The sequence below is a fragment of the Curtobacterium sp. MCBA15_007 genome, assembly GCF_001864905.1.
GTDB classification, from domain to species: Bacteria; Actinomycetota; Actinomycetes; order Actinomycetales; family Microbacteriaceae; genus Curtobacterium; species Curtobacterium poinsettiae.
The window spans coordinates 18,999-74,798 of sequence record NZ_MJGM01000008.1 but is presented as its reverse complement, the minus strand read 5'-3'; the positions used below and the strand labels follow the sequence as shown (position 1 = coordinate 74,798).

57 protein-coding genes and 5 tRNA genes (1 of these 62 cut by a window edge) are annotated in these 55,800 nt (G+C 72.6%); 28 read left to right on the top strand and 34 right to left on the bottom strand.

Annotated features, from left to right (window positions below; genetic code table 11):
- Positions 1–187, bottom strand: the beginning of a protein-coding gene (locus BIU95_RS05280) for a DUF3375 family protein (RefSeq protein WP_071250789.1). The gene continues 1,379 nt to the left of window position 1, outside the view; only the first 187 of its 1,566 coding nucleotides appear in the window; the start codon lies at positions 185–187; the stop codon falls past the left edge of the window.
- Between the two features lie 115 nt (positions 188–302).
- Positions 303–375: transfer RNA gene (locus BIU95_RS05275), tRNA-Val, on the bottom strand.
- A gap of 215 nt (positions 376–590) precedes the next feature.
- On the opposite strand from BIU95_RS05275, the gene BIU95_RS05270 reads away from it, so the two are divergent.
- From BIU95_RS05270 to BIU95_RS05250, 5 genes are all read left to right on the top strand, one after another.
- Positions 591–662 (top strand) — tRNA-Gly (locus BIU95_RS05270).
- Positions 663–744: 82 nt separating this feature from the next.
- Positions 745–818: transfer RNA gene (locus BIU95_RS05265), tRNA-Cys, on the top strand.
- 47 nt (positions 819–865) lie between these two features.
- Positions 866–940, top strand: a tRNA-Val gene (locus BIU95_RS05260).
- 407 nt (positions 941–1,347) lie between these two features.
- Positions 1,348–2,493: a DUF1963 domain-containing protein gene (locus BIU95_RS17695; protein ID WP_139179666.1), complete on the top strand. Its 1,146-nt coding sequence runs from the start codon at positions 1,348–1,350 to the stop codon at positions 2,491–2,493.
- Positions 2,494–2,639: 146 nt separating this feature from the next.
- On the top strand, positions 2,640–3,614 hold the full coding sequence (locus BIU95_RS05250) for a hypothetical protein (RefSeq protein WP_071250787.1): 975 nt from the start codon (positions 2,640–2,642) through the stop codon (positions 3,612–3,614).
- Here the strand turns inward: BIU95_RS05250 and BIU95_RS05245 are convergent.
- Entirely contained in the window at positions 3,611–4,600 is a 990-nt protein-coding gene (locus BIU95_RS05245; protein WP_071250785.1) for a hypothetical protein, read from the bottom strand. The genes BIU95_RS05250 and BIU95_RS05245 overlap by 4 nt on opposite strands.
- A 129-nt stretch (positions 4,601–4,729) precedes the next feature.
- Positions 4,730–5,191 carry a hypothetical protein gene (locus BIU95_RS05240; protein WP_139179665.1) on the bottom strand — a complete coding sequence of 154 codons (462 nt, stop codon included), beginning with the start codon at positions 5,189–5,191 and terminating at the stop codon, positions 4,730–4,732.
- Between the two features lie 226 nt (positions 5,192–5,417).
- Here BIU95_RS05240 and BIU95_RS05235 point away from each other — a divergent pair, with 226 nt between their 5' ends.
- Positions 5,418–6,602 (top strand): MFS transporter, encoded by a 1,185-nt coding sequence (locus BIU95_RS05235; protein WP_254783273.1) that lies wholly within the window; start codon positions 5,418–5,420, stop codon positions 6,600–6,602.
- A 23-nt stretch (positions 6,603–6,625) separates the two neighbouring features.
- On the opposite strand, the gene BIU95_RS05230 is transcribed toward BIU95_RS05235, so the two are convergent.
- Positions 6,626–7,021 (bottom strand): hypothetical protein, encoded by a 396-nt coding sequence (locus BIU95_RS05230; protein WP_071250779.1) that lies wholly within the window; start codon positions 7,019–7,021, stop codon positions 6,626–6,628.
- Between the two features lie 404 nt (positions 7,022–7,425).
- Here BIU95_RS05230 and BIU95_RS05225 point away from each other — a divergent pair, with 404 nt between their 5' ends.
- From BIU95_RS05225 to BIU95_RS05215, 3 genes are all read left to right on the top strand, one after another.
- Positions 7,426–7,689: a hypothetical protein gene (locus BIU95_RS05225; RefSeq protein ID WP_071250778.1), complete on the top strand. Its 264-nt coding sequence runs from the start codon at positions 7,426–7,428 to the stop codon at positions 7,687–7,689.
- A gap of 39 nt (positions 7,690–7,728) precedes the next feature.
- Positions 7,729–8,223: a hypothetical protein gene (locus BIU95_RS05220; RefSeq protein ID WP_017887412.1), complete on the top strand. Its 495-nt coding sequence runs from the start codon at positions 7,729–7,731 to the stop codon at positions 8,221–8,223.
- 264 nt (positions 8,224–8,487) lie between these two features.
- Entirely contained in the window at positions 8,488–9,540 is a 1,053-nt protein-coding gene (locus BIU95_RS05215; RefSeq protein WP_052481622.1) for a BLUF domain-containing protein, read from the top strand.
- A 3-nt stretch (positions 9,541–9,543) separates the two neighbouring features.
- On the opposite strand, the gene BIU95_RS05210 is transcribed toward BIU95_RS05215, so the two are convergent.
- The 7 genes from BIU95_RS05210 to BIU95_RS18155 form a co-directional block, all read right to left on the bottom strand.
- Entirely contained in the window at positions 9,544–10,041 is a 498-nt protein-coding gene (locus BIU95_RS05210) for a GNAT family N-acetyltransferase (protein ID WP_071250776.1), read from the bottom strand.
- 16 nt (positions 10,042–10,057) lie between these two features.
- Positions 10,058–10,360: a DUF4190 domain-containing protein gene (locus tag BIU95_RS05205; protein WP_071250773.1), complete on the bottom strand. Its 303-nt coding sequence runs from the start codon at positions 10,358–10,360 to the stop codon at positions 10,058–10,060.
- 35 nt (positions 10,361–10,395) lie between these two features.
- Entirely contained in the window at positions 10,396–10,794 is a 399-nt protein-coding gene (locus BIU95_RS18920; RefSeq protein WP_217639428.1) for a DUF1345 domain-containing protein, read from the bottom strand.
- A gap of 13 nt (positions 10,795–10,807) precedes the next feature.
- On the bottom strand, positions 10,808–11,035 hold the full coding sequence (locus BIU95_RS18915) for a hypothetical protein (protein WP_214518986.1): 228 nt from the start codon (positions 11,033–11,035) through the stop codon (positions 10,808–10,810).
- 51 nt (positions 11,036–11,086) lie between these two features.
- Entirely contained in the window at positions 11,087–12,262 is a 1,176-nt protein-coding gene (locus tag BIU95_RS05195; protein ID WP_071250771.1) for a zinc-dependent alcohol dehydrogenase, read from the bottom strand.
- Complete coding sequence (locus BIU95_RS05190) at positions 12,259–12,711, bottom strand: hypothetical protein (protein WP_071250770.1); 453 nt, start codon at positions 12,709–12,711, stop codon at positions 12,259–12,261. Before BIU95_RS05190 ends, BIU95_RS05195 begins: the two co-directional genes overlap by 4 nt.
- A 563-nt stretch (positions 12,712–13,274) precedes the next feature.
- Complete coding sequence (locus BIU95_RS18155; protein WP_139179664.1) at positions 13,275–13,460, bottom strand: hypothetical protein; 186 nt, start codon at positions 13,458–13,460, stop codon at positions 13,275–13,277.
- Between the two features lie 96 nt (positions 13,461–13,556).
- Between BIU95_RS18155 and BIU95_RS05180 the strand changes: the two genes are divergently transcribed.
- A complete protein-coding gene (locus tag BIU95_RS05180; RefSeq protein ID WP_071250767.1) occupies positions 13,557–14,939 on the top strand; it encodes a hypothetical protein in 1,383 nt (460 codons plus the stop codon).
- Positions 14,940–14,959: 20 nt separating this feature from the next.
- On the opposite strand, the gene BIU95_RS05175 is transcribed toward BIU95_RS05180, so the two are convergent.
- Positions 14,960–15,166: a hypothetical protein gene (locus BIU95_RS05175; protein ID WP_017887403.1), complete on the bottom strand. Its 207-nt coding sequence runs from the start codon at positions 15,164–15,166 to the stop codon at positions 14,960–14,962.
- Between the two features lie 132 nt (positions 15,167–15,298).
- Between BIU95_RS05175 and BIU95_RS05170 the strand changes: the two genes are divergently transcribed.
- Positions 15,299–15,370 (top strand) — tRNA-Gly (locus BIU95_RS05170).
- 284 nt (positions 15,371–15,654) lie between these two features.
- Here BIU95_RS05170 and BIU95_RS05165 read toward each other — a convergent pair.
- Genes BIU95_RS05165 through BIU95_RS05155 form a run of 3 tightly spaced genes read right to left on the bottom strand, consistent with a single transcriptional unit; the run spans position 15,655 to position 17,305 of the window.
- Entirely contained in the window at positions 15,655–15,924 is a 270-nt protein-coding gene (locus tag BIU95_RS05165) for a DUF6510 family protein (protein ID WP_071250765.1), read from the bottom strand.
- Positions 15,924–16,715, bottom strand: a complete 792-nt coding sequence (locus BIU95_RS05160) for a ferredoxin reductase (protein WP_083389249.1) — start codon at positions 16,713–16,715, stop codon at positions 15,924–15,926. Before BIU95_RS05160 ends, BIU95_RS05165 begins: the two co-directional genes overlap by 1 nt.
- A complete protein-coding gene (locus tag BIU95_RS05155; protein WP_042537144.1) occupies positions 16,712–17,305 on the bottom strand; it encodes a molybdopterin-dependent oxidoreductase in 594 nt (197 codons plus the stop codon). Before BIU95_RS05155 ends, BIU95_RS05160 begins: the two co-directional genes overlap by 4 nt.
- A 235-nt stretch (positions 17,306–17,540) precedes the next feature.
- Between BIU95_RS05155 and BIU95_RS05150 the strand changes: the two genes are divergently transcribed.
- The 8 genes from BIU95_RS05150 to BIU95_RS05115 are packed head-to-tail and all read left to right on the top strand — an operon-like array spanning position 17,541 to position 26,598.
- A complete protein-coding gene (locus BIU95_RS05150) occupies positions 17,541–19,142 on the top strand; it encodes an ABC transporter substrate-binding protein (protein ID WP_071250763.1) in 1,602 nt (533 codons plus the stop codon).
- On the top strand, positions 19,139–20,167 hold the full coding sequence (locus tag BIU95_RS05145) for an ABC transporter permease (protein ID WP_017887398.1): 1,029 nt from the start codon (positions 19,139–19,141) through the stop codon (positions 20,165–20,167). The genes BIU95_RS05150 and BIU95_RS05145 overlap by 4 nt, the downstream gene beginning before the upstream one ends.
- Entirely contained in the window at positions 20,164–21,051 is an 888-nt protein-coding gene (locus BIU95_RS05140) for an ABC transporter permease (protein ID WP_017887397.1), read from the top strand. The genes BIU95_RS05145 and BIU95_RS05140 overlap by 4 nt, the downstream gene beginning before the upstream one ends.
- Entirely contained in the window at positions 21,048–22,835 is a 1,788-nt protein-coding gene (locus BIU95_RS05135) for an ABC transporter ATP-binding protein (protein WP_071250761.1), read from the top strand. The genes BIU95_RS05140 and BIU95_RS05135 overlap by 4 nt, the downstream gene beginning before the upstream one ends.
- Positions 22,832–24,922: a CocE/NonD family hydrolase gene (locus BIU95_RS05130; protein WP_071250760.1), complete on the top strand. Its 2,091-nt coding sequence runs from the start codon at positions 22,832–22,834 to the stop codon at positions 24,920–24,922. Before BIU95_RS05135 ends, BIU95_RS05130 begins: the two co-directional genes overlap by 4 nt.
- Positions 24,919–25,593, top strand: coding sequence for a TetR/AcrR family transcriptional regulator (locus BIU95_RS05125; RefSeq protein ID WP_071250759.1), 675 nt, complete (start codon positions 24,919–24,921; stop codon positions 25,591–25,593). The genes BIU95_RS05130 and BIU95_RS05125 overlap by 4 nt, the downstream gene beginning before the upstream one ends.
- A gap of 29 nt (positions 25,594–25,622) precedes the next feature.
- Positions 25,623–26,045, top strand: coding sequence for an SIP domain-containing protein (locus BIU95_RS05120; protein WP_071250757.1), 423 nt, complete (start codon positions 25,623–25,625; stop codon positions 26,043–26,045).
- Between the two features lie 52 nt (positions 26,046–26,097).
- The gene (locus BIU95_RS05115; RefSeq protein ID WP_056068605.1) at positions 26,098–26,598 is read left to right on the top strand and encodes a Dps family protein; all 501 of its coding nucleotides are present in this window, start codon (positions 26,098–26,100) and stop codon (positions 26,596–26,598) included.
- A gap of 86 nt (positions 26,599–26,684) precedes the next feature.
- On the opposite strand, the gene BIU95_RS05110 is transcribed toward BIU95_RS05115, so the two are convergent.
- The 6 genes from BIU95_RS05110 to BIU95_RS05085 all read right to left on the bottom strand — a co-directional run bounded on the left by BIU95_RS05110 (position 26,685) and on the right by BIU95_RS05085 (position 33,394).
- Positions 26,685–27,347: a response regulator transcription factor gene (locus BIU95_RS05110; RefSeq protein WP_071250755.1), complete on the bottom strand. Its 663-nt coding sequence runs from the start codon at positions 27,345–27,347 to the stop codon at positions 26,685–26,687.
- Positions 27,344–28,615 (bottom strand): sensor histidine kinase, encoded by a 1,272-nt coding sequence (locus BIU95_RS05105; RefSeq protein ID WP_071250754.1) that lies wholly within the window; start codon positions 28,613–28,615, stop codon positions 27,344–27,346. The genes BIU95_RS05110 and BIU95_RS05105 overlap by 4 nt, the downstream gene beginning before the upstream one ends.
- Positions 28,612–29,373 (bottom strand): DedA family protein, encoded by a 762-nt coding sequence (locus BIU95_RS05100; protein WP_071250753.1) that lies wholly within the window; start codon positions 29,371–29,373, stop codon positions 28,612–28,614. Before BIU95_RS05100 ends, BIU95_RS05105 begins: the two co-directional genes overlap by 4 nt.
- 93 nt (positions 29,374–29,466) lie before the next feature.
- Positions 29,467–30,351: a glycosyltransferase family 2 protein gene (locus tag BIU95_RS05095; RefSeq protein ID WP_071250751.1), complete on the bottom strand. Its 885-nt coding sequence runs from the start codon at positions 30,349–30,351 to the stop codon at positions 29,467–29,469.
- Positions 30,348–31,841 carry a D-glycero-beta-D-manno-heptose 1-phosphate adenylyltransferase gene (gene rfaE2, locus BIU95_RS05090; protein ID WP_017887387.1) on the bottom strand — a complete coding sequence of 498 codons (1,494 nt, stop codon included), beginning with the start codon at positions 31,839–31,841 and terminating at the stop codon, positions 30,348–30,350. The genes BIU95_RS05095 and rfaE2 overlap by 4 nt, the downstream gene beginning before the upstream one ends.
- Positions 31,838–33,394, bottom strand: coding sequence for an aldehyde dehydrogenase (locus BIU95_RS05085; RefSeq protein WP_071250749.1), 1,557 nt, complete (start codon positions 33,392–33,394; stop codon positions 31,838–31,840). Before BIU95_RS05085 ends, rfaE2 begins: the two co-directional genes overlap by 4 nt.
- A gap of 133 nt (positions 33,395–33,527) precedes the next feature.
- On the opposite strand from BIU95_RS05085, the gene BIU95_RS05080 reads away from it, so the two are divergent.
- Positions 33,528–34,622, top strand: coding sequence for a glycosyltransferase family 9 protein (locus BIU95_RS05080; protein WP_071250747.1), 1,095 nt, complete (start codon positions 33,528–33,530; stop codon positions 34,620–34,622).
- 539 nt (positions 34,623–35,161) lie between these two features.
- On the opposite strand, the gene BIU95_RS05075 is transcribed toward BIU95_RS05080, so the two are convergent.
- The 7 genes from BIU95_RS05075 to BIU95_RS05045 form a co-directional block, all read right to left on the bottom strand.
- A complete protein-coding gene (locus BIU95_RS05075) occupies positions 35,162–35,866 on the bottom strand; it encodes an SDR family oxidoreductase (RefSeq protein WP_071250743.1) in 705 nt (234 codons plus the stop codon).
- Between the two features lie 62 nt (positions 35,867–35,928).
- Positions 35,929–37,368, bottom strand: coding sequence for a PfkB family carbohydrate kinase (locus tag BIU95_RS05070; RefSeq protein ID WP_236559501.1), 1,440 nt, complete (start codon positions 37,366–37,368; stop codon positions 35,929–35,931).
- A complete protein-coding gene (locus tag BIU95_RS05065) occupies positions 37,365–37,988 on the bottom strand; it encodes an SIS domain-containing protein (protein WP_017887382.1) in 624 nt (207 codons plus the stop codon). Before BIU95_RS05065 ends, BIU95_RS05070 begins: the two co-directional genes overlap by 4 nt.
- Positions 37,985–39,313, bottom strand: coding sequence for a glycosyltransferase (locus tag BIU95_RS05060; RefSeq protein ID WP_017887381.1), 1,329 nt, complete (start codon positions 39,311–39,313; stop codon positions 37,985–37,987). Before BIU95_RS05060 ends, BIU95_RS05065 begins: the two co-directional genes overlap by 4 nt.
- The gene (locus tag BIU95_RS05055) at positions 39,310–40,311 is read right to left on the bottom strand and encodes a glycosyltransferase (RefSeq protein ID WP_071250741.1); all 1,002 of its coding nucleotides are present in this window, start codon (positions 40,309–40,311) and stop codon (positions 39,310–39,312) included. The genes BIU95_RS05060 and BIU95_RS05055 overlap by 4 nt, the downstream gene beginning before the upstream one ends.
- A gap of 86 nt (positions 40,312–40,397) precedes the next feature.
- Positions 40,398–41,477 carry a glycosyltransferase family 9 protein gene (locus BIU95_RS05050; RefSeq protein ID WP_020381112.1) on the bottom strand — a complete coding sequence of 360 codons (1,080 nt, stop codon included), beginning with the start codon at positions 41,475–41,477 and terminating at the stop codon, positions 40,398–40,400.
- Positions 41,474–42,031 (bottom strand): HAD-IIIA family hydrolase, encoded by a 558-nt coding sequence (locus BIU95_RS05045; RefSeq protein ID WP_056068625.1) that lies wholly within the window; start codon positions 42,029–42,031, stop codon positions 41,474–41,476. Before BIU95_RS05045 ends, BIU95_RS05050 begins: the two co-directional genes overlap by 4 nt.
- 100 nt (positions 42,032–42,131) lie before the next feature.
- Between BIU95_RS05045 and BIU95_RS05040 the strand changes: the two genes are divergently transcribed.
- The 3 genes from BIU95_RS05040 to BIU95_RS05030 all read left to right on the top strand — a co-directional run bounded on the left by BIU95_RS05040 (position 42,132) and on the right by BIU95_RS05030 (position 44,659).
- A complete protein-coding gene (locus BIU95_RS05040; RefSeq protein WP_056068626.1) occupies positions 42,132–43,115 on the top strand; it encodes a glycosyltransferase family 9 protein in 984 nt (327 codons plus the stop codon).
- A 50-nt stretch (positions 43,116–43,165) separates the two neighbouring features.
- Positions 43,166–43,522, top strand: a complete 357-nt coding sequence (locus tag BIU95_RS05035) for a PRC-barrel domain-containing protein (RefSeq protein WP_071250739.1) — start codon at positions 43,166–43,168, stop codon at positions 43,520–43,522.
- A 108-nt stretch (positions 43,523–43,630) separates the two neighbouring features.
- Positions 43,631–44,659 carry an SGNH/GDSL hydrolase family protein gene (locus BIU95_RS05030; protein ID WP_042537179.1) on the top strand — a complete coding sequence of 343 codons (1,029 nt, stop codon included), beginning with the start codon at positions 43,631–43,633 and terminating at the stop codon, positions 44,657–44,659.
- Here the strand turns inward: BIU95_RS05030 and BIU95_RS05025 are convergent.
- Positions 44,616–45,485, bottom strand: coding sequence for a universal stress protein (locus BIU95_RS05025; RefSeq protein ID WP_017887375.1), 870 nt, complete (start codon positions 45,483–45,485; stop codon positions 44,616–44,618). The two genes, BIU95_RS05030 and BIU95_RS05025, sit on opposite strands and share 44 nt — an antisense overlap.
- Positions 45,486–45,661: 176 nt before the next feature.
- Between BIU95_RS05025 and BIU95_RS05020 the strand changes: the two genes are divergently transcribed.
- Positions 45,662–46,126, top strand: a complete 465-nt coding sequence (locus tag BIU95_RS05020) for an NUDIX domain-containing protein (RefSeq protein WP_071250737.1) — start codon at positions 45,662–45,664, stop codon at positions 46,124–46,126.
- Positions 46,127–46,334: 208 nt separating this feature from the next.
- Entirely contained in the window at positions 46,335–48,416 is a 2,082-nt protein-coding gene (locus tag BIU95_RS05015) for a carboxypeptidase-like regulatory domain-containing protein (RefSeq protein WP_071250735.1), read from the top strand.
- A 204-nt stretch (positions 48,417–48,620) separates the two neighbouring features.
- Here the strand turns inward: BIU95_RS05015 and BIU95_RS05010 are convergent, their stop codons facing one another.
- Together BIU95_RS05010 and BIU95_RS05005 are read right to left on the bottom strand one after the other, a co-directional pair.
- Positions 48,621–49,982 (bottom strand): MFS transporter, encoded by a 1,362-nt coding sequence (locus tag BIU95_RS05010; RefSeq protein ID WP_071250734.1) that lies wholly within the window; start codon positions 49,980–49,982, stop codon positions 48,621–48,623.
- A 229-nt stretch (positions 49,983–50,211) separates the two neighbouring features.
- Entirely contained in the window at positions 50,212–50,835 is a 624-nt protein-coding gene (locus BIU95_RS05005) for a hypothetical protein (RefSeq protein WP_071250733.1), read from the bottom strand.
- 372 nt (positions 50,836–51,207) lie between these two features.
- Here BIU95_RS05005 and BIU95_RS05000 point away from each other — a divergent pair, with 372 nt between their 5' ends.
- Positions 51,208–51,423, top strand: a complete 216-nt coding sequence (locus BIU95_RS05000) for a hypothetical protein (protein ID WP_071250731.1) — start codon at positions 51,208–51,210, stop codon at positions 51,421–51,423.
- On the opposite strand, the gene BIU95_RS04995 is transcribed toward BIU95_RS05000, so the two are convergent.
- The gene (locus BIU95_RS04995; protein ID WP_071250729.1) at positions 51,420–52,157 is read right to left on the bottom strand and encodes a membrane protein insertase YidC; all 738 of its coding nucleotides are present in this window, start codon (positions 52,155–52,157) and stop codon (positions 51,420–51,422) included. The genes BIU95_RS05000 and BIU95_RS04995 overlap by 4 nt on opposite strands.
- Before the next feature lie 61 nt (positions 52,158–52,218).
- A complete protein-coding gene (locus tag BIU95_RS04990) occupies positions 52,219–52,512 on the bottom strand; it encodes a hypothetical protein (protein WP_017887369.1) in 294 nt (97 codons plus the stop codon).
- 66 nt (positions 52,513–52,578) lie between these two features.
- Between BIU95_RS04990 and ybaK the strand changes: the two genes are divergently transcribed.
- A complete protein-coding gene (gene ybaK, locus BIU95_RS04985) occupies positions 52,579–53,064 on the top strand; it encodes a Cys-tRNA(Pro) deacylase (protein ID WP_042537191.1) in 486 nt (161 codons plus the stop codon).
- 95 nt (positions 53,065–53,159) lie between these two features.
- Positions 53,160–55,769 (top strand): ATP-dependent Clp protease ATP-binding subunit, encoded by a 2,610-nt coding sequence (locus BIU95_RS04980; RefSeq protein ID WP_071250727.1) that lies wholly within the window; start codon positions 53,160–53,162, stop codon positions 55,767–55,769.
- Positions 55,770–55,800: the final 31 nt, after the last annotated feature.

The window sequence follows — 55,800 nt, the reverse complement described above, 5'->3', positions numbered from 1 at the left end:
GCAGGCGCGCGACGTGCTCCTCGACCTGCAGGTGCATGCGGTCGGCGGGGACGTACTGCACGTCGCGGTCGAAGACCGTGCGGAACACGGCGAGGACCGTGGCGCTGGTCGGCCGGGACATGAGCCGCAGGGTCGGACGGTCGAGGACCGCTCGGACCCGGGCGAACTCGAGGTCGACGTCGGTCATGCGCCCCTTCGTCCGATCGTGCTTGTGGTCTGGCCCGCGTGCTGCGGCCTGATGAGATGACAAGAGCCCGACGCTGCTGCGTCGGGCTCTTGTCAGTGGTGTTCGTGTTGCTGTGTGGGCGATACCAGACTCGAACTGATGACCTCTTCGGTGTGAACGAAGCGCGCTACCAACTGCGCCAATCGCCCCCTGCACTGTTCGTGCGGATCGATACTAGCGGAAGTCCGGCGACGCATCGAACACATCGCGCGGCCCGGGTGTGGCGCGCTGTCCGCAGGGGGCGCCGGACCGCCCCGATCCGCATGAACTCGGGGGACACGCCCGGTGAACGGGAAGGATTTTGGTGGAAGTGCCCCGGTGCGTATAGAGTTTACGTCGTCGCCGCGACAGCGGAACGACAAGTGCGGATGTGGCGCAGTGGTAGCGCATCACCTTGCCAAGGTGAGGGTCGCGAGTTCGAATCTCGTCATCCGCTCGAGTGTGGGTCTTCTCGAAGGCCCGTGACTCACCAGAGGGTATCCCACCGTTCGGGTACTCACGGAGACGTGAACCTCGATGGTGGGGTGGCCGAGAGGCTAGGCAGCGGCCTGCAAAGCCGTCCACGCGGGTTCGAATCCCGTCCCCACCTCCAGATCCACCCTCCAAGACCTTGATGGACTCCGGTCCACACAGGGACTTGGGCGATTGGCGCAGCGGTAGCGCGCTTCCCTGACACGGAAGAGGTCACTGGTTCGATCCCAGTATCGCCCACCACCACGGAGCCCCCGGCAGGACCACCAGGTCCGGTCGGGGGCTTTCGTCGTTCCAAGGGTGGCCGGATGGGCCGGTCCGCGGACCCGGCACGGATCCGGCGACGGCGACCCCGTCGGCGGTCTTCGCTGCATCGGTCCGACTCGAGCCGTTGTGCTCGTGTCGGCCCGTTGCTCCCCGACATCTGATCAGCGGCTGCGTGGGTGGAGCGCTCGAGTGGGGTGGGCAGGCGACCACCGGCATGGCGGTAGCGTGGAGGGACGGCACTCTCGGGGGAGCAGCATGAGCACGTACCGTCCACACCGACACCGTCCGTCCGCGGGTGTCCTCACCGGTGCAGACGCCGCCGCATCGTTCGTCGGCGTGGCAGTCTCCGCCGTCGTCTCGCGTCACACGCTCGGTCCCCGCCGTTGACAGCGGATCTGCCGCCGGACGTCATCATCGACACCAGCGCTGCTGCTGCGGTGCGCACCCCGCCGGGCCTGCGGGTGTTCGGCGCCGTGTACACACTCGTGTACACCCTCGGCGTCATCGCCTACATCGCCCTCTCCGTGTACTACGACGCGTTCGACTACCGCAGTCAGAGCCAGTCGTCCCTCCTCGCGGCCGTGTGGGTGCTCCCGTTCCCCATCGTCGCGCACCTGCTCCATTTCGTCCTGTACCGGAGCGGCCGCCAGCGCCGGCAGGCGATCGCTCGGCGAACCGCAACCCGGATCGTCTCCGAGGCAACTGGCGCCGGGTACCCACTCCTGGACGCCTGGCAGGTCGAGCGGATGCTCCTGGCGGAGGACAACGGCCCTGCCCCGTACACCGGGACAGGGAAGGAGCCCTACCAGTCCCTCCTGCGATGGGACCTCCCGACCGACGACCCGTCCTTCGTCGTCGCCGCCATCCGCAGCGGCACGCCGGAGAGCATCCGCCTCAGCGCCGCGTCGTCGTCGACCCGGAGTCACGACGCTGTCGCAGTACGTCGAACCCGAGCCGGTGTTCGGCTCCTCGGCGCGTACCGGTCGGACCTCACCGCACCGTTGGTGTCCTCACGACTCGGCGGGCAGCCCAGCGTTCCCGACGGCTTCGACTGGCCGACGTGCGCTGAACACCACGAGCCGATGCAGTTCACCGCGCAGCTCGAGCACGACGGCAGCCTCATCCTCGTCTTCATCTGCCAGGCAGACCCGGGCTCCTGCCCGTCCTGGGACCCGGACGCCGGGTGCAACGCTGCCATCGTCGTCGGTGGACGCGACCTGCACCCGGCCGGACGGCCGGCATCATCGTCCGGCACCGCCGTGATGGCCGGTGCACCGTGGCTCCTCGGCGTGCACCAGGCAGCCGCGGACGACTACTCCGACGCGTTGGCCGAGGCGCGCGCCGACGGTGTCACCGTCGCCGGCCAGTGGGGCGGGAGGCCGGCGTGGATCCAGAACGACGAGACTCCGGACGGATACCGGTTCGTCGCGATGCTCGACGAGGACCCCCTCGGCGTGAACTTCGGCGGCGGATCCGCGTACGTCTTCGCCGACGGCCACGGTCACGCGAAGGTCCTCACGCAGACGTAGACCGCAAACCGCAAGATTCCGCTCCGGTCGACCGTCTCGAGCCAGCGTCACCGGCCTGCCGGTGCAGGACCTCGAGCTGCTGCACCAGACTCCCGGACCGGTCCGCGTCCCGGCGGCGCGACACCAGCGCCGCATAGGATCCGTCCGTGGGGATCTTCGACAAGTGGCGGCGGCGGAAGCCGGACGACAGCATCGACCAGACCGACTCCGACATCCTCGACGAGGTCGAACCCGACGAGCAGATGATCGACGAAACGGTCACCGAGCAGATGCTGCCCGGGTTCCGCCGCTTCGACGACGTCGTCGAGACAGTCGTCGAATGGTACGAGGACGACGTACCGGACGTTGACGAGCTCCGCCGCACCGTCCTCGCGCGCACCCGGCTCATCTGGGATGCACGCCGGCAGGAGGAGGCAACCTGGGACTGGCGCAGCAGCCAGTACGACCGTCTCCAGTTCGCCTTCGCGGAGCTCGCCCGTGACGGCTTCGTCACCGGGATGAACCTCGGCGTCGACCAGAGCGACGGGTTCCTGGAAGCGCGTGACCGGCGAACACCGGACCAGACAGCGCCCGACGGACAGCGAGAGTGGGCGTACGTGTTCTTCCATGAGCAGGACACGGACGGGCTCGCCCTGGAACGGTGCGTTCTGCGCCTCGCGTACGGGTCGTTCCGCCCAGCGCCTGACATCGACCCCGACCTGGTCGCGAAGTCGATGCTCTCCACCCGCGGTGAAGCAGCCGTCAACGAACGCTCCCAGCTCACCGCAGGGGAACGGGTCGCCAGCGTCCTCTCCGACCGAGGACTCGACATCGACTGGGACGGCACCCCCAGCAAGCGCATCGGCGTCGTCATCGACCAGTGGCGGAAACCGCTGCCGTTCACCGACCTGGACGAAGCCCGCGCGGTGGTCGCCGACGAACGCCTGCGGGTCCTCTGGCCCGGCGAGCGGGGAACCGCCGACGCGACAGCGCTTGACGAAGAGGGTGACCGCTGGCACGTCTGGGCAACCGACGAGAAAGCCGGCGCCTGGTCCGACGGCTCCTGGCACGACGACGTCGGCGACGCACTCGACCGGTTCATCAGCACCGCCCGGTCGACCCAGCGACGTCCGCTGCGCTAGCTTCGGCGAGCTCGACCAGCAGCACGCCCCCACATCGCAGCAACGCTGACGAGGACGACTGCTCCAGCGATGGTCGCCCACAGCATGCTGTCGGAGAACATGCCGACGATGAGCCACGTCACGACTGCGAACGTCACCGCGATCGCCACCATCCAGTGCCACGGCCACACGTTCGCCTGTGCTCGGGCCTTCCGAGCTGCGGCCAAGGCCGCGACCTGCCAGAGGTCCTCACCATGGATCCCGTAGCGGCCGGCCCACTGCCGCTCGTTGATCCACGAAGGTCTCGGCACCCGAGGCGTCTCCGCCTGACGGTCGACGCGTGCATCGTGCGGCGCGGATGGTGCCGCCCGGCTCGGAGCCGGCAACGGCACCGGTTCGTCACGCGGCAACGAAGACCCGCCGTACGTCCATTCACCACCGAGCAGGAACGACCGGCCTGGCTCGTCTGCTGTCGCTGCCCGGTGGAAGTCGGACACCCGACCCTCAGCGGTCCGTCGAGGGTCGTCCCATTGGTCCGCGTCAGCGAGGACGTCGGCGACGTACCGATTGAGTTCCGACTCATCACCCCACGACGCCGTGACCAGCTCGTCGAGTTGCAGCCGGATGACGGGGTTCGTTGTCCGCTCCGCCACCGAGGTGACATCCGAGAGGAACCGATTCGCGGGCTCAGCGAACTCCGGCCACACGGCGACCACCGCTGGCAGCCGCGTTCGGAACGCCTCAGCAGCGGTGGGCCAGGGCACGACGACGTCGGTGAGGTCCGGGCTCTCGTCTTCACCAGCGGCAAGCGCTGCGAGGAGCCGGTCACTGTGCGCTTGGAACCACGCATCCGGCACGAACCCGATCCAGAGGAACGGCAGGAGCCACTGCACTTCCCACTCACCGGTGACCGCGTCCAGGTCGACCTCGCCGGCGCGGACAGCCGGGTCGTCTCCCGCCGTCGTCGACGAAGCGGCCAGCACGTTCAGCGTCACGGAGTTCCCCACGAACCGACCCTATCGACCGGTCGGACGTGGCCGTCGCCACCTCAGACGAACTCGAGTACATCCCCCGGCACCGGCGCCGACACCCCTCTTTCCCGTTGACAGTCCCGACGGGCGCTGGTCGTGGTCCGGCTAGGCCCCGGCGTCGTCGACGACGTCCGCTGCTGTCGGCTCTGCCGTCGTCCTGGTGCGGTCGAGCCGCCACCGTGCGATCGCCGCGGCGATGCCGGCGGCTACGGACGCGATGAGCGGCCACGTCGAGAGGTCGTCCCCATCGTTCATGACGAGGAAGAGCGCGAGGCAGGCCGCCGCGAGCGCGCCGGCGAGCAGGGAGTGTGCGATGGCGTGGACGAGGCGGCTCCGGACTCGCATCAGGGCTCGACTGAGTCCGTGGGAGAAGGGGATGGAGGCGATGCCGCCGATGGCTGCTCCGATGCCGGTGAAGATGAGCGAGGCCGGCACGAAGAGGGAGAGGGCGATGGGGTTCCACCACGCGACGGCGATGACGGTGGCGACCGGCGCGGTGAGGAGCGTCATCCACAACCAGCTCTTGACGATGAGCTCGGTGGTCTCTGCGGAAGTCCACTGTTTCATGCCACCCATCATGCGTCGCGGTCGCTGACGATTCGTCAACGCCATGTCGATCGAGGCCGAACAGTGAGGGTTTCGACACGCTTGATCCGAGGCTGCACCACCCCGTGGACACCGCAGACACACCGGCGAAGGGATGGCCGATCGTGGATGAGGCAGAGCGTCACGCAGTCACGAGGAATGATCGTGAGCGTTGGCGGTCCGGCCCGTGGTCGGCCAAGGTGAGCACGTGACCGCCCCGTCGACGACCACTGTCCCTCGGCTCGCGCCGCTGTACGCCGCGGGCTTCGTGACCGCCTTCGGGGCAAACAGCATCGCCGCAGCGGTCGGCGGCGAGCACCTCGAACTCGGCCTGACGCTGGCGTGGCTCGGGCTCTTCCTGGCGCTCTACGACGTCGCCGAACTCGTCCTCAAGCCGGTCTTCGGCGCACTGTCCGACCGCATCGGGCCGCGACCGGTGATCGTCGGCGGACTCGTCGTGTTCGCAGCGGCCTCACTCATCGGCGTCTTCGGGACCGGACCGTTCTGGCTCGGCCTCGCGCGTCTGCTGCAGGGTTCCGGCGCCTCCGCGTTCTCGCCGGCATCGTCCGCCGCGGTCGCCCGTCTCGTGCCGGCGAACCGTCGGGGGACGTACTTCGGTCGGTACGGCTCGTGGAAGGGTCTCGGCTACGCCGGGGGACCGGTCATCGGTGCACTCGTGGTGCAGTTCGGCAGTACGCAGTGGCTCTTCGGGATCCTCGTCGTGATGGCCCTGCTGACCGCGGTGGCGGTGTTCGTCGCTGTCGAGCCGATCGTGCCCCTGCCCCGGCAGCGGGCCACGCTCGCCGCGATGGTCCGAGCGGCCACGGACCGCCAGTTCCTGATCCCGGTCGTCGTGCTGGCCGTCGGTAGCGCTGCGATCGGCGCGCTGACCGGGATGCTCCCGGCGCTCGGCACCGATGTCGGCATCCCGCTCCTGGTGTCGACGCTCGCGGTCGCCGTCCTCGCGGTCACGTCGTCGCTCGTGCAGCCCGTCGCCGGTCGACTGCACGACGCCGGGCGCCTCGGTACCGGGGTCGCGGGTGCGGTCGGGACGGCCGCGGTTGCCGCGGCCTTCCTGGTGGTCGCCGTGGCACCCTCGGTGGTGGCCGTCTTCATCGCGGCCCTGCTCGCCGGGGCCGGTGTCGCCACGCTGACGCCCGTTGCGTTCGCGCACCTCGCCGGGACGACTCCGCCGGATCGGTTCGGTCGCACCATGGGCTCCGCGGAGCTCGGGCGCGAGACCGGGGACGCCGTCGGACCGCTCGTCGTCGGTGGTGTCGGCAGCGCGATCGGGCTGCCGTTCGGGTTCGTGGCCTTCGCGGTGGTGGCGCTGGTCGGGACGCTCGTGGCATCGCGGTTGCCGTCGAAGACCGACTCGGCACAGGACGCGTAGGGATCGACGAACCCCATCGGGAGCTACGCGTAGGGGTCAGCGGACACCGTCCCGTCCGCATTCGTCCGACGTCGACGATCGCGGTGGGCAGCGACCCAGCGAGCCACCGCGAGCGCGAGCAGCGCGGCGGACACCCCGGCGAGCAGCCACAACCACGCGTCGTCGTCCTCGATGAGCAGCCGCAGGGCCAGCACCCCGAGCGGTGCCGCGACCAGGATCCGTCGGAGCTCGCGCCAGGACGGCTTCCACAGCGTGGTGAGACCCTTCTTCCACCGACCGACCACGACGTACGCGATCACACATCCCGGGATGCAGAGGCCGAGCCAGTTCACGATCGCCTCGACCCCGTCGTCGTAGAACGGATGCGCCACTTCGCGGAGGACGCCGCCAGCAGCAGCCGCGACGAGCAGCACCCACATGCGCGCTTCCCAGCGGCGAGGGTGCCACCAGGGCGTGCGCCACAACGGCACTCGCTCGCGGACCACCGGCATCGCGGCTCCTCCCCGGTCGGGCGTCCAGCCTATGCGGGACGACGATCGACGACGGGCCCGAGAGTCTGCCGTCCCTGGCGGGGGCACGGCCCTCCGCGTACGGTGTGACGGAAAGAGTCCGACATCGCAGGTCGGTCCGACGAGGGGGCACCATGAGGATCTTGAGCGCCGCGGCACGGGGGCTGGGCTGGTTGCTGACGACGGTCGCCAAGACGCTGGGTGGGATGCGGGGCGCAAAGCCGTTCACCGACTCACACGCGGCGCAGGTCCCACCACGTCGGGAGGACTACCGCCCCTAGGGGCTCGCACCAGGCCACTGGTTGGATGGTCGCATGATCAACGCCCCCGGGACGGCTCCGCACCGGGGCGCGGTCATCTTGCTCTCGGTGTTGGTGATCGCTTCGTGGACGGCCGCCGTCGTGGTGCCGTTGCTCACGCTTCGGCTGCTCCTGGGTGTCGGTGCGCCGCACGACCGGCTGGTGACGATCGGGTTCGCGTCGTTCCTGACCTTCGCCTTACTCGCAGCCGGACTGACCGTGGGACTGGTCATCCTCCGCCGATCGCGCATGGCCGGAGTGCGTCAGCCGTCACCGTAGGATCGTCGTGCCGGATCCGGCACGACGGGGGAGCACCTGATGGAACAGCGCACCGAACAGCGCACGCGACCGCGGGTCGTCACGGTCGCCGTGGCGCTCTGGTGGGTTTCCGTCGTCATCAGCCTCGCGGCCGCGGCGCCCGGCATCGTCGTGTCCATGCGCGAAGCCGGCGGCGCGATCATCGGGGCGTCGCTCGGGCTCCTCTTCGTCCTCGCCTGGTCGGCACTGTTCCTGTGGCTTGCGACGCTGATGGGACGAGGCTCCGGGAACGCGCGACTCTGGCTCGCGATCATCGCCGGGCTGACCGCCTGCAGCGCGGTGATCACCATCGCCACCGACGGCATGGACCGGAGCCTCGTCGACGCCGTCTGCATCGTCGTCGCGGCGGTGCTCAGCTACCTGCCGAGCGCACGACCGTTCTTCCCGCGGGATGCACGGCGTCCTCGAGCAGCTGAACCCCGCACGGTCGGATGGGACCCGACGACGGGTGACCGCATCGTCGAGACGCCTGGAACAGGCGACCGCGCAACCTGACGTGCGCCACGTGCGCCACGTGCGCCACGTGCGACCGCCGGAGAACGAGCGTTCCCCGTAGTGGGGGTACCGCCGAGGACCGTCGGATGGTTCCATTCAGAGGTCGGCATCCTCCGGGTGCCGGACAGCCACGGACCGTCTTGCGTCGCAGTGAAGGTGGTCGCCGCTGGTTACGGTGACCACGAGGTGCCGTCGAGTCGATTCGGGTTCGATACGGCGGCGCCTCCCACACACCGGGGGACCGTCCGACCAGGAAGCAGCACCATGCGATCGCTCGTCTACACCAGCACCCAGACCCGTCCGATCACGGATTCCGAACTCGCCCAGATCCTGGCGGTCGGCCGCGAGAAGAACACACGACTCGGTGTCACGGGCATGCTCGCGCACCGCGACGACAACTGCATCGGCATCATCGAGGGCGAGGACGACGTCGTCCGGCAGCGCTTCGACCAGGTCCAGGCCGACCCGCGGCACACGAACGTCCGGGTGCTGCTCGACGAGCCGATCGCCCGGCGCTCGTTCCCGGACTGGTCGATGGCGTTCCAGTCGCTCGACCCGCTGATGCAGGACGTTCCCGGGTTCAGCGACCTGTTCACCGCCGGTCGTCCGACCGACCCGGCGTTCGGGGCGTCCCGCGCACGTGCGCTGCTGGACTGGTTCCGGAAGCACCCGCTGGCACCGCTGACGAACCAGAACGCCGCGGACGAGGAAGTCCCGCGCACCCGGGCGATCAACGGCGCGATCGCCGTCCTGCACGACGGTGGACTCTCACGCTTCTCGCTCGAGGACGTCGCGTCCCGGTCGGGGATGGGGCAGGCGGAGATCCTCGAGCTGTTCCCGTCCGAGCCCGCGCTGCTCGCTGCCGCCGTGATGCGGTGGACCCGGGCAGTGTCGGCCCCGCTGCTCCCGCTCGCCGGCGAGAAGGGGACGGTGGCGTTCCTGCACGCGCTGCTCGCGGCCCACGCCGAGGATCCGGCCCTCATGCGCTTGATCGCCGCCACGCTGGCCGTCTCCACCGACCCGTCCACCGACGGTGCCGACTACTACCGGTCGGCCTACCTGCAGTTCCGCGAGACGGTCCGGACCGCGCTGCAGCGAGACGTCCACGCCGGCCGTGAGCCCGCGACCATGGACCCGATCCGCGGCGCGCAGCAGCTCGTCGCACTGTTCGACGGGCTCCGCCTGCAGGCGCTCCTGACGCCGGACACCGACGTCGTCGACGCCTTCGACCGCGCCGCTGCCCGGATGCGGCGCGGTTGGTCCGAGCAGTACGAGGCCGACACCGTCTGGGACCTGTCGGCTCCCGTGGCGGACTGATCCTCAGCGCGCCAGCCGAACCGTCAGCGGGATCGGTCCGAACGCCGATTCCGCGCCGTCGGGCGTGAAGCCGTTCCGCTGGTAGAAGGCGTGTGCCCGAGGGTTGTCCGCGGCCACCCACAGCGACGCCGGACGATCGGCGAGCAGGTCGTCGAGCAGCGCCTGGCCGGTGCCGGTTCCGTGCGCGCGGGCGAGCACGTACAGCATCGTCAGTTCCTCGGGTCGGGCGGCCTCGGGTCCGGGCGTCGGCTGCACGGCAGCGAAGCCGATGACGCCGGTGTCGTCCAGCGCAACACGCACGCCCCGGCACGTCGAGGGATCGGCGAGCATCGACCGCCACATGTCGACCCGCCGATCCACGTCGAACCACGGGTTCGTGTCCGGATCGTCGACGAACCGGCCGTAGGTCTCACGCCACGAGGCCGCGTGCACGCGGGCGATCGCCCCGGCATCGTGGACCGTCGCCGATCGGATGGGCATCGCGCCGTCGTGGTTCCCCATGCCGGAAGGCTAGCGATCAGAGCCGCAGGTCCAGGTCGAGGATCCCCGCGCCGCCGAGGAACAGCGGCACGATGATCCCGAACAACGTCAGCGTCGCCCCGATCAGGATCGCCGCGAACGCGATGCCGTCACCCCGCTCACCGGTCAGTTGCACGTCGCGCCGCGCGATGAACCCGACGACGAGACCGCCGATCGGCGCGACGAACGCGAGAGCGATCGCCACCACCGCGAGCAGGCTGAGGGGCGGTAGCGGCACGGCTGCCGATGCGGGGAACCCTGCGGCGTTCGGCGCGGTCTGGTCAGGAGCGAGGTCGGTCACGTCGGCCAGCCTAGAGTCGACGAGGATCCCTCCGCTCACCCCTGACCGAGGTTCGTCACCAGGTTGATGGCCACCGCGATCAGCACCGTCCCGAAGAAGTACGACAGCAGCGCGTGCGGCAACGCCTTCCGCCGGGTCTCACTGTCATCCGGCTCGACCTCTGGTGCCGCGTACGACATGCCGATCGTGAAGGCGAAGTAAGCGAAGTCGCTGGAGGTCGGCCGCCCGTCCTGCTTGACGTCGAACCCGCCGCCCCGGTGGTCGAGGAAGAACATCCGGGCGTACTTCAGGGCGTAGACCGTGTTGACCAACGCCCACGCCACCATCGTGCCGAGCACACCCAGGATGACCGCCGCGACCGAAGCCGGATCTCGCGCCTGGCTGGCTTCGCTCAGCGCCAGGACGACGGCGGCGAGACTCGCGAAACAGGCCACGATGAGCGCGTTGTCACTGACCCGTGTCTCGGAACTCCTCGCGTGCGAGACGCTCGGTGCCGTCGGCGTCCTGGCGCCAGCACTTGTGCCAGACCTCGACCAGCGCGATCAGGCCGGCCGTGCACCAGGCCGCGAGCGGCCCGAGGGACGGAGCCCCGGTGAAGGTCAACGCGACCCCGACCAGGACCCCGACCCCCACGATGATGAGGGCCCGGCGCGTGGAGAGTATCCGATCGTTCATCGTCGTGCCCTCATGATCGTTCCTTCCTCCGCTCCGCTGCGTGGTCGGTCGTCACACGCCGGGGGTGAAGACGGCGCGGACGCAACCGTCGTCCTTGTTCTTGAACATCTCGTACCCGCGCGGCCCTTGCGACAATGGCATCACGTGCGTGGCGAGGTGCTCGGTGCTGATCTCTCCCGCGGCGATGCGGTCGAGGATCATCGGGATGTAGCGGTGCCCGTGCTGCTGGGCGCCGCGGACCGTCATGCCCTTGTTCATGATCGCGCCGAACGGGAACTTGTCGACGAGCCCACCGAAGACCCCGAGCGAGAACAGGCTGCCGCCCTTCCGGCAGGCGTAGATGGCCTCGCGCAGGGCGGTCGGCCGGTCGGTCTGCAACCGCAGCTGCTGCTTGGCCTGGTCGGACAGGTACAGCGGTCCGGTACCGTGCGCTTCCATGCCGACGGCCTCGATGCAGACGTCGGGACCCCGACCGCCGGTGCGTTCCTTGAGTTCCGGGAGCACGGCGGCGGCGGTGTAGTCGAGCGTCTCGGCACCGATGTGCTCGCGCACCTGTCGCAGCCGTTCGGGCAGGCGGTCGATCACGATCACCTGCTCGGCGCCGAGGAGCATCGCCGCACGAGCGGCCATCTGGCCCACACCACCGGCGCCCCACACTGCGACGGTGTCACCCGGGGTGATCCCGGCCAGGTCGGCTCCGGTCCACCCGGTGGGTGCGGCATCGGAGGCGAACAGGGCGGCCGTGTCGGACACGCCGTCGGGGACCGTGAACGCCCCCTGATCGGCGTAGGGCACGCGGACGTACTCGGCGTGGCTGCCCGCGAACCCGCCGAGCGCGTGGCTGTAGGCGAAGCATCCGCCGATCGACGATCCCCACATCGCCTCGGTCAAGCCCGGGTTCGGGTTGCCGTCGTCGCAGAGTGAGAACTGGCCGTGAGTGCAGTACCAGCACTGCCCGCAGGCGATGAACGAGCAGACGACGACCCGGTCGCCCACCTTGTGCTTCGTGACGGCCGGTCCCGTCTCGACGACCTCGCCCATGAACTCGTGCCCCAGGACGTCACCGGATCGCATGGTCGGGATGTACCCGCCGAGCAGGTGCAGGTCCGACCCGCAGGTGGTGCTCAGACGCACCTTCAGGATCACGTCGTGATCGTTGAGGATCTTCGGGTCCTCCACCGTCTCCACCGCGGTCTCGTTGACCCCGGTCCAACAGAGCGCCTTCACAGCACACCCTCCTCGTTGCTCCGTCTCGTCGCCACGTCCACCAACGCGTCGGTGGGTGTGGCCTTCCGTCGGCCGTGGGGGACCGGATCCACCCGGAGCACCTCGCCGACCTCGATGAGTTGCTTCGCCTCGCGCAGCGCGGCCCGCAACCGGCCTCGTGCATCCGGGGCGCCGCCTCGGAACCGGGCACGGAGCTCGGTGCCGCGATCGCCGGGCGCGGGACGGGCCTCCACCTCGACGTCCTGCCCGAACGCCGTGAGCGGCGCGGGGACTCGTCCGCCTGGCAGCACCGCGTCCCGACCGCGGTTCACCGTGACCGCGTGCCAGCCGGAACGCGGTTCGGCCAGCACCTTCCGTGCGGGCCCGGGTGCGCCGCGTCGGCGGCGCGAGACCACGATGCCGACAGCAGCCGTCACCATCGCAGCGGCGGCGAGGTTCCGGGCCCTCATCGTGGTGTCCCAGCGAAGAGTCGGTCAGCAGCGGGCGCGTTCGCGCCCCACCGCCGGGGGTTCGTGTGTTCCATCGCGGCCTCCTTGAGTCGCATCGGTGCGGATCACGGGACGGGAGCGACGACCGCGCGATCGTGCCGGTCGGGTCGCGGAGTCGCTCCTGTCGATCCACGATGAGCGTGGCCTCCCTGGCGCCGTCCCGGGATTGTCCGTGATGCGCTGACCGTTCAACGGCGGGGATGTCGGTCGCCGGTGACGGCCGCGGCTCCCGGTTATCGACGCGCCCGTCGCGGTGGCCGACGAGGTCGCGGTGTTCGTCGCGAAGCGCGCCGAACGCGCCGAGCGCGCCGAGCGCTCCGGGCTGACGACCGACCGATCGGAGTGCTGTGGCAGGTGACGGCAGCGAGACGGACGGGAGGCCCGGTTCCAGCCGGCACCGGGCCTCCCGTCCGTCCCGGGGTCGCGTCGCAGAGCCGCACCGTCAGTGCCCGACGCTGCCCGCGCTCGCTCAGGGTCCTCGGACGCTTCAGTCGTGCCGGTACTCGTACGTCGGGTCGGGGCGTTCACGATCCCCGACCCGGAAGCCGAGGCTCCTGCCGCCGCAGGACGATGGTGCTGCCCCCGTCCGGCGTCAGGGTCCAGGTCCCGACCGGGTCGGCCATCGGCTCGAAGAACGACGAAGAACAGCCCGTCGCCGTGAGCAGCGTCGCCGCAGCGAGCACTGCGGCCGTCGGCAACGTGGTGCGCATCGCCCCCCTCGCCAGCCCCCGACGGCGAGGCTGCGGGTCGATGCCGCTGGTCGCCGTCCGCGTGGCGCTGCCGATCGCACCGGTACCGTTGCATCCGTGAACGACGACCCCGATGCCGCCATTGCCCAGCACGTCCACGACGCCTGGGACGGTTCCCTGCGCGTGGTGCACATCACGATCTCGGACGAGGACGGTGACGCCTACCCCGGGCAGGACGTCGACCGGTGGGTGATCGACGTCCGCGTCCCGATCACCGACGACGACGAGACCGAGGCGGTCTCCGTCGCCGAGGTCACCGCGTTCACGAGCCGGGCGCCGGAGTCGCTCGAGGCGCTGGTGCTCGGCTACCAGGTCTCCGACGTCGCCGGGGCGTTCGCCTCTGCCGTCGCTGCGCAGGACGCGACGGGGGAGACGTTCTTCTCGCTGCAGACCCACGCAGCCGAGATGCTCGGCAAGCCCGACCTGCTCGCCGTCGACCGGCTCACGGTCCGCCCGGCGTACCGGCAGCTGCCCGGACTGGTGCCGGCGATCGTCGACGCCGTCCGCCACGGACCGGCCGGCCGCACCGCATCGTGGGTGCTCGCCGACCCGACGGCGTGGGACGTGCCGTTCGGCGAGGACGACCGGTCGGCCGGTGCGTTCGTCCAGTGGGCGGACACCGTGGTGTTCACGTCGATGAACGCGGCGACGGACGACCTGGAACGCCTGTCGCTGGTGCCACCGACCGGGGGCATCGTGATGGGTGCACGGTCGGACGAGGTGCACCTCGGCGACGCCATCGACCACGCGATGACGCAGCCGGCGATCGCGGTGCCCTTCGACCTGCCACCGAAGCTCCCCGCCAGCATCTGGGCCGCCGCGCCCGAGGACGTCCACGGCGTGCACCCCGACGAGACCACGGGGTCGATCACGGTCGAGACCCACGACGAACAGCTCGAGGTCGTCGGTTCGCCGGGCACCGCACCGCAGCTCGTGGGGATCTCGGCATCGGCCGACCCCGCGACCCAGGAGTGGCTCCGCACCGTGCACCAGCGCTGGTGGCAGTACGAGCCGGACCTGCACGCCCGCATCCACGACGTCGTCGACGAGTACCTGTCCACCGGGCACATCGAGTCGGCGTCGGACGAGCTCGCCGGGCACCTGCACGCCCCCGACCTGCCGCCGTACCGGACGGAGTGGCCGGGCACCGGCACCGTCCTGCTCGAGGAACTCGGCGAGGACACCGAACCCATCGTCTTCGACGCCGTGCTCGAGGACGGCACCCGGCACGAGCACATCGGCGTGGTCGTCGTGCACGAGTCCGGACACGTCCGCGCGTTCCTGCACGACGAGTGGGAGCCCGGGTTCCCCGCGGCGGAGGCCGCGGTCGCGCACCTCATCAGCCTGGGTGCCGGCGAGTTCTTCGCGGACGCCCTGCACGACGAGCTGTCAGCGGGTGTCGAGCACGCGATCCTGACGGGCGACGTCCGCGGTCACTGACCGGGCCGCCCTGGGTCGGTTCAGACCGGCCGGTAGATCGCGATCGGCGGGGTGTCGTCGGTGCCGGCGTCGTGGGCGTCACCCGTGGCGAGCCAGGTGCGGCCCTCGTGCTCGATCGTGGTCGGCAGGTCGCCGTGCACCAGGATCCGGATGGCGGGGGCGTCGCCGTCGACCAGGTCGACGCCGTGGGCCTCGGTCCCGCCCGGGTTGTCGTGCACGTAGCTCATGGTCTGATCGAACTCCGTCGACCTGACGGACCGCCCGCGCCGCGCCGGACACGCCGGGAACCAGGGTGGAACCGGTGATGCCGCCCGTCATCGGGTAGAGTCATCTCCGCACGGCCAGCACGGCGTGTGAATGCGGATGTGGCGCAGTGGTAGCGCATCACCTTGCCAAGGTGAGGGTCGCGAGTTCGAATCTCGTCATCCGCTCAGAACAGGAAGACCGGAACCCCCGTCGCTCGGAAGAGCGGCGGGGGTTCCGTCGTTGCGGGGCGTCGCAGTGCCGAAGGCGTGGGGGCCCAGTGGGCGCAGGCTTCGGGTACCCGCGCCCACCGGGCGCGGAGGCGACCCTGCCCCCACCGGCACGCACCGGGTGAGTGGCCCGGCGCAGTTCCGAGGATGTATCCGGAGCCGACCCCCGTTCGGGTGGGGACCGGATCCAGGGTTGCGGGAACCCGCAAGAACCCCGCACGACCCGCCGCGCGAGCCTTGTGCTACTCGATGCCGTCCGGTAGCGACGCCGACATCGTGCGAGCACCGGGCAACCCCACCCACCGCCGGGCACCGGACTCGACGACCGTGACGAGCACCGTGTCACACCCGCGGCAGCGCGCCACCGCCCCCATCGCGGTGCGGTGGACGGTGGTCTGCCCGAGCACCCCGAGCGAGCCACACCCGGAGCAGCACAGGGAGACGCCGGTCGGCTCCGGACCGAGGCTGTCGGCCAGCGTCCCCGCGAGAGCGTTGCCGTCCACGACGACCATCAGGTGCCCCCGAACCGTTCGGCGCGGACGTCACTGGTGTCGTGCCCGAGCTCGGTGAGCCAGCGCAGCACCTGCTCGACGAACGGCGTCGACCCGCACACGTAGACCAGGGCACCCGCGTCCGGCGGGAACACCGCCGCAGCGAGCGCGTCCCGCGTCAGCCGTCCGGCCGGCACGGTCGAGCCTGGAGGCGCGGTGCGGCTGTACACCTGGGTCACCTCGAGCGGTGCCCGGCTCGTGAGCGCCTGGTCGAGTTCCGCGCGGAAGAACATGTCGTCCGGCGTGCGGACGGCCGCGAGGAGCCGGAAGGGCGCCGGGTCGTCCGCCTCGGCGTGGGCGGTCACCATCGCGACGAGCGGCACGATGCCGGAGCCGCCGGCGATGAGCTGCACGGGCCTGGTGGACTCGCCCGGCCGCCAGACGAACCAGCCGCCCAGGGGTCCGTGGACATCGAGCGCGTCGCCGACCTCGACGGCGTCGACGAGGAACGGGGAGACCTCGCCGCCGTCCACGCGGTCGACCGCGAGCACGATGTGGGTCGTGGGGCCGGCCGACGCGATGGAGTACGAGCGCTGGGCCTGGTAGCCGTCCTCGGCGGTCAGCCGCAGGTCCAGGTGCTGCCCGGGGTCGTTGCCCGGCCAGGTGGGGACGTCGAGGACGATCCGGCGCGCGTTCGTCGTCTCGCGGACGACGGACGCGACGGTGGCGGCGTGCCAGGCCGGCCGCCTGCGTGCGGCGGGTCGCATGGCGGGGGTGATCCGTGCCTCCAGGCCGGTGTCGGGAAGCGTCACCAGTACCGCTCTTCCTTCCACGGGTCGCCGTGCAGGTTGTAGCCCGCGTTCTCCCAGAAGCCGGGCTCGTCGTCGGACTGCATGACGATGCCGCGCACCCACTTGGCGCTCTTCCAGAAGTACAGGTGGGGGACCAGCAGGCGGGCCGGCCCGCCGTGCTCGGGCGTCAGGGGCGCACCGTCGGCCTCGAACGCGATCCAGGACTTGCCGTCGAGCAGCTCGTCGAGCGGCACGTTGGTCGTGTAGCCGCCGTGGCTGTGCACCATGCAGTAGTCGAGTTCGGTCTCGACGTCCTCGAACAGGCGGTCGAGCGGGACGCCCCGCCACGGCATGTCGAGCTTGGTCCAGTGCGTGACGCAGTGGATGTCGACGGTGACGTCCTCGACGCCGAGCGCGTGCACCTCGTCCCAGGTCCACTGGTGCAGGCCGGACTCGGTGCGGATCGAGAAGGCCCAGTCGGTCGGCTCGATGTCGGGCGTCGCGCCGGCGGACAGGACGGGCCAGTCACGGACCAGGGTCTGCCCGGGCGGGATGCGGGTGTCGTCGCGGTCGGCACGGCGACCGCCGAACCCGCGGGTGAACGTGGCCATGGTCCTCCTCGGGAACGTCGGTGCGTTCCCGATCATGCCGCGTGCCGGAGCGCGCCGTGTAACGGGTTGGTAAACGTTCCACCCGTGCACGGAACGGTCGTCCTCGGGGGCGGATCCGCACCGGTCCGCCGTTCCCGGCGCCCCTGGTCCCGCGTCGGCCGCCGGGAGCGGGCTTGGGGGATCGGCCGGGGACCTCTATCGTTCACCGGAACGATTACAGGAGGGGTCACCCCGAATGCAGCCCATCGTCCCCGAACCCCGAGGCGCCCACGGTCCGAGCCGTCGGGCGCTCATCGCCGGCGCCGCCGGTCTGGCCGGCCTCGGCCTGCTCACGCTCGCCGGGTGCAGCTCCGGCGCGTCCGCCGGCACCCCCACGATCCCCGAGACCGCAGCCACCGGTGTCGCACGCCGCGGCGGGCGCCTGCGCATCGCCCGGCCGGCGGCCTCGGCCGCCGAGACCCTCGACTCCGCCAGCTCGCTGTCGGCCTACGAGTACCTCGGTGCGCTGTACAACCGGCTCGTCAAGCTCGACCAGCAGGGCACACCGGTGCCGGACCTGGCCGAGGAGTGGTCCGCGAACGCCGACGGCACCGAGTGGACCTTCGCGCTCCGCCGTGGCGTGACCTTCCACGACGGCTCCCGCTTCACCGCCGACGACGCCATCGCGAGCATCCGGCACATCCTCGACGAGAAGACCGGCAGCCCGCAGGCCGGCGTGCTCGGCGAGGTCATGGACGCCGACTCGATGCGCGCCGTCGACCCGTACACGCTCCGCTTCTCGCTGACGAAGCCGAACGCCGAGTTCCCCTCGCTGCTCACCGCGTACCAGTGCTACATCGTGCCGGCAGACGCCGTCGCCGACATCGGTCGCACCGGGATCGGGACGGGGCCGTTCCGGCTGTCGTCCTTCACCCCGGCCGGCGCGGGCAGCGTCGAGGCGTTCCCGGACCACTTCGCCGGCCGCCCGGCACTCGACGGCATCGACTTCTACTCGATCCAGGACACCACGGCGCGGGTGAACGCCCTGCTCGCCGGGCAGATCGACCTCATCTCGCAGACGAACCTGGACTTCGCGACCGCCCGGGTGGTGTCGGCGTCCGGCCGGGCCACCGTCGCCCGGTCGAAGAACGCCCAGTGGTACACGATCCCGATGCTCGCCACGAGCGACGAGTTCAGCGACCCACGGGTGCGCCAGGCGATGAAGCTCGCCTACGACCCCCGGAAGATCGTCGACACGGCGCTGCAGGGGACCGGTTCGGCGGGCTGGGACAACCCCGTGCCGCCGCAGCTCGCCGCGTTCGTCGACGACCACCGCGAGTACGACCCGGACAAGGCCCGGGCGTTGCTCAAGCAGGCCGGGCGTGCGGACTTCCGCGCCGAGATCTACACGTCGAGCTACGAGTCGGTGTTCACCCCGATGGCCGTGGCCTACCGGGACGCCGTCGCCGACGCGGGCATCCGCCTGACCGTCCGCAACGCGAGCTCCGACTCGTACTACACGCAGATCTGGATGCAGAAGCCGCTCATGGTGAGCTACTGGTTCACGGGGCGGCCGATCGACCAGCTGCTCAACCAGATCTTCCGCTCGGGCTCGTCGTACAACGAGAGCGCGTGGTCGAACGAGACCTTCGACGGGCTGCTCGACGACGCCCGAGCCGAGATGGACGACGCCAAGCGGCTCACCCTGTACCAGGACGCCCAGCGGCTCGTCGTCGAGCAGGGAGCGGACATGACGCCGATGTTCGGCGACCGGCTCGTGGGGTTGTCCCGCGACGTCGTGAACTACTCGGAGTACGGCTTCGAGTTCGACTACCTGCGGATCGGACTGCGCCGATGACGACCACGAACACACCGTCGGACGTCCTCGTCCCCGTCCTCCGCCGCGTCGGGATCGCCCTGCTGACCGTGGTGCTCGCCTCGCTCTTCGTGTTCCTGGCGGTGCAGGCGCTCCCCGGTGACGTCGCCCAGCAGCTGCTCGGGCAGAACGCCACCCCCGACGCCGTCAAGCAACTCCGCGAGACGCTCGGCCTCGACCAGAACGTCTGGCTCCGCTACCTGCAGTGGCTCGGCGGCGCCGTGCACGGCGACTTCGGCACCTCGCTCGTCAGCGGCGAACCGGTCGCCCCGACCCTGTTCACGGCGTTCCGGAACAGCATGCTCATCGCCGTGCCCGCGATGCTCGTCGGCGTCACGGTGTCCCTGACGCTCGGTGTCGTCGCCGGTGTCCGCCGCGGCCGTCCGAGCGACAAGGTCATCTCGATCGTCAGCCTGGTCGTGATGAGCGTGCCGGAGTTCATGGTCGCCACCGTCCTGGTGCTGCTGTTCGCGATCGGCCTGCCGGTCTTCCCCGCCGTCGTGCTGCGGGGGAGCGACGCCACCGTCGCCGAGCTGCTGCCCACGATCTGGCTGCCGATCATCGTGCTGACCCTCGCGATGGCCGCCTACATCGTGCGGACGGCCCGCTCGTCGACCATCGACGTGATGGCGTCGGAGTTCGTCACGACGGCCGAGCTCAAGGGCCTGACCATGCGCCGAGTGGTCTGGAAGCACGCGGTGCCGAGCGCCCTGCTGCCGACGCTCAACGTCGTCGCGCTCAACGTCGCGTGGCTGCTCGGCGGTGTCGTGGTGGTCGAGAACGTCTTCAACTACCCGGGCATGGGCAAGCTCATGCTCGAGTCGGTGTTCAACCGCGACCTGCCCACGATCGAGGCGATCGCCCTGCTGAGCGCCCTGATCTACGTCGTGTGCAACCTGGCCGCCGACCTCGTCGCGCTCGCACTCGACCCGAAGCTGCGGACCCGCCAGCGGCGCCCGCGCACGCGCACCCGCAGCGCCCGCAGCACCAGGAAGGCCGCCGCATGACCGCCACCGCACCCCGCCGCCGCACCGGACGCGACGTCCTCGCCGGCGCGCTCGCACCCCTGCGCGGGTCGACGGCGCTGAGCATCGGGCTCGGCCTCATCGCCCTGCACGTCGTCCTCGCCCTGCTCGCACCGGTCATCGCCGGACACGACCCGGTCGCCACGAACGCCGGCGACGTGCTCGCCGGTCCGACGTGGACGCACTGGCTCGGCACCGACCAGTACGGGCGCGACGTGCTCTCCCGCACCCTGAACGGCGGCCGGTACGCGCTGTCGGTGACGTTCCTCGCCACCACGATCGCCGTCGCGGTCGGCACCGTGCTCGGCTGCGTCACGGCGTACGCCGACAACTGGTTCGACGAGGTCGTCATGCGCGTCGTCGACGCCCTGCTCAGCGTGCCGTCGATCCTGGCGCTCCTGGTCGTCGTCACGGTGTTCGACGCCGGTCTGTGGGTCATCGTCCTCGCCGTCACCGTCGTCTACGCCCCCGCGGTGACCCGGGTCGTCCGCGGCGCCGCCCGCACCGTGATCACCCAGGACTACGTCACCGCGGCCCGTGCCCGGGGCGAGCGATCGCTGTCGATCGTGTTCCGCGAGATCCTGCCGAACGTGCTCGACGTCGTGCTCGTCGAGTACGCGATGCGGGCCTCGTGGATCGTGCTGCTCGTCGCGTCGCTGTCCTTCCTGGGCTTCGGCGCGAACCCCCCGACCCCGGACTGGGGCCTGATGGTGCAGGAGAACCGCACCGCGCTCACCGTGGTGCCGCTCGGCACCCTCGCCCCGATCGTGGCACTCGCCACGCTGGTGATCGGACTGAACCTCGCGGCCGACGGCCTGAGCAAGTCGCTCGGTGTCGACCGCGCCAAGCAGGGAGTCAGCGCATGACCCGCACCGACACCGGTTCGACGTCCGCAGCGACAGCGACCGTGCCCGACGCGATCGTCCGCGTGGACGACCTGTCCATCTCGTACGCCGCCGGCAAGCGACGCGTCCCCGTCGTCCGGGGTGTCTCGTTCGCGATCGAGGCCGGTCGCACCCTGGGCCTGGTCGGCGAGTCCGGCAGCGGCAAGTCCACCGTCGCGCGGACGCTGCTCGCGCACCTGCGGGCCGGGTCGGCGATCGACGGCGGGACGGTCCGGGTCGACGGCGCCGACGTCTTCGCCATGTCGCCGTCCGGTCGCCGGGAACTCCGCGGCGGCACCGCCTCGGTCGTCGCCCAGAACGCCGGCCAGGCGCTCACCCCGTCGATGCGCGTCGGGGAGCAGATCCGCGAGGCCCTCCGCGCGCACGGCGAGCCCGACGGCCCGGAGCGCGTCGCCGAGCTGGTCCGGCTGGTCCGGCTGCCGGACCCCGACGCGATCGTCCGCCGGTACCCGCACCAGCTGTCCGGTGGACAGCAGCAGCGCATCGCCATCGCGATGGCCGTCGCCGCCCGGCCGCGCGTGCTCGTCCTCGACGAACCGACCACCGCCCTCGACGTCGTCACGCAGGCTGCGGTCCTCGACCTGGTCGCCGACCTCGGCGAGCAGCTCGGCATGGCCGTCCTGCTCGTCAGCCACGACCTCGGGGTCGTGTCCGCCATGGCGGACGAGATCGCCGTGATGCGCGACGGCGAGGTCGTCGAGCTCGCCGCCACGGCGGCGCTCTTCGCCGCGCCGCAGCACGAGTACACGCGCGCCCTGCTGGCCGCGGTGCCGGACGGGCGACGGCCGGGAGGGACGGGCCACGTGCCCGACGACGCGACCGTCCCCGGGACGGTCGGCTCCACGGCGACCCGCACCGCGCCTCCCGAGCGTGCAGCCCGCCCCGTGGTGACCGCGGACGACCTGGTGATCCGCTACGGCCGCGGCCTGCCGGCCGCCGTCGACGGCGTCTCGTTCACGATCGCCGCGCACGAGACGCTCGCCGTCGTCGGCGAGTCCGGCAGCGGCAAGTCGACGCTGGCGACGGCGCTGGCCGGCCTGGTGCCGGCCGAGTCGGGGACGTTCACGTACGACGACGGCACGACGAGCGGCGACCTGCGCGAGCCGATCGCCGGTCGTGCGGCCGACCTGCGGCGCGCGGTGCAGCTCGTGTTCCAGAACGCGGACACGTCGCTCAACCCGCGGCGCACCGTGGGCGCCGCGATCGCACGGCCACTCCGGTTGTTCAGCGGCTCGTCCTCTCGAGAGCGGGTCGGGACGCTCCTGACGCAGGTCGGGCTCGGACCGGAGTTCGCCGACCGACTGCCCGCGCAGCTGTCCGGCGGGCAGCGGCAGCGCGTCGGGATCGCGCGCGCACTGGCAGCGGAGCCGTCGCTCGTGATCGCCGACGAGATCACCACAGCGCTCGACGTGCAGGTGCAGGCGGGGATCCTCGCGCTGCTGGCCGACCTGCAGCGCGAGCGGGGCCTCGCCTGCCTGTTCATCAGCCACGACCTCGCCGTGGTGCGGGGCGTGGCCGACCGGGTCGCGGTGATGACCGGCGGGCGGATCGTCGAGATCGGACCGACCGAACGCGTGTTCACCGGCCCGAACCACCCGTACACGTCGACGCTGCTCGCGGCGACGCTCGAACCCGGCAGCACGACCCTGCCCGACGTCGGTGACGGGGTACCGCGCTGGCGGCACGCCGACGGCTGGACCGACCACGGCGACGGACACCGCACCCGCAACTGGGAGGACGCATGACCACCGACGACGGCACCCACAACGGCACCGCCGCCGCCACCTTCACCGCGATCGGCGACCCCGGCTCGCTGCCCGCGGGCGTGACGGTCCGCGACGAGTGGATCCCGATGCCCGACGGCGTGCGGCTGCACGCTCGGATCTGGGCCCCGGCGCAGTCGCAGCCCGGGGCGCCGAGCGACCCGACCCCGGTGCTGCTCGAGTACCTGCCGTACCGGCTCGACGACTGGACCGCGCCGCGCGACTCGGAGCGGCACCCCTGGTACGCCCAGCACGGGTACGCCTCGGTCCGCGTGGACATCCGCGGGACCGGCTCGTCCGACGGGTTCTTCGACGACGAGTACAGCGAGCAGGAGCTGCTCGACGGCGAGTCCGTGATCGCGTGGCTCGCCGAGCAACCGTGGTCGACCGGTGCGGTCGGCATGTTCGGCATCTCGTGGGGCGGCTTCAACGCGCTGCAGCTCGCGGCTCGGGCACCCGCCGCGCTCAAGGCCATCGTGACCGTCTGCTCGACCGACGACCGGTACGACAACGACGTGCACTACGTCGGCGGCGCCGTGCTCGGCATCGACATGGCGGCCTGGGGTGCGACGATGTTCGCCTTCAACTCCCGGCCGCCCCGCCCCGAGGTCGTCGGCTCCGGCTGGGTCGACCGCTGGCGGGAACGGCTCGAGGCGAACCGACCGATGACGCCGGTGTGGCTCGCGCACCAGGAGCGCGACGACTACTGGCGGCACGGCAGCGCCGCCGAGGACTACGACGGCATCCGCGCCGCGGTGCTCGCCGTCGGTGGCTGGGCGGACCCCTACCGGGACGCCGTGCTCCGGCTCGTCGACCACGTCAGCGCCCCCGTGAAGGGCATCGTCGGCCCGTGGTCGCACCAGTACCCGGACCGTGGGCTGGCGCCCGGTCCGTCGATCGGGTTCCTGCAGGAGACCCTGCGCTGGTGGGACCGCTGGCTGCTCGGGGTGGACACCGGTGTCGAGGACGACCCCGCGCTGCGGGCCTGGATCAACGAGGGCGAGGCCCCCGCGCCGTACTACGCCGGTCGCCGCGGTCGCTGGATCGGTGCCGAGGCATGGCCCTCCGCCGCGACCCACGAACGTGTCCTGCCCCTCGCCGCACTCCGGGGCGGAGACCTCGGGCCCGTCGTCGTGCGGTCCCCGCAGCACACCGGGATGGACGCAGGCCGGTTCTTCCCGTTCGGCAACGCGACCGACCTGCCGCCGGACCAGCGCGCCGAGGACGGCCGGTCGGTCACGTTCGACCTGCCCGTCGGCAAGGCGTTCGACCTGCTCGGCAACGTGCTCGTGCGGTTGTCGGTCACGAGCGACCAGCCCCGGGCCACCCTGACCGTCCGGCTCTGCGACGTCGCCCCGGACGGCTCGTCGACGCTCGTCACCCGCGGGGTGCTGAACGCCGCGAAACGCGACGGCATGGACCGCGACGACGTGCTCGTGCCCGGGACGCCGGCCGAGCTGCCCGTGCGCCTGGTCTCGACCGGCCACCGGTTCGCCGCCGGACACCGGCTGCGCATCGCCGTCTCGTCGTCCTACTGGCCGTGGGTGTGGCCGCACGGCGTCGAGGCCACGGTGACGATCGACCCGGCCGCCTCGAGCGTCACCCTGCCCACCTGGACCCGGACGACCGACGACGGCGTGGCCTTCGCCGAGCCCGAACGGTCCGAGCCCCTGGTGATCGAGCGCGTCGCCCCCGCCGATCCGCTGCCGCAGCGCACGGTGACGCACGACGTGGAGACGGGGGAGTGGACGCTCGACGTCGACCCCGGGTACGGCGGCGGGCGGGTCTACCCGGACGGCCTGGTGTTCACCGAGGACGCCCGTGAGACCTACCGGATCCGCTCCGACGACCCGACCAGCGCACGGGCGAGTTCCCGCTGGGCGATCGGGCTGACGAAGCCCGCGTGGGCCGCGCGCCTCGAGACCACGTCCGAGGTCACCGCCGACGCCGACGCCTTCCACGTCGTCAACACCGTGCGCGCCTGGGCCCGCGACGGCGGACCCGACGAACCCGAGGTGCTCGTCACCGAGCGCACCTTCGTCGACGACGTGCCGAGGACCTCGGCGTGACCGCGGCAGCACGGGTCCGGCAGCGGCCAGAGGTCCGACGCGCGATGATCGTCGAGGCCGCCCGCGCGGTGATCGTCCGGAACGGCGTCGGTGCCACGGGACTCCGGGACATCGCGGCCGAGGCAGGGGTCTCGGTCGGCACCGTGACGTACCACTTCGGCAGTGTGGCGGAGATCCTCAACGAGGTCGTGGTGCTCGAGACGGAGCGCTTCTACGGCGCGATCGTCACGGCCGTCGACGCCGAACCCGACGTGCTGGTGGGACTCCGGATGCTCGTGGCGCCGCTGTTCGGCGACACCGAGCAGGTCCGGCAGCACTGGCGGATCTGGTCCGACTACTGGACCGCGGTGGTGCGTCGGCCCGAGGTCGCCGCCGAGTACGCCGAACGGATCCGCGTCTGGGAGGCCTGCCTGGTGCGGGTCATCCGGCGCGGGGTGGACGCCGGCGTGTTCGGGGGCGCGCGCGACAGCACGGGCAGCGCCGACCCGGTCGACGCCGACACCGTCGCGCTGCAGCTCGCCGCGTACAGCGACGGCGTCGCGACGCAGATCGCCCAGGGTGTGCCTGGCCTCACCAACACGGTCGCCCTGTCGTGGATGTGGCGGTTCCTGTCCCACGAACTCGGTGTGCCCGCTGTGGACATCGCCGGAACCGGCCGTTCCCCCTTGTGATGAGGTAAGGCTTCCCTTACCGTGGGCACATGGCACGGACCCGGCGACAGCCCAGCGAACGCATCCTCATCGCGGGCGGTGCCGAAGACCTGGTCGAGATCCACCGCCAGCTCGCGGAACTCCCCGAGAACGCGTACGGACAGGTCTTCGTCGAGGTCGCCCTCGCCGAGCAGATCCGCGTGCTGCAGGCCCCGCCGCGCGTCACCGTGACGTGGCTGGTCCGGAGCGCCCGCAGCTCGGCCGTCGCCCCGCTGGTCTTCGCCGACCACGGTGAAGCGCTGGCACACGCCCTGACCGGGTGGGCCGCCGAGTGGTGCGTGACGGACTGCGAGCCCCGCACCTCGGTCTGGATCGGGTGCGCCGACAGCCCGTGGATCGAGCGCGCACGGTCCATGGTGCAGCTCGAACTCACCGACGCCGGCCAGCAGGTCCAGGTCGAGTACGGCGGGTAAGGGCAGCCTGCTCTTCCTTGCGGTGTGCAAAAGACGGGGGCATGGTTGTCCCATGACCACGCAGAGCACGACCACCACGAGCACCACGTCCCCGTTCTCGACCACGCCGGAGCTCGCTGCCGGGGTCGCCCAGTTCCTCGCCCCCGTCGTCATCGACCTCGAGGCACTCGTCGTCAACGGCAAGCAGGCGCACTGGCACGTCCGTGGCCGCAACTTCGTCGGCGTGCACGAGCTCCTCGACGAGATCGTCGAGCACGCGCAGGACTACGCGGACAAGGCTGCGGAGCGCATCGTCGCCCTCGGCCTGCCGGTCGACTCGCGCATCGCGACCGTCGCAGCGAACACCACCCTGCCGCCGCTGTCGCAGGGCTTCCAGAACTCCGACGTCACCGTCACCGAGGTGATCGCCCAGATCGACGCAGCGCTGCTGCAGGTCCGCCGTGCCGTCGACGGCCTCGACGAGGTCGACCTCAACAGCCAGGACGTCGCGATCGAGATCGAGCGCGCACTGACCAAGGACCGCTGGTTCCTGCAGGCGCACCTCGCCGCCTGAGTCGCGACCACAGCGCTGACGGGAGGCCCGGTGCCAGCTGGCACCGGGCCTCCCGTCCGTCTGCGGTCGCGTCCCGCGCCCGCACATCACGCCGACGGCGTGACCAACCCGCTCTCGTAGGCCAGCACGACGGCGTGCACCCGGTCCCGCAGCTGCAGCTTCGCCAGGACCCGACCGACGTGGGTCTTCACGGTCTGCTCGGCGATGAACAGCTCCGCCGCGATCTCGCCGTTCGACCGCCCCCGCGCCATCAGCAGGAACACGTCCCGCTCACGGTCGGTCAGCACGTCGAGCACCTCGGTCCGGGGTGCCGCCGGCTGCGGACCGGCGACGAACGCCTCCACCAGGTGCCGGGTCACCCGCGGAGCGAGCAGGGAGTCGCCGGCCGCCACGGTCCGGACGGCCTGCACGAGCTCCTCGGCGCTGGCGTCCTTGAGCAGGAACCCGCTCGCCCCGGCACGGAGCGCGTCGAACACGTAGTCGTCGATGTCGAACGTCGTGAGCATCACCACGCGGACCGGCGACTCCGTGGGCACCGCCGTGATCCGGCGGGTCGCCTCGATCCCGTCGAGTTCCGGCATCCGCACGTCCATCAGGATCACGTCGGGCCGCAGCACGGTCACCATCGCGACCGCTTCGGCGCCGTTCGCGGCCTCGCCGACGACGTCGACGTCGTCCTGGGCCTGGAGGATCGCCCGCAGTCCGACACGGAACATCTGCTGGTCGTCCACCACCATCACCCGCGTCATCGCGATCCTCCTTCGGCCGTCGGCTGCGACGTGGTCGCGGTGGGCTGGGTGGGCAGGCTGACCGCGACACGGAAGCCGCCGTCCGGGTCCGGTCCGTGGTCGATGGTGCCGCCCAGCGCGGCGACCCGCTCACGCATGCCCGCCAGACCGAAGCCGCCGTCGTCCGGCGGCGCACCGGCCACGCTGCCGGCCGGGGGTGCGGTGTTGGCGACCTCGACCGTGAGGGCCGACCCGTGCCTGTCGACCGTCACGACGGTGGTCGCACCGGGCGCGTGGCGGGCCACGTTGCCGAGCGCCTCCTGCACGACCCGGTACACGGTGAGCTGCGCGAGCCGCCCGACGTGGTCGATGTCGTCGTCGTCGGCGAGGCTGAGGTCGTCGCCGAGCAGGAGCTCGACGGGGATGCCGGCCGCGCGGGTGGCCTGCACCAGTGCCGGCAGGTCGGCGAGCCGCGGCTGCGGCGCACGCTCGGCGTCCGCGTCGCCGCGCAGGGTGCCGAGCAGCTGCCGCATCTCCCGCAGGGCCGTGCGCGACGTCTCGGCGATCGCCGCGAACTCCGCTCGGGCCGCGGGCGGCAGGTCGGCCACGCGGTACGGGGCGGACTCGGCCTGCATGTGCACGACGGACATGCTGTGTGCGACGACGTCGTGCAGTTCACGGGCGATCCGGGAGCGCTCCTCGACCGTCCGGCGTCGCGCCTGCTCGAGCTCGGTGTCACGGCGGGCCGCTGCGAGTTCCTCGCGCACGGACCGGCGCTGTCCGATGACGACCGCCGCGGCGGCCAGGACGAGGGTGTCGCCGGCGCTCACCACGAAGCTCGTCGCCCAGACGTCGACCTGACCCCACCGGCCGAGCGTCACACCGATGAGCACCAGGGGGAGCAGCGTCGCCGCGACCCAGACCACGGCGGTCAGCCGCCAGGTGGTGCGGACGCCCAGCACCACGAGCAACAGGCTGAGTCCGATGATGCTCGTCACCGAGATCGGCCAGGGTCCGACGGACCCGTCCGCCGTCAGGACCCCGAGGCCGGCGAGGGCGGCGAGGTGCACGACCGACGCGGTCCGGGGGAAGAGGGGCGCGAGGCCGATGCTCGCCGACAGCACGGCGGTGACGAGCAGGGCGAGCGGCACCGGGACGCCGTCGTGCACGGCGGTGACCGGGGCCGCGACGGCGAACAGGGAGACCGCGACGAGCACGAACCCGATCCGGAGCGCCAGGGTGCCCCGGGTCGGTCGGTCGGGCCGGGGTGGATCGGGGACGACGGTCACGGGCGGGCGATCTCTCCGGTTCGGGCGAGGCGAGGTGCGGGGGAGGGGGACGACGACTGCACGGCCTTCGTGACGGCCTTCGTCGAAGCCATCGTGGCAGGCTTCGTCGCCGTCGGGGTGCTCGGGGTGCTCGGGGCTGCTGCTCGGGCTGCGGCACGTGCGTCGCGCCTGCGGCTGATGCTCCCGAGCACCCGGTCGACGACGACCCCGAGCCCGGCGGCGACCACCATCGACACCAGGGCCGCGACGATGGGTTCGTGCAGCACGCTCGATGCGGCCAGCGCGATCCCGATCGACACCGCCGACCACGCGAGCCCCGCGATCGCGCTGATCGCGAGGAACCGGCGGTAGGGCAGGCCGGTGGCACCGGCCGTCATGTTGACCGCGACCCGGCCGACGGGGATGAAACGACCGGTCAGGATGAGGCTGGCGGACCGGCGCTGCATCTGCCGTTCCGCGAAGGCGAACGCCGCCGCGATCCGTGGTCGCTTCGACCGGGCCAACCGGGCGAACCCGATCCGGCGGCCGATCCAGTACGCGATCGAGTCCCCCGCGATCGCACCGAGGGCGGCGGCGACGAGCACCACCGCGAGCACGGGCTGCCCCGACGTCGCGGCGATCGCGGCGACCGCGACCAGGGCGGACTCGCTCGGCACCGGCGGGAAGAAGCCGTCGAGCAGGCACAGGGCGAACAGGATGACGTAGACGAGCGGACTCGCGGCCAACTCGACGACGAGCGGGGTGATCTGGTCGAACACGGGGTGTTCCCTCCCGCCGACGGCGTTCGTCGACGAGGACGACGCTACGGAGCCGCGGCGCCGCTGCCATCCCGCTGCGGTCTCGACCACCCCCTACCGCGGTATGACTCCACCGTGGTCGAACAGCACGTCGGGCGCGTCCACCCGACGGTCGACGACGGTGGTCGGTGCCTCCAGGTGCACCGCGCCGGAGGGCAGGATGCCGGCGCCGCCGAACCGCTCCATCACCCGCCACTGGGCGACGACGTCCTCGCCGGCGTGCTCGGGCGGCAGGGCGTCCCAGAACCGGAAGCCGCCGACCTCCGCGAGTGCACGGCGGTCGTACAGGGCGCACGCGCCGACCCAGGCGACCCGGTAGGGCACCCACTCGCCGGGGTGCAGGTCGAGGTCGGCGGCGACGTGCGTCGGGTTCGCGGCGTTGTGGAGCGACCACCGGTCGAACCCCGGGGTCCCTCGGCGCACCACCTCGGGCACCACGGGGCCGTCCCACCGCTCGAACACGGCGGTCTCGTGCGGGCGACGGTCCTGCAGGTACGACAGCCCCTGCACGGCGCTGCCGACGAACCCGCAACCCAGGGTCCGCAGCGCGTCGAGCATCCGCGCGACCGAGCCCGGTTCGAGCCAGACGTCGTCGTCGAGGAACAGCACCGCGGCTGCCTCGGCGTGGTCGAGCAGGAACTGCCGGTGCTCGGCCAGGCCACGCCGTTCCGGGTGGGTGAGGAGCGTGACGGGCCGGCCCTGGGCCTCCAGGACGCGGAGCATCGCGGCGACCGCCGGCGCGCTGGCGGCGTCCCCGTCCGCGGACTGGTCGCTCAGCACGACGCGCATGTCCACGTCGGTCTGGGCGGCGAGGCCGGCGAGCGTCGTGGCGAGCTCGGCCGGCCGGCCGACGGTCGGGATGAGCACGTCGACGTCGACCGTGCTCGTGTCCGCTGGATCGGGGGCCTTCGCCCAGGACCCGGACCAGCGGGCGGTCACGGTGCGGGGTCCGGTTCGGGCCGCGCGGCGGCTTCGCGGATCCGGCGCACCACGGCGCTGGTGGAGTGCTCGGGAACGTAGTCGACCATGACGACCTCGCCGCCGTAGCCGCGGACGACCTCGGTCTCGGACAGCATCTCGGGGGAGTAGTCGCCACCCTTGACGTAGACCTCGGGGCGCAGCCGTTCGATGAGCGGGATCGGGGTGTCCGTCGCGAACACCGTGACCAGGTCGACGCAGGCGAGTGCGGCGAGCACGCCGGCGCGGTCCTCGGCCGGGTTGATCGGCCGCTCCGGGCCCTTCAAGCGGCGCACCGAGTCGTCGTCGTTCAGCGCGACGACGAGCAGGTCGCCCAGATCCCGGGCCTGCCGCAGGTAGGTGGTGTGGCCGCGGTGCACGACGTCGAAGCAACCGTTCGTGAAGACCACCCGACGCCCGGCCTGCCGTGCAGCCTCGACCGCGGTGGCGAGTTCGTCGTGGTCCACCACGGTCGCCGCCGGTGCGGTCACCGAGTCCAGCAGGGCGGCGGCGGTGCAGACCGATGTGCCGGCCTCGCGGACGACGACGTCGGCGGCGGCCTGCGCGACCGCCACGGCGTCGCGCAGGGGCGCCTGCACGGCGAGGGCGACCGTCGCGGCGGCGCAGAAGGTGTCTCCGGCGCCGGAGGCCTGCTGCTCCGAGGCGGGCGTCGCACGCGTGCGGAAGCCCTGGTCGGAGCCGGGCTCGAGCAGCACGGTACCGTCACGGTCGAGCGTCACCACGGCGGCGCGCGCACCGCTGCGGGCGAGCACGTCGGCGCGCGCGGCGACGACGGTGCCGACCCGGTCGGCACCGGTGCCGAGGTCCGTGCCGAGCAGCGCGGCCGTCTCGCCGGCGTTCGGTGTGACGAGGTCCGGGTGCAGTGCGGCCCACCGTGTCAGGTCGTGCGCGTCCACCACGACGGCACCGGGGCGGTCGCGGTCGAGCATCGGCACGACGTCCTCGGCGCGGACGCCCAGACCGTAGTCGCAGACCACGGCGGCGTCGGCGCACCGGACGGCTCGGGCGACCGAGCGGGCGAGGCGTTCGCCGTGTTCGGCGGTCGGGGTCGCAGCCAGTTCGTCGACCCGGACCACGACGCGGTCACCGCCGACGACGCGCGACTTCGTCGTGGTGCGGGCGCCGGGGATCTCGACCAGGAACGACGTGTCGACGCCTGCTGCCTCGAGCCGCTGGCGCAGGACGTCGCCGGCCTCGTCGTCGCCGATGAGCCCGACCATGCGGACCCGGGCGCCGAGGGCGCGGGCGTTCACGGCGGTGTTCGCAGCACCACCGGGCACCGCGATGGTCTCGGTCACGCGGACGACGGGGGCCGGGGCCTCGCGCGAGACCCGCTCGGCCTCGCCGACGGTCCAGCGGTCCAGGATGCAGTCGCCGATGACGACGACCAGGGGTTCGCGGTCGTCGACGGTGGCGACGAGGTCGCGCACCAGGCGGACGTCGGCGGTCATCGGGTGCCTCCCACGGTGTCGGCGCTGCCGGCGGTGGCGCCGGCAGCGGCTGCGGGGCCGGTGGCACCTGCGGCGGCGCCGGTGTCGGCGGTGGTGCTGCTGGTGGCTGCGGTGCTGCCGGCTGCTGCGGTGCTGCCGGCTGCTGCGGTCGACGGCTCGACGGTGCGCCGCGGCGGGGCTGCCTCCAGGTGCACGACCGTCGTGGTCGTCATCTCGTCGAGCAGGTGCGGGCCGTAGCCGAACCCGGCACCCGAGGCACCGCGCGGCTGGGCGCTGCCGCCCGGAGCACCACCGAACACCGCGTTCACCTTGACGGTGCCGACGGGCAGCTCGGCCGCGGCACGGAGCGCGTGCGCGATGTCGTTCGTCAGGACGGTGGCGGCGAGCCCGTAGCGGTCGGTCGCGGCGAGCCGGAGCCCCTCCGCGAAGTCCGACACGACGCGCACCGGGGCGATCGGGCCGAAGGTCTCCTCGGTCAGCACGAGCATGTCGTCCGTGCAGCCGGTCAGGACGGTCGCCGGGTAGAACGAGCCGAGCCCGCCGGGCGTGACACCGCCCGTTCGTGCGGAGGCACCGCGGGCGATCGCGTCGTCCACGTGGGTCTGGACGAGCTCGCGCAGCCGGTCGTCCACGAGTGGCCCGAACTCGGCGGCGGGTGCTGCGGTGCGGCGCTCCGCCTCGGCGACGAGCGCTGCGACGAAGGGCTCGGCGACGTCCTGGTGCACGTACACCCGCTCGACGCTGGTGCAGATCTGGCCGGTGTTCGCGAAGGCGCCGAGGGCCACCTGTGCGGCGGCCCACTCCGGGTCGACGTCGGCGTCGACGATCACCGGGTCGTTGCCGCCGTTCTCGCGGATGACGTGGGCTCGGGTGCTCGCAGCGACCTCGCTCAGGCGGTCACCGGTCGCGGTCGAGCCGACGTGCGCGTAGACGTCGATGCCCTCCTGCGCCAGGAGCAGCTCGCCGGTGGTCGCGTCGCCGTCGACACCGATGAGCACGCCGTCCGGCAGGACCTCGGTGAACAGGGCGTTCAGGCGGGCGAAGGTCGCCGGGCACCGCTCGCTGCCCTTGTGCACGACGGTGTTGCCGGTCACGATCGCCGCACCGAGCATCCCGCACGCCACGGCGACCGGGTCGTTCCACGGCGTCAGCGCGAGCACCACGCCGCGCGGGTGCGGCACCGACCAGTCGGCAGCACCGAACTGCCCGCGCAGCGCTTCGCCGCGGTGCACCGGCCCGAGCTCGGCGTACTGCACGAGCGTCCCGATGCCGGCCTCGACCCCGCCGATCGCGTCGCCGGGCACCTTGCCGGTCTCGCGGGTGTTCAGGTCCGCCAGCTCCTGCGCGTGGGCACGGAGGTGCTCGGCCGCAGCGTGCAGCAGGGCGCCACGCTCGGCCGGTGCCGTCCGGGCCCACGCGCCGGCAGCGGCTCGGGCGCGAGCGACGGCGTTGCGGACGTCGTCCTCGGTCGAGCGGCGCACGGTGGACGCGATCGACCCGTTGACGGGGTCGGTCACCACGAGGTCGTCGGCGGCGGGGGGTGCGATCGTCATGGGGTCCTTCCGGAGCGGGCGGGGCCTCACACGGTGCTCGGGCTCCGCTGTGTGCGGTCACGGCATCGCGCTTCTCGTCCATCCGGGGTCGCTGCTGGACGTCCGACCGGGTCCGACCGGTAGACGTGGAGCCGTGCAACAGATCGGTGTGGGCGGAGAACGGTTCGACGGTGTCGGCGAGATCGCGGTGCTCCGCGGCGGGGGACTGGGCGACCTGATGTTCGCCCTGCCGGCGGTCGAGGCCCTCGCCGCCGCCTACCCCGGGGCCCGGATCACGCTGCTCGGGGCACCGTCGGCGCGCCCGGTGCTCGAGGGACGCACCGACGCGGTCCACGCCTTCGAGGAGCTCCCCGTCGTGCCCGGTGTCCGGGACTCGGGCCGCGGAGCGCCGACCGAGCAGGACTTCTTCGACCGAATGCACGGGCGCTTCGACCTCGCGGTGCAGCTGCACGGCGGCGGTCGGAACTCGAACCCGTTCCTGCTCCGGCTCGGTGCCCGTCACACCGTGGGCACCGCCACCGAGGACGCACGGGTGCTGGAGCGCTGGGTCCGCTACGTGTACTACCAGCACGAGGTCGTCCGGGCGCTCGAGGTGGCCTCGCTCGCGGGCGCCGAGCCGGTCACCCTCGACCCGCGACTGCACGTTTCCGGAGCCGCACGGGCCGACGTTCGGCAGCGCCTCGGTGTCGGGAGCGGGGCACGACTCGTCGCGATCCACCCCGGCGCCACCGACCCGCGTCGCCGCTGGAGCCCCTCGCGGTTCGCCGAGGTCGCCCGTGCCCGGCTGTCGACCGGCGACCACGTCGTGCTCGTCGGTGACGAGACCGACGTCCCGGCGTCGTCCGCCATCGTCGCGTCGCTGCCGCCCGAGCTGCGGGAGCGTCTGCACGACCGCACCGGGTCACTGCCGCTGCGGGAACTCCCCGACGTCCTGGCCGCCGCCGACGTCATGGTCGGCGACGACTCCGGTCCGCGCCACCTCGCCGTGGCCGTCGGCACGCCGACCGTCGGGGTGTTCTGGTTCGGCAACGTCATCAACGCCGGACCCTTCGACCGCGGTCGGCACCGGGTGCACCTGTCCTTCGTGACGCGGTGCCCGGTGTGCGGCATCGACGTCACGCAGGTCGGCTGGACCGCCGAGCGCTGCGAGCACGACCCGTCCTACGTCGACCAGGTCGAGCCCGAGGCCGTCCTCGCCGACGTGGAGGACCTGCTCCGCACGACCTGACGAGCCTCGCACCGTGCGAGCTTCGGTCCCGTGCGCACGCCGTCGCCCCGTGCGCGGTTGCCCGCTGCGTGCGGCGCTGGAAGCGCGCACCCAGCCGTCAACGCTGCACCAGGCGACGCACCGCGCACCGTGCACCGTGCACCGTGCACGGAACGCGACCGGACGCCGGACGGGAGGCCCGCTGCCAGCCCGCAACGCGCCTCCCGGCCGCACCGTGCGCACGCCGTCGCCCCGTGCGCGGTTGCCCGCTGCGTGCGGCGCTGCAAGCGCGCACCCAGCCGTCAACGCTGCACCAGGCGACGCACCGCGCACCGTGCACGGAACGCGACCGGACGCCGGACGGGAGGCCCGCTGCCAGCCCGCAACGCGCCTCCCGGCCGCACCGTGCGCACGCCGTCACCCCGTGCGCAGTTCACCGCTGCGTGCGGCGCTGCAAGCGCGCACCCAGCCGTCAACGCTGCACCAGGCGACGCACCGCGCACCGTGCACGGCGCACGCGACCGCCGGCACCGCGCCTCCCGCCCGTCAGCGGCGAGCGGCTACGGCCAGCTCGGCTCCGTCGCCGGCATGATCGACAGCTCGCGGATCTCGCAGCCGGCCGGCTGCGACAGCGCGAAGACGATCGAGTTCGCGACGTACTCCGGCTCGATGAGCTGCGCGTCCGGCCCGGGCTTGTACTGCTCGGTGCGGTCGGCGAAGAAGTTCGTGCGCATCCCGGCGGGGATGATGTTGGTCACGCCGATGCGACCGGCGGTCTCGGCGGCCAGCGCCTGCGAGAACCCGCGGACGCCGAACTTCGACGCCGAGTACGCGGTGCCGTCGCCGACGCCGCGCAGGGCGAGCGATGAGGAGATGGTGACCACGCGGCCGTGCGTCGCCTCGAGCGCGGGCAGGGCGGCGCGAACGGTCGAGGCGGTGCCGATCAGGTTGACGCCGACGATCTGCTCCCACTTGCCGGACGAGATCGCGTCGATCGGGGCGGGGGTGTCGATGCCCGCGGCGGTGACGACGGCGTCGAGGCCACCGTGGCGCTCGGCGGCGTCACGGACCGCCTGCTCGACGGCGTCGGTGTCCGAGACGTCCACGGCGACGGCGTCGACGCCCTCGGGCACCGCGTCGATCCGCAGGTCGAGGACGATCGGGGTGCCGCCGGCCTCGGTGACGGCGGCCACGATGGCGGCGCCGAGTCCGGAGGCGCCGCCGGTGACGAGGACGCGGCCGATGGGGGTGGTGGGGACGGGCATGGATGTCCTTTGCGTAGTGGAGCGGGAAGTGGTCGAGCAGGTGCGGGACGGCGAGCGGACGCTCAGCCGACGCGTTCGATCGCGGCGGCGAGTCGGGTGGTCGACCGGCCCGGGTGGAACGGCACGGTGACGACGCGGCCACCCCACTCGGCGAGGGTCGCCGTCTCGGGCAGTTCGCTCGCGGTGTAGTCGCCGCCCTTCGCCCAGACGTCCGGGCGGAAGCGGCGCAGTGCCTCGTCGGGGGTCGACTCGTCGAACACGACGACGGCGTCGACGCAGTCGAGCGCCAGGAGCAGCTCGACCCGGTCGTCCTGGGTCATGATCGGCCGGTCGGGGCCCTTCAGACCGCGGACGGACGAGTCCGAGTTGAGGCACACGACCAGGCAGTCGCCGAGTGCACGGGCGGCCGACAGGGTGCGGGCGTGCCCGGCGTGCAGCAGGTCGAAGCAGCCTCCGGTCGCGACGACGGTGCCACCGGCACTCCGGACGTCGTGCACCAGGCGCATCGCGTCCCGGTCGGCCCCGGGCACGGCGAGCGGCGCGGGGCCGTCATCGGCGAAGAGCGCGGTGACGCCACCGGCTGCCAGGTACTCGGACGCGGCGACCACACCGGCGGAGACCGCGTCGGGGACGTCCGCCCCCGAAGCCAGTGCGACGGCGACGCCAGCGGCGAGCCGGTCGCCGGCTCCGCAGGGGTCCCCGGCGCTGACGGACGGCGCGGGCACGAAGCGGCTGTCGCCCTGGGCGTCGGCGAGGAGCGCACCGCGGTCACCCATCGTCACGGCGACGGCACCGGCCTGCCACTGTTCGACGAGCCGGGCTGCGGCGACGGTCGCGAAGGGCACACCGTGTCCCTCGACGTCGGTGAAGCGTCGCGCCTCGGCCGCGTTGGGGGTGGCGACGGTGGTGCCGGGGACGGGGGCTGCGCCCTTGGGGTGCGGGTCCCAGACCACCGGCAGGTGCTCGGCCGCACGGGTGAGCGCATCGCGGAGGGCCGGCGCGGCGGCGACCCCGCGGCCGTAGTCGGCGACGACGATCGCGTCGACACCGTCGAGCGCGGCGGTCATCGTCTCGGTGGCCCCGGGGACGGGCGGGGTCGCGCAGCCCTCGTCGATGCGCACGAGGGCATGGTCGACGACGCGCACGCGGGTCTTCACGGGGGTGGGGACACCCGACGGCCCGGCGACGATCGTGACGTCGGGCAGCAGGTCGCGGATCTCCTGGGCACGACCGTCGTCGCTCAGGACGGTGACCAGGGTGACGTCGTGGCCGTCGCGGGCGAGCATCGTCGCGACGAGTCCTGCGCCACCGGCGCGGCGGTCGTCGGTGGCGACGTCCACGACGGGCACGGGCGCGTCCGGGCTCAGCCGCTCACTCGTGCCGGACACGTCGACGTCGAGCAGGGTGTCCCCGACGACGGCGATGCGGAACCGCGGGGCGGCGGCACGGCCAGCGGCACCGCCGGCACCCCGACCGCCGACGGCTGGAGCGGCCCCGCTCATCGACGACCCCCGCGACGCAGCGCCGGCTCCATCGCCTTGCACAGCGCGTGCACCAGGACGAGCTGCGCCTCCTGCACGTTGGCGGACGGCCCCTCGATGCAGATCGCGTCGTCGACCAGGTCGGCGAGCGGGTTCGGCCCGGATCCGGTCAGTGCGAGTGACCGCGCGCCGACGGCCCGTGCGGCCTCGGCGGCGCGGAGCAGGTTCGGGCTCTTGCCGCTCGTCGACAGCAGGACGAGGACGTCACCGGCCCGGGCGTGCGCCGACACCTGGCGTGCGAAGACCTGGTCGTAGCCGTAGTCGTTCCCGATCGCCGTCACGGCCGAGGTCTCGGCGTGCAGCGAGATGGCCGAGTACGCGGGCCGGTCGCCCTCGAACCGGCCGGTGAGCTCGGACGTCAGGTGCTGGGCCTCGGCAGCCGAGCCGCCGTTGCCCGCGGCGAGCAACCGTCGACCGGCAACGAGCCGCCCGGCGATGTCGTCCGCCCAGGCGGCGATGTGGTCCTTGTGGTCGACGAGGGAGGCGATCACGGGGACCGACGCCGCGACGTGGTCGACGACGACGCGTGCGCTGTCGGTGACCGCGCGGTCCTCGACCCCGGTCTGCTGGTCGATGGTCATCGTGCGGTCCTCTCCGTCGGCTGCGCGGCACGGGTGACCCGGCCGGCGTGGGTGGTACGCGAGCGGGCGGCGGTGGGCACGGCGGTGCTGGCGGACGACGTCGCGCCGGCGAGCAGCCGCTCGTAGACGCGCTCGCTGTCGGCCGCGACCTTCTGCCACGTGTAGCGGGACTCGGCCCGCTGCCGTCCGGCGCGGCCGTACGCCTCACGGCGCTCGGGGTCGTCGAGCAGGGCACAGACGGCCTCGGCGACCGCGCGCTCGTCGCGCGGCGGCACGTGCAGACCGGTGGCGTCCTCGACGACGGTGTCGATGAGCCCACCGACGCTCGACGCGACCACGGGGCGGCCGCAGGCCATCGCCTCGAGCGGCACGATGCCGAACGGCTCGTACCAGGGGGCGCAGACGACGACGTCGGCGCTCCGGTAGACGGGCGGCATGTCCTGCTGCCCGAGCTGCCCGCGGAACGTGACGTGGTCGCGCACGCCGAGTGACCGGGCGAGCGCGTCGAGGCGCTGGTACTCGGGGTCGTCCACCAGGTCGGCACCGGCGACACCGGCCCCGCCGACGACGACCAGTTCGACGTCACGGCCCTGTTCGACCAGCGCTGCGAGTGCGGCGATCGTCGTCCCGACGCCCTTCCGCTGCACGAGTCGTGACGCGGTGAGCACCCGGAGCGGACGGTCGCGCTCCTCGACGGGGCCGTCCGGACGGAAGAGCGACACGTCGACCCCGCACGGCACGACGGAGATGCGGTGCAGCGGGACGCCGAGGGTCTTGAGTTCGAACGCCTCGTCCGAGCAGGTGGCGACGACCTGGTCGACGCTGCGCCCGACGGCGGGTTCGACCCATTCGCGCTCGGTCGGGCTGGTGTCCGCGGCGCCCTGGTGTCGGCGCTTCACGACGCCCAGGGCGTGGAAGGTCTGCACCACCGGGATCCGCACGCCGCCGGTCCGCGCCTGCACCTGGGTCACCGCGTCGAGCGCGGCGTGGCCCGACATCCAGAAGTGCGCGTGCACCACGTCGGGACGGTCGAGGAACCACTCGGCGGCGAGCACCGACGCGAACGTCCCCATGAACGGGAACAGCTCGTCCTTCGGGACGGCTCGGGCGGGCCCGGCGTCGACGTGCACGACGTCCACGCCGGGACGCAGGGGCACGCGGACCGGCTGCGACGCGTCGTCGCGCCGCGTGTAGACGGTCACGTGATGGCCGCGGTCGGCCAACGCAGCGGACAGTTCGGCGACGTGGACGTTCTGTCCACCGGCGTCGACCCCGCCGAGCACGGCGAGTGGACTCGCGTGCTCGGACACCATGGCGATCTTCATCCGAGGCTCCCTTCGAGCGCGGCTGCCGCCGCACGGTCCCGTCGCGCACCGCGCGCGACGGCGTCGTCGAGCAGGTCGTCCCAGTCGGCCAGGAACCGACCGAGCGCGTGCCGTGCGAGCACGGCCTCCCGCGCCACGAGTCCCCGTCGACGCGCTTCGTCCGGGTCCTCCAGCAGGAGCCTGGAGGCCCGCACCAGCTCCTCGACGTCGGTCGCGATCGCCCCGGCCTCACCAGGGACCGTGCGGGCTGCGTCCGTCGTCGCCAGCACCAGGACCGGCATGGCCATGTGCATCGACTCGATGAGCGACAGGCCGAGCGAGGTCCAGCGGTTCGGGTGCACGTAGGCCCGCCGTTCGGCCAGGGCCGCGTGCATGGGGTCGGCCTGGACGTCGCCCCGCGCGACCACACGGTCACCGAAGCCGAGCTCCGGCAGCCGTTCGGTGCCGATGCCCCAGACGTCGACCGGGGCGACCTCGGCGAAGCGGGGGAGCAGGTCGGTGCCGACGACACGGTTGCGCCGGACGGGTTCGTTGATGACGACGCCGAGCCGTTCGAGCGATCCGGTGTACAGCGGGCCGGGGTCGACGACGCCGTGCTCGACGACGGTGGTCCGGGTGGTGCCGCAGTCCCACATCAGGGCGTTCCAGTGCGTCACGTGCGCGATCGTCAGGTCGTCGCGGTCGCGCATCGGGTGCAGGCTGTCCGGCACGTCGACCCGGGGCGCGTTGTGCTCCACGAAGACGATCGGGACGTCGCGGCCACCGAGCAGGCGGCGGGCTTCCTCGAGCTCCTCGGTGCGCTGCAGGACGACCACGTCGACCTCTGCCTCGGCGACCTCGGCCGGGTCGATCTCGATCGCGGAGTCCGGCCAGGCGCGCCCGCCGCGGCCGAGTCCCCAGGCGTCGCGCGCCGGGGTGGTCGGGATGAGGTACTCGTGCTGGCCGCGGACGAAGGCGTCCATCCAGCCGCCGTGCACGTGCCACACGAGGATCCGCATGCGGGGCCTTCCGGTCGGGTCGAACAGGTCACTCCGGGCCGCTGCCGGAGCAGCAGCAGAAGGAGCAGGAGAAGCAGTGGCGCACGCTACGCAGCGCCTTCTGGGCCGCACCGCAGACTTCTCCGATCAGTCCGCGAAACGCGGTCGAGCAGCCGTTCGTGGGCCGCCAGGACGTCCTCGATGCGCACTCCGGACAGGCAGGGGTGGCCGGGGACGGGGCACTCCCGGGCACGGCTCAGTCGGCACGGTGCGGCCTGGTCGCCGAGCAGTTCGACGAGCGGTGCGTACGGCGCCCACTTGACGGCGGGGACGACGGGCGAGAACAGGCTGACGATGGGCGCCCCGACGGCGGCGGCGAGGTGTGCCGGGCCGGTGTTCCCGACCACGACGACCTCGGCTCCGGCCAGCACGGCGGCGAGTTCGGCCGGCGTGGTGCGTCCGCCGAGGTCGATGCCGGTGTCGCCCGCCACGGCTGCGGTGAGCGTGCCTTCGCCGGGGGAGCCGGTGACGACGACGGGGACGCCGCGCTCGGCGTAGGCGGCGACGAGCGCACGGTGGTGCGACTCCGGCCACGACCGTGCCGGGACGCTGGCTCCGGGGTGGACGACCACGTAGCGGTCGAGGCCGGCCACGGGCGGGGGCAGGACGGCGTCGTGGCGCACCGCGAGCCTCCCGTCGTCGTCCGGCGGCAGCCGGAACCCGGCCGCCTGGGCGATCCGCAGCGCGCGCTCGGGTTCGGGGAGGTCCTCGGGCAGGTCCTCGCCGGGGCGCAGCCGCACGTCGAGCAGGGACCCGGGGTGGTCGACCGAGGCCCCGGAGACCCGGGGGACCCCGGCCAGGCGCAGGAGCAGCGCGAGGGGCAGGGGCGACTGGTGGAAGGACGTCAGGACGACGGCCTCGTCGGGCTGTTCCTCGGCGATCAACGCGCGGAACCCGGCGAGCAGGGTGTCGTCGATCGGGCGTGCGGTCTCGGTCACCCACGGCGCCGCCCACACCCGCACCCGGTCGATGCCGGGCAGCAGGTCGGCGGCCGGGGCACCCTGCGGTCCGCACAGCATCGTCACGTGCGCGGCCCCGGCGGCGACCGCGCGGACCGCGGGCCCGGCGACCAGGACGTCGCCGAACGAGTCGAGCCGGGCGACGAGGACGCGTCGAGCGGCGCTCACGCCCGGTCCGCCACGCTGCCGACGTGTTCGAGCACCAGGGTGACGGCCTCGTCCAGGTCGGCGGCGACGGTCTCGGCGGCGTCCACTTCCTGGCGGCGGGTGCGCGGGGTGGGCACGAGGATGCCCTGCGCACCGGCGTTCCGGGCGGCCTGCACGTCGGCACCGATGTCGCCGACGACGACGATCGACTCCGGCGGGATGCCGAGCCGGTCGGCGGCGTCGAGGACCATCCCGGGCCGGGGCTTCCGGCAGGCGCAGTCGTCGCCGGCGTCGTGCGGGCAGACGCACCAGACGTCGAACGGGCCGACGAGCTCGTCGACCCGGGCGTTGGTGGCGTCGACCTGCTCGCGGGTGGCCATGCCCTTGGCGATCACCGACTGGTTCGTGACGACCCCGAGCAGCATCCCGGCGGCACGTGCCCGTTCGACGGCGCGACGGGCGTCGGGGACGGGGACGACCAGGTGTGGGTCGGCGTTGTACGGGACGTCCACCACGAGGGTGTCGTCGCGGTCGAGGAGCAGGCCGCGGATGACGCGGTCCGGTGCGAGGGGCATGCTCCGTGACTACCGGTCGACGGCCGGGCACCGCCCCAGGAAGCGCCACGGAGCGCGGTCCCGGCAGCCCCGTCAGCGTGGCGGGTCTACCGTCGCGGCGGTGACCGCACTCGAACGACTGCCCGACTCCGACGGACGCCCGGAACTGCTCGTCCTCCGTGCCATCAAGCTCGGCGACCTGCTCGTCGCCGTCCCCGCACTGCACGCGCTCCGCCGTGCCTTCCCCGACCACCGCATCACCCTGGCCACCACGGCGTGGCTGGAGCCGGTCGTCGAACTCGTCCCGGCGGTGGACGTGCACCTGGCCCAGCACGGTCTCGACCACCCGATCGGGGTGCCGCACGGAGCCGTCGACGTCGCCGTCAACCTGCACGGCGCCGGCCCGGAGTCCTCGGACCTCGTCGCCGCGCTCGGCCCGCGCCGGGTGATCGGACACGCCGACCCCACCCACGACTACGAGGGCCCGGATTGGCCCGACGGCGTGCACGAGCGCGACCGCTGGGCGGACCTGCTCACGTGGCACGGCATCCCCGCGGACGCGACCGAGGTCCACATCGACCGCCCCGCCGAGCCGCCGGTGGTCGCCGGCGCGGCCGTCGTGCACGTGGGTGCCTTCCACGGTGCGCGGCACTGGCCGACCGACCGCTTCGCCGACGTGGTGCGCGGGCTCCGGGCGCGCGGTGCCGACGTGGTCCTGACAGGAGGCTCGGACGACGTCGTGCGCGCCCGTGCCGTCGCCGACGCGGCCGGCCTGGCGCCGGAGGCGGTCCTGGCCGGCACGCTGGACCTGCAGGCGTTCGCCGCGGTGATCGCCGCGGCGCGGCTCGTCGTCACGGTCGACACCGGTGCTGCGCACCTGGCGACCGCGTACGGGGTGCCCTCGGTGGTGCTGTTCGGCCCGGCACCGCCCGAGGCGTGGGGTCCGCCCGCGACCGGCCCGCACATCGTGCTCACCGACGCCTCGGTGCGCCGCGGCGACGTCTTCGCCGAGGACCCGGACCCGGCCATCCTCGCCGTCACCGCGGACGACGTGCTCGGCGCAGTCGACCGGCTCCGGGTGACCGCTCAGGCGACCGAGCGGTAGCGTCGACCGAGAGCCACCCGGACCTGCCGGTTGCTCGGAGGGAGTCCTTCGTGTTCGAAGCCGCGAACATCCGTGACTGGATCGGTCTGCCCGTCGTCGACGAGGCCGACGACAAGGTCGGCACGCTCGAGAGCATCTACTACGACACCGCCACGTCCGAGCCGGCGTTCGGTGCCCTGACCACCGGCATGGTCGGGTTCCACAAGCTCGTCTTCGTCCCGCTGTTAGGCGCGACCGTCGCCCCGAAGCACCTGCGCGTGACGTTCCCGAAGAAGCTCGTCAAGGACGCACCGTCGATCCCGACCGACGGGGAGCTCGACGCCGCCACCGAGCCGGTGCTGTTCCAGCACTACGGGCTGGAGTACCGCACCGGCAGCGGTGGCGAACGCCGACTCGGACGCCGCTGACACCGTCCCGCGCCACCGCCCGACCCGACCGACCGATCCGCCGCACCCGCCCGGAGGCCGCAACTGCTCCGCACCGCCCGTACGACGCTGCTCGCCGCCCTGGCAGCGGTGGCCGTCGTCGGGCTGGTGGTGGCGGGGGTCGCGGCTCCGGGCTCGGTGCAGCCCGCCTCGGCTGCCCCGATGTGGCCCGTCCCGCAGCCCTACCCGGTGCCGGACGACCCCGCCGAATCGCTCGCCGACCTGCCGCCCGGCAGCGAGTACGTCGCGCTCGGTGACTCGTACTCCGCCGGGTACGGGCTCGGCGATCGCACCCGGCTGCCCACGAGCGCGTGCGTGCAGTCGGCCCGCGACTACCCGCACCGGCTCGCGGCACGGTTCGGCCTCGACCTGACCGACGTCACGTGCGCCGGCGCCACGAGCGAGGACGTCACGACCGGGCACCAGTTCAACGGCGTCCCACCGCAGATCGAGTCACTGTCGTCGCGCACCCGGCTCGTGACCCTGACGATCGGCGGCAACGACGCCGACCTGTTCGGCACCGCCGCGTCGTGCCTGGCGATCTCGGCCGACGGCCCGGTGTTCTCCGGACGTGACGCGCCGTCGTGCGAGAGCACGCTCGTGCAGGACGGTGAGGACCAACTCAGCGCCAAGATCCAGTCCCGGGTCGCGCTCGGGATCGCCGACACCCTGGCAGCAGTGAAACGGGCCGCACCGAACGCCGTCGTGGTGTTCCTCGGGTACCCGGCGATCTTCCCGGACACCGAGCACACCCCGGCGAAGGGCTGCTTCCGCTCGGCGCTCGACCTCGGCACCCTCGCCGGGTCCTTCCCGTCGGACACCTTCCCCTTCACCGACGACGACGTCGCGTACCTGCACGGCGTGCAGGAGGAGCTCGACACCGTTTCCGCTTCCGCCGCGGACGCCGCCGGAGTCCGGTTCGTCGACGTCCTCGACCGCACCGAGGCCCACTCGGCCTGCGCCCCGGCGGACGAGCGGTACGTCGCGGGCGTCAGCCTGACCGGCTCGAGCGACCTGCGACGCATCGACCTGCAGGCCGGCGCCCTGCACCCGAACGGCCGCGGTGTCGCCTACCTCACCGACCAGATGGCCGACGCGATCCGGGAACTCGCCGGCTGACCCCTTCCGGCACCGCGCTGTCCGGGTGCGCGGCCGGCGGGACGACGCAGACCGGTGCGGCCGTCTCACGCACCACGTCGTGCAGCAGTGCGCCGGACAGCACCCGCACGTGCCCCCGTCCGAGCACCACGAGCGACGCCCGCCGGGTGCGCGATGCGATTGCGTGCCCCGGGTGTCCCTCGACGAGCAGCGGCCGGATCCGCACCGCCGGGAACCGCGCGGTCAGGTCCTCGGTGACCCGCTGCAGCAGTTCGGCGTTCCGGGCGCGCCACCGCAGGGGGTCCTCGGCGAAGTCGGTGAGCCCGGTCCTGGTCAGCACGGGCATCTCCCACGCCCGCAGCAGCGTCAGTCGGCGGTGCAGCCGGACGGCCTCGCCGACGGCGATCGAGACGGCGCGTTCGTCGTTCGGTTCCTCGACGGCCAGCACCACGTCGCCGTCGATCGGGTGCGGCCCCTCGGGGACGATCACCGTCGGCACGGCGGCCCGGACCGCCACGCGTGCCGGGTCGCCACCGGCGGTCGAACCCCGCCGGCTCCGGAACGTGCCGATGACCAGGAGGTCGCCCCCGTCCGACTCCTCGACCAGGGCGGTGGCGAACGGCCCCGCGTGCCGGTGCACCTCGACGGTGACCCCGGGCAGGGCGGCGCGGGCGGCCTCGGCCAGACGGTCGGCGACCGGTCGGGGTCCCTCGATCGCCGGGTCCGCACCGATGATCCGGATCCGCTCGATGCCGTTGCCCGCACGCGACACGATCCACCGCAGGGCCTCGTCGTGCGGCATCGCGGCGTCCGCGGCCAGCGTCACCGTCGTCCATCGTTCGTCCATCCCGATCGGCCTCCTCCATCGCAGGTCCTCCGGGGGCGTCACACGGCGCTCCGTGCGCCACACGGTACTCCCGGCGCGGGCCGGGGAACCGGCGGTGGGCCCGGCCACGTCGGGTGGTGCGCGGCGCGGCGGCGGTGACCCGGGCCTCCCGGCAGGTCCTTGCGTAGTCTCGGGCCGTGGTCGTGAGCGCCGGACTGTTGCTGCACCGGACCGGTCCGTCCGGGCCCGAGGTCTTCCTCGCCCACATGGGCGGGCCGTTCTGGCGGAACCGGCCGCGTGCCTGGTCGATCCCGAAGGGCCTGGTCGAGGCCGGTGAGCAGCCCGACGCGTCCGCGTTGCGCGAGTTCGCCGAGGAGATCGGCGTGCCCGCACCGGTGGGCGCCGCAGACCTGACCGACCTGGGGGAGTTCCGGCAGGCATCCGGCAAGCGCGTGCGCGTCTTCGCGGCCGCGGCGTCGGGGTTCTCGGTCGACACCGTGCGGAGCAACACCGTGCGGCTCGAACTGCCGCGCGGGTCGGGGCGGTTCGTCGAGGTGCCCGAGGTGGATGACGCCCGGTGGGTCGGTGTCGACCAGGCGCGGGAGCTCGTGGTGGCCGGGCAGGTGCCGGCGCTCGACGCCCTGGTGGCGCTGGGCTCTTGACGCACCGTTCGTGTTCGTCGAGGGGTCACGAACCGTCGTCCGGCGGGCCTCCAGCCGACACTTCTCGGCCACTCGACGATCGGCGCGCGGCATGTCGTGACCACTCGGCGGGACCTTCTTGCTTGTGTCGTGCCCCGGACACGAGCCGCGCCCGCTGGATGGTCTGAGGGGGTGTCGGGTTCTCCGGCGCCACAGCGGGGGAGCACACATGCGGCGCTGGCGCGCGGTCACGGCAGGGCTGACGGCCCTCGCACTCGGAGCAGGACTCGCGATCGGCGGCGCGACCAGTGCGTCGGCGGAGCCGGTCGGCAACTGGGGGACCTTCACCCTCAGCGGAGCGAGCCGGGCCTACACCGGCACGATGACGCTCGATGGGTTCCCGGAGACGACCTTCACGTCGGACTCCCGGCAGTCGACCGTCGTCAGCGGGGCATCGACCTGGCAGTCGGCGTCGACCCCGTCGGGCGCGGTCTACGGGACGAGCCGCGGCACGACCTACATGAACCAGCGGCCGAACGTCGACTCGCCCACGACCGGGGCATCGACGACCACCTACACGTTCGCCGAGCCGACGCCGGGTGCCCAGAGCTGGTCGTTCGTGCTCGGCGACGTCGACGCCGACCGGGCGACCATCTCGGCCACCGTCTCCGGGGGTGGCGCCGCGACCGCGGAGCAGCTCGGCTACGTGAGCTCCTACAACTCGTGCTCGGCCGCCGTCGCCGGAGGGCCGTCGTGCACCGCCGACCCCGACGGCACGACCGGCCAGGACCGGCCCACCTGGGACCCGGCCACCCGGACCCTGACGGGCAACACCGGCGCGGTCGACACCGCCGGTGCCACGGCCTGGTTCACGCCGACCGTGTCACTCACCAGCCTGACGATCACGTACCAGCAGCGCAGCGGGTTCCCCGTGTACCAGACCTGGTTCGCCAACCGCACCGCCGCGATCACCGGCACGGCGACCCTCGACGGCGCCCCCATCCCCGGGGCGATCGTCCGCGTCACCGCTCCGCGCGGCACCGTCTCCACGACGACCACCGACCCCGACGGCACCTACGCGTTCCCGCAGCTGCCGGTCATCGCGAACTACCGCGTCGAGATCACCCCGCCGGACGGCGCCGAGGGCCCGGACCAGCCGACCAGGGTCTCCCTCGCCCAGGCAGGCTCGCCGGGCGGCGTGGACCAGCAGGCCGACTTCGCGTTCACGTCGCCGGAGGACACCGTGTCGGTCATCGGCACCGTGGTCGACGAGGACGGCCGACCGGTCTCAAACCTCGAGGTCGTCATCACCGACCCGGACTCCGGGGACGTCCTCGTCGACACCACGACGAACAGCGACGGCGTCTACACCGGCTCGGACCTGCCGGCGGACACCGACCTCGACGTGTCCGTCGCCGACGAGCCGCCCGTGACCATCACGACCGGCGACGTCGACGCGGCACCGGCAGTCCCCGACGAGATCGATGTGCCGGCCGCCGTCGTGGCGACGGTAGCGGGTGCGGTCTCGCTCGACGGTGCATCCGTGCCCGCCGGCGCGGTGGTCGAGCTCGTCGACGGCACGGGCGCCGTGGTCGCATCGACGGAGACCGATGCCGACGGTCGCTACGTCTTCGCCACCGCGGCGGGCACGTACACCGTCCGGACCGAACGTCCCGAGCCGGGGGCGACCGGGGCGACCTCGAACACCGGTGTGACGGCCGTCGCCGGCGAGCGTGCTTCGTCCGACCTGCCGTTCGCCTCCGCAGCAACCGCAGCCGAGGTCACGACCGACCAACCCGGCACGGTCGTCGACACAAACGGCGAGCCCGTTCCGGACGTCGAGGTCGTCGCGGCTCCGACGGACACGCAGTCCGGCGATCCTGTGTCGGTCGTCACGGACGACGACGGTGCGTTCGACCTGACCGGCCTGGAGCCCACGACCGAGTACGTCGTCTCGGTCGACGTCGAGGGGGCCGAGGCGGCGACCGTCGTCACCCCGGAGTCCGGGGCCGCGACGCCGCTGGCGTTCGTGGTGCGGGCCGCGGTGGGTCCGGCTCCCGCTCCGTCGCCGTCACCGTCGCCGAGTGGCGCTCCTTCAGCGGCTCCGACCGTCCCCGCTGCAGGCTCGGGCTCGGGCTCCGCGCCGGTGTCGGGCCAGGGCGACGCGGTGGACGGTGGACCGTTGGCGTACACGGGGGCCGACCTCGGTCCGGGACTCATCGCCGCCGGGGTGCTGGTGCTGCTCGGTGCGGCGCTGCTGGTCTACCGCGCGGTGCGCAACCGCCGCCGCACGGACCACCTGCTGGACTGACCGCCCGGCGGGCGCGGGCGCGGTCGCGGCGGCTGCGGTCGCACAACACGCCGCCCGCGTCCGCCGAGGGGTCACAAACCGTCGCCCGCCGCCCCCGCAGACGACAGTTCAAGCGCCCCCGACGCCACGCCAACGGCATGTCGTGACCACTCGGCGGGCCGACACGCCGCTCGGGCGCCGACCGCCCGCCGCCCGCGCCAGCCCCTAACGCGTCCGCGGCCGCCGCACCGAACCCGTGACGACACCGATCGACCCCGTGACCGTCTGGATCGCCCGCCCGACGACCGGCACCGACGTGGTGACGACCGCGAGCGACGACGTGATGGCCTCGATGGACGAGGTCGACAGGTGCTCCTGCGCGTGCGAGTGCACCGGGAACCCGCGGCGCGCCAGCACGACGACCCCGAGCGCCCCGACGAGCACCGCGGCGCCGGCGAACGGCAGGTACTGCAGCCCGACGATCCCGAGCGCCTGCCCGCCGAACGCCGCACCACCGGCGATGCCGATGTTCGACGCGCCGTTCACCAGTGCGCCGGCGATGTCGGGGGAGACGCCTCCGGCGCGGATCGCCGCGGCCATGAAGAGCGTGCCCGTGGTGCCGTTCGCGGCCATCCAGACGCCCGCGACGACCATCGTCCCGATCAGGGAGCCGTGCACGAACGGCATCGTCGCGAAGGCCACGGCCATCACGGCGACCGAGGCGATCAGGGTCTGCCGGGGCGCACGGTCCACGAACATGCCGGCGAGCCAGAGCCCGACGACACCGGTGCCACCGAGCACGAGCAGCGCCCCGCTCACCATGCCGGCATCGAGCCCGGCGTCGATCGCGTACGGCCCGATGTAGGTGTAGACGACGTAGTGCCCGGCGAAGAGCAGCATGTCGGCGATCACGACGGACAGCAGCCCGGTGCGTGCCCAGGCCTTCGGCGATCCGATGTGCGGCGACGAGGCGCCGCGGACGGCGGGCAGGAACAGCAGGGCGACGACCGCGAGTGCCGCTGCGGCGACCCCGACGGAGAACACGGCCTGGCGCCAGCCGATGTGCTGCGCGACCCAGGTCGCGAGGGGCACGCCGAGCACGAACCCGAGCGAGCTACCGGAGTACACGAACGCGATCGCGCGGCCGGCCAGCCGCGGCGGCACGATCCGGGTGGCGTACGCCGAGGCGACCGAGAAGAACAGCGCGTGCGCGATGCCGCCGACGACGCGTCCGGCGCACACCACGGCGAAGGACGGGGCGAGCGCGACCATCAGGTTCGACACGGTGTAGCCGACGAGCGTGGCGACGAGCACGGTCTTGCGCGGCAGCTTCGCGGTGAACGCGGTGAGCGGCAGCGCGAGGATCGCGACGGCGGCGGCGTACACGGTGATGACGATGCCCATGGTGGCCTCGCTGACGCCGAGGTCGGCGCTCATCGTGCCGAGCAGCCCGACGGGCATGAGCTCGGTGGTGATGGCGAAGAACGTGGCCAGTCCGAGGACGGCGATGCCGACGATCGACTGGCTGGTGACGGTGATCGGCCGCGTGTGGGTCGACACGGCCGAGGTGGTGGTGTTGGTGGACACGCTGCTGACCTCCTCCGAGGCACGGTGGAGCGCGCGACGGTGCCGATCGTTCTGACGGCGGTGACCTGGAGGGTCTGCGGGGCGCGCTCGCTGGCGGATGTGGATGATGTGGGTACGACTCCACGACGAGTGCGCTCACCCAGTGTTGCACGATGGAACGTCTCTCGCGAGGGCATCCAGCACATTTGTCGGAGCGCTCCAACGAAACACTCAGCTCCCGACCGCTCGCTCAGTACTCGTTCGTCACCCGACCCTGGACCCCGCCCCCGCGCAGCTCGATCGTCAACGTGCCGCTCCTGGACTGCGCCGACATCGACACTGAACCGTGCAACGCCGCCTGCCGCGGGAAGCACGCCGTCGACGACTCGATGCGGTCCGCCGTCGCCACCAGGCAGATCGTCGACTGGTCCGTCCCGATGCCGGCCCAGACGTTCCATGGGGTCTCGGCGGTCCCGCCGTCGAGCGCCCGGTTCGTGAACACCAGTCGCGTCGTGTGCAGGCTCACGGGCGCCGCGACCGGCCCCGGCAGCTGGTCGGCGTACGTCTGCGGCACGTCGAGCAGCTGCTCGAGCGTCACCGTCCCCGCCGTCGGCGTGACGCTCGGCGCGGCTGCGACGTCGGGCTGCGCGGTCCCGACGAGCGTCCCGGCCGCGAACGCCACGCCCACCGCCGCCGCCGCGCCGCCCGCGATCCAGGCGCGTGGTCGCTCCGTCCACAGCCACCGACGCCACCGGGTGCGAGCGGTCGGCACGGCCTGGAGGCCCGGCTCGACTCCGCCGTCGCCCCGCGCCTCGTCGACGTGGTCGCCCCCACCGCCGTCGGTCGGCTCCGGCGCGTCGGCTGCAGCGGGCACGGCCGCAGCGCCGGCGGGCGCGGGTACAGAAGCCGGCACTGGCCCGGCCACGGGCCCTGGACCCGACCGCGCTGCGGACGGGGCCGACGTGCGGGCCGGTCCCGGGCCTCCCGGCAGTGGATCCCGTGCCGTCGCGACCGGGCGCCTGCGCGGTCGCTGTCCGCGCTCCAGGTCCTGCAGCGCGATCCGGGCGCGCGCCGCGTCCGCCGGGCTCGACCCTGCTCCCCAGGCGACGGCTTCGAGCCGTGCCCGTTCCGCTGCCACGTCGTCGTGGGCCATGCGCACTCCCGCTCTGCCGGTCGCGTGGACAGGTCCATCGTGGCACCGGCCGGCCGTGCGCGCGCACCCAGAACGAGGGAGTAGGCGTGGTGCATGAGCACCGACCCCACGCCGCAGCACGACGCCGACGCCGAGACCCTCGAGCCGCTGAGCCACGACACCCAGTCCGGCGAGGCCGACTACATCGCGACCAGCCCCGGCGGGACCGGCACCGAACGCCACGTGCCGACCGCCGACGAGGAACAGGGTCGCGGCACCGAGTACGACCCGGTCGACCAGGGTCCGCAGCAGGAGGGCCAGGGCGGCTAGCGGACCACCCGGCGCAGCACGGCGCGTTCCCCGTACGTCCAGGCCGCACTCGTCACGACGTAGAGCGCGGCGGCGAGCGGTGCGATCGCCGCGAACACGACCGTGACGAACGGCGCGTACCGGCCGACGGCGACCGTCGCGGCGGCCCCGGGCGTGCCGGGCTCCGGCGCCGCCACCGGGTTCCAGTGCAGGTTCGACCGGCGGCTCAGTTCGACGACGACCGCGAGCACCGCCAACAACACCAGCAAAACCCAGGCGTGCACCCACAGCGGCGACGTGAGCGTGACGATCAGGGAGTGCCCGAGCGGGACCCCGACGAAGGTGGCGTCCAGCAGGGTGTTCGCGGTGCCGCCGATCGAGGCGTGCGTGAACAGGGCGTAGACGAGCGACACCACGGGTGCCTGCGCGAGGACGGGCAGGCAGCCGGCCAGCGGCGAGACCTTCTCGTCGGTGTAGAGCTGCTGCATCGCGCGCTGCAGGCGCTGGGTGTCGCGGCCGTACCGCTTCCGCAGCGCCGCGAGCTGGGGTGCGAGGCGCCGACGGTCGCGCTCGGCCCGCACCTGCAGCACGGACAGCGGCACGAGCACCAGGCGGACGGCCAGGGTGAGGAGCACGACGGCGATCGCCGCGGCGAACGAGCCGGCGACGGGGGACAGCGCCGCGGTGAGCGCGGCGACGAGGTCCGCGCCGCCGTGCAGCAGCGGGCCGACGAGGGGCAGGGTGGACAGGTCCATGACGGTTCCGATCGGTGGTGGGTCAGCGGGGTGCGCGTGCGGCCCGGCCACCGGTCGGTGGTCAGGCCGGGGTCGCGACCCCCGGTGCCCGCGAGCGGACGTGTCCGTCGGCGTCGGGGTGGCTCCACCCGATGCGGGTGACCAGGTCGGGCACGGCGGTCCGATCGGACATCGACGTCGATCCGACGCCGATGACGGCCGCCAGCACCGCGACGAGCAGGCGTGCGACCACCACGGTCACGGCGACCGCGGTCAGTCCGAGCGCCGCCACCGCCAGCAGGGGCAGGACCCCCGCGGCGGGGTCACCGAGCACCAGCGCGGCGGTGGCGCGGAGCACGAGCAGGACGGCGGTCATGGTCCGTTCAGCGTAACGCCCGCGTGCCGTCGAGGACCGGAAGGTGCGGCGGGGGAGGATCACGGCATGACCGCAGGTTCGCCGAGCACCCCAGCGACCGTCGCGCTCGAGGCGGCCGGGGTCCCGTACACGCCGCACGTGTACGAGCACCACGAGAGTGCCACCAACTTCGGCGAAGAGGCGGCCGCCGCCCTCGGCCTCCGCGAGGAGCAGGTCTTCAAGACCCTGGTCGTCTCGGTCGACGGCGCACTGGCGGTGGCGATCGTGCCGGTGGCGAACCGGCTCGACCTCAAGGCCATCGCCGCGGCGGTCGGGGGCAAGAAGGCGACGTTGGCCGATCCCGCCCTCGCCGAGAAGCGCACGGGCTACGTGGTCGGCGGCATCAGTCCGGTCGGCCAGAAGACCCGGCTCCGCACCGTGCTCGACGAGTCAGCACTGTCGTACGCGAGCATCTTCGTGTCCGGCGGACGTCGCGGCTTCGACGTCGAGGTGGCGCCGACGGACCTCGCGCGGATCACCGAGGCGGTCTCCGCACCCATCGCGCGGACCTGAGTCGAGTCGCCGCAAGTTCATTCCGGAACCGGGAATGACCCGGGCCCTCCTGCGTTGCATTGAGTCGAAGGCACTCAAGTTCCCAGGAGGTCCCTTTGCCAGAGACGTTCGGCCCGACCGGCGGCAACGACTCGTTCGACGAGTTCCTCGCCCGCCTGCTTGCGGCACAACGCACCGGTGACCAGCAGCGCGTCCGCGCGTTCGGTCGACCGGTCGACATCACCCGGCTGCTCAGCCGCCGGACCCACGAGCTGCTCCAGCACACCGCCGAGTTCGCGCTCGCGCAGGGGCAGCGCGAGATCGACGCACTGCACATCCTGCACGTGCTCGTCCGCACCGAACCGTTCGACGCCGTCGTGCGTTCTGCCGGGGTCGACCCCCAGCGCCTCGCCGACGAGATCGAGCAGCGCCTGCCGATGGCGCACGAACCGCTCGCCGAGCAGACCGGCAGCCCTGCACTCACCGGCACCGCCCAGCGCATCCTCGTCGAGGCGACGCAGGCCGCGCGGGGCTTCGGCAGCACCTACACCGACCCCGAGCACGTCTTCTTCGCGCTCGTGATGGACCAGGAGACCGTGACCGGCCAGCTGCTCGCCAGCGCCGGGATCACCCCGCAGGTCATGCAGGACTACGCCCAGCAGGCCGCGGCAGCAGCACGAGAGGGGCGCTCCATGCCAGGAACCGCTGCGACGACCGGAACGGCCGAGTCCGGTTCCGACAGCGACACCCCGACGCTCGACCGGTTCGGCACCGACCTGACCGAGCGCGCCCGTGACGGGCACGTCGACCCGGTGATCGGCCGCGCCGACGAGATCGAGCAGACCGTCGAGATCCTGCTCCGCCGCACCAAGAACAACCCGGTGCTGATCGGTGCGCCCGGCGTCGGCAAGACCGCGATCGTCGAGGGCCTCGCCCAGCGCATCGTCGACGGCGACGTCCCCGCCCTGCTGCAGGGCAAGCGGGTCGTCGCGCTCGACCTGCCCGGCATGCTCTCCGGCACCCGGTACCGCGGCGACTTCGAGGAGCGCCTCACCACGGCGATGGACGAGATCGCGGCGTACGCCGACGAGCTCATCGTCTTCGTCGACGAACTCCACACCGTCGTCGGCGCCGGTGGCGGCGGCGAGGGCGGCTCGATGGACGCCGGCAACATCCTCAAGCCCCGGCTCGCCCGCGGCGACCTGCACCTGGTCGGCGCGACGACGCTCGACGAGTACCGCCGGATCGAGAAGGACGCCGCGCTCGAGCGCCGGTTCCAGCCCGTCACGGTGGGGGAGCCGAACGTCGAGGACGCCGTCGCGATCCTGACCGGCCTCGCCCCGCGCTACGAGGAGCACCACGGCGTCGCCTACACGCCCGAGGCACTCCGCGCCGCGGTCGAGCTCTCGCACCGCTACGTGACCGACCGGCACCTGCCGGACAAGGCCATCGACCTCGTCGACCAGGCCGGTGCACGCCGCCGCCTCGCCCTGTCGGGCGACGTCGACGTCGAGGCACTGCGGGCCCAGGTCGCCGACCTGACCGCCCGCAAGGACAGCGCGGTCGCCGAGGAGCACTACGAGGAAGCGTCCGACCTGCGTGACGAGATCGTCGGACTGGAGGCCCGGATCACCGCCGCCTCGTCGGCGGACGCCAGCCAGACCTCCCGTCCGGAATCCGCGGACACGTCGATCACGGAAGCCGACATCGCCGCCGTGGTGTCCCGTGCCACCGGGATCCCGGTGACCCGACTCGGCTCGGCCGACAAGACGCGGCTCGCCGCGCTCGAGTCCGAGCTGCACGACCGCGTCGTCGGCCAGGACGACGCCGTGCGGGCGATCGCCAAGGCGGTTCGGCGCAGCCGGACCGGCATGGGCGACCCGCGTCGTCCGGTGGGCAGCTTCCTGTTCCTCGGACCGACCGGCGTCGGCAAGACCGAACTCGCGAAGGCCCTGGCGTCGTCGCTGTTCGGTGACGAGTCCGCCATGCTCCGCTTCGACATGAGCGAGTTCGGCGAACGCCACACCGTGTCGCGCCTGGTCGGTGCCCCTCCCGGGTACGTCGGCCACGACGAGGCCGGCCAGCTCACCGAGCGTGTCCGTCGCAACCCGTACTCGGTGATCCTGCTCGACGAGGTCGAGAAGGCCCACCCGGACGTCTTCAACCTGCTGCTGCAGGTGCTCGACGACGGCCGGCTCACCGACGGGCAGGGGCGGACGGTCGACTTCCGGAACACCGTCGTCATCATGACGTCGAACATCGGCTCGGAGTTCCTGGCCTCCCGCTCGGGAGCGCTCGGGTTCTCCCCGGTCGGTGCCACGGACGGCTTCGCCGAGGACGACCTGCGGGCCCGCGTCATGGGCAAGCTGCGCGAGGCGATGCGGCCCGAGTTCATCAACCGCATCGACGAGATCGTGCTGTTCCGCAAGCTCGACCGGTCCCAGATCGCGTCGATCGTGTCCCTGCTGCTGCAGGACACGGCGCTCCGGCTGGTCGCACAGGACATGGTCCTGTCGGTGTCCGACGCCGCGGTCGCCTGGCTCGCCGAGCACGGGTACGAGCCGGAGTACGGCGCCCGTCCGCTCCGTCGGCTCATCCAGCGCGAGGTCGACGACCGCATCGCGACACTCGTGGTCGAGGGCGGGGTGACCGCGGGTGACACCGTGCGGATCGACGTCGAGGGTGACTCCCTGACGGCGAGCGTCGCGGAGCACGCCGCGGTCTAGTCCGCTCGCACGCACGCCGGAGGCCCGGTAC

What these genes read in the sequence shown, in the direction of transcription:
- BIU95_RS05240 (WP_139179665.1), bottom strand. Translation starts at nt 5,191, where the DNA reads ATGAAACAGTGGACTTCCGCAGAGACCACCGAGCTCATCGTCAAGAGC.
- BIU95_RS05230 (WP_071250779.1), bottom strand. Translation starts at nt 7,021, where the DNA reads ATGTGGGTGCTGCTCGTCGCGGCTGCTGCTGGCGGCGTCCTCCGCGAA.
- BIU95_RS05225 (WP_071250778.1), top strand. Translation starts at nt 7,426, where the DNA reads ATGATCAACGCCCCCGGGACGGCTCCGCACCGGGGCGCGGTCATCTTG.
- BIU95_RS05220 (WP_017887412.1), top strand. Translation starts at nt 7,729, where the DNA reads ATGGAACAGCGCACCGAACAGCGCACGCGACCGCGGGTCGTCACGGTC.
- BIU95_RS05215 (WP_052481622.1), top strand. Translation starts at nt 8,488, where the DNA reads ATGCGATCGCTCGTCTACACCAGCACCCAGACCCGTCCGATCACGGAT.
- BIU95_RS05210 (WP_071250776.1), bottom strand. Translation starts at nt 10,041, where the DNA reads ATGGGGAACCACGACGGCGCGATGCCCATCCGATCGGCGACGGTCCAC.
- BIU95_RS18915 (WP_214518986.1), bottom strand. Translation starts at nt 11,035, where the DNA reads ATGAACGATCGGATACTCTCCACGCGCCGGGCCCTCATCATCGTGGGG.
- BIU95_RS05190 (WP_071250770.1), bottom strand. Translation starts at nt 12,711, where the DNA reads ATGAGGGCCCGGAACCTCGCCGCCGCTGCGATGGTGACGGCTGCTGTC.
- BIU95_RS18155 (WP_139179664.1), bottom strand. Translation starts at nt 13,460, where the DNA reads ATGCGCACCACGTTGCCGACGGCCGCAGTGCTCGCTGCGGCGACGCTG.
- BIU95_RS05175 (WP_017887403.1), bottom strand. Translation starts at nt 15,166, where the DNA reads ATGAGCTACGTGCACGACAACCCGGGCGGGACCGAGGCCCACGGCGTC.
- BIU95_RS05165 (WP_071250765.1), bottom strand. Translation starts at nt 15,924, where the DNA reads ATGGTCGTCGTGGACGGCAACGCTCTCGCGGGGACGCTGGCCGACAGC.
- BIU95_RS05155 (WP_042537144.1), bottom strand. Translation starts at nt 17,305, where the DNA reads ATGGCCACGTTCACCCGCGGGTTCGGCGGTCGCCGTGCCGACCGCGAC.
- BIU95_RS05150 (WP_071250763.1), top strand. Translation starts at nt 17,541, where the DNA reads ATGCAGCCCATCGTCCCCGAACCCCGAGGCGCCCACGGTCCGAGCCGT.
- BIU95_RS05145 (WP_017887398.1), top strand. Translation starts at nt 19,139, where the DNA reads ATGACGACCACGAACACACCGTCGGACGTCCTCGTCCCCGTCCTCCGC.
- BIU95_RS05140 (WP_017887397.1), top strand. Translation starts at nt 20,164, where the DNA reads ATGACCGCCACCGCACCCCGCCGCCGCACCGGACGCGACGTCCTCGCC.
- BIU95_RS05135 (WP_071250761.1), top strand. Translation starts at nt 21,048, where the DNA reads ATGACCCGCACCGACACCGGTTCGACGTCCGCAGCGACAGCGACCGTG.
- BIU95_RS05130 (WP_071250760.1), top strand. Translation starts at nt 22,832, where the DNA reads ATGACCACCGACGACGGCACCCACAACGGCACCGCCGCCGCCACCTTC.
- BIU95_RS05120 (WP_071250757.1), top strand. Translation starts at nt 25,623, where the DNA reads ATGGCACGGACCCGGCGACAGCCCAGCGAACGCATCCTCATCGCGGGC.
- BIU95_RS05115 (WP_056068605.1), top strand. Translation starts at nt 26,098, where the DNA reads ATGACCACGCAGAGCACGACCACCACGAGCACCACGTCCCCGTTCTCG.
- BIU95_RS05110 (WP_071250755.1), bottom strand. Translation starts at nt 27,347, where the DNA reads ATGACGCGGGTGATGGTGGTGGACGACCAGCAGATGTTCCGTGTCGGA.
- rfaE2 (WP_017887387.1), bottom strand. Translation starts at nt 31,841, where the DNA reads ATGACCGCCGACGTCCGCCTGGTGCGCGACCTCGTCGCCACCGTCGAC.
- BIU95_RS05085 (WP_071250749.1), bottom strand. Translation starts at nt 33,394, where the DNA reads ATGACGATCGCACCCCCCGCCGCCGACGACCTCGTGGTGACCGACCCC.
- BIU95_RS05075 (WP_071250743.1), bottom strand. Translation starts at nt 35,866, where the DNA reads ATGCCCGTCCCCACCACCCCCATCGGCCGCGTCCTCGTCACCGGCGGC.
- BIU95_RS05070 (WP_236559501.1), bottom strand. Translation starts at nt 37,368, where the DNA reads ATGAGCGGGGCCGCTCCAGCCGTCGGCGGTCGGGGTGCCGGCGGTGCC.
- BIU95_RS05065 (WP_017887382.1), bottom strand. Translation starts at nt 37,988, where the DNA reads ATGACCATCGACCAGCAGACCGGGGTCGAGGACCGCGCGGTCACCGAC.
- BIU95_RS05060 (WP_017887381.1), bottom strand. Translation starts at nt 39,313, where the DNA reads ATGAAGATCGCCATGGTGTCCGAGCACGCGAGTCCACTCGCCGTGCTC.
- BIU95_RS05055 (WP_071250741.1), bottom strand. Translation starts at nt 40,311, where the DNA reads ATGCGGATCCTCGTGTGGCACGTGCACGGCGGCTGGATGGACGCCTTC.
- BIU95_RS05045 (WP_056068625.1), bottom strand. Translation starts at nt 42,031, where the DNA reads ATGCCCCTCGCACCGGACCGCGTCATCCGCGGCCTGCTCCTCGACCGC.
- BIU95_RS05025 (WP_017887375.1), bottom strand. Translation starts at nt 45,485, where the DNA reads ATGGACGAACGATGGACGACGGTGACGCTGGCCGCGGACGCCGCGATG.
- BIU95_RS05015 (WP_071250735.1), top strand. Translation starts at nt 46,335, where the DNA reads ATGCGGCGCTGGCGCGCGGTCACGGCAGGGCTGACGGCCCTCGCACTC.
- BIU95_RS05000 (WP_071250731.1), top strand. Translation starts at nt 51,208, where the DNA reads ATGAGCACCGACCCCACGCCGCAGCACGACGCCGACGCCGAGACCCTC.
- BIU95_RS04995 (WP_071250729.1), bottom strand. Translation starts at nt 52,157, where the DNA reads ATGGACCTGTCCACCCTGCCCCTCGTCGGCCCGCTGCTGCACGGCGGC.
- BIU95_RS04990 (WP_017887369.1), bottom strand. Translation starts at nt 52,512, where the DNA reads ATGACCGCCGTCCTGCTCGTGCTCCGCGCCACCGCCGCGCTGGTGCTC.
- ybaK (WP_042537191.1), top strand. Translation starts at nt 52,579, where the DNA reads ATGACCGCAGGTTCGCCGAGCACCCCAGCGACCGTCGCGCTCGAGGCG.